Source organism: Halomonas sp. M1, from assembly GCF_029581375.1.
Taxonomy (GTDB): Bacteria; Pseudomonadota; Gammaproteobacteria; order Pseudomonadales; family Halomonadaceae; genus Vreelandella.
In genome coordinates, this window is sequence record NZ_CP121119.1 from 1,035,050 (window position 1) to 1,092,720 (window position 57,671).

The following is a 57,671-nucleotide window of genomic DNA, read 5'->3' on the forward strand; positions in this document are numbered from 1 at the left end:
ATTGAAGAGATCAAGCATGTGTCACTCAGTGATCTTCATAGCGACATGCATAACGCGACAGCGGCTCTCGTTAACTGAATTAAAGCCAGTTAAAGCGACCGTTTTATTAATAGCATAGCGAGTAACACTACTCTTTAAGTTAACCATCGCCTACCACTACTGGTCTAAACGTATGTCATAAGGCCTACACCCAACGCCGCTCTGTTAGCCTACGCTAAGGGCGGCACTTTATTTTGCAAATAATGCTACACGCACCTCGCACCTTCTTAGTGGAGCCGCGCCACTTCTGTCGCCTTATGCACACTTTGAGTCGCCTGCTGCACACTAAGAACAAAAACTTGTTGCCACAATAGGGTGAATCTCTTAGCCCTTGAAAGGAGCAGCAAGTGAATAGAAACGTGATTTTGACCTGTGCCGTTACCGGTGCTGGCGATACACCTGCCAAAAGCCCCCATGTACCCGTCACTCCCAAGCAAATTGCCGATGACTGCATCGCTGCTGCCCAGGCAGGTGCCAGCGTGGCCCATATCCATGTTCGCGACCCTAAAACCGGCGGTATCAGCCACTCACTAGATCACTTTCGCGAAGTGATGACGCGCGTACGCGAAGCGAATGTGGATATCGTTATGAACATCACCGCAGGCGGTGGCGGCGACTGGATTCCTGACGCTAATGACCCCACCCGTGGTGGCCCCGGCACGGACATTCAAACACCTGCTCAGCGCCACGAGCCGGTAGGTGAGCTACTGCCCGAGCTGTGTACGCTCGACTGCGGCAGCCTCAATTTTGGCGATATGGTCTACGTAAACCCCGCTGATTGGCTTCGCGAACACGCCCGCTTGGTACAAGCTGCGGGCGTTAAACCGGAGCTTGAGTGTTTTGACCTGGGCCACGTGTGGTTTGCCCGGCAACTGCAGAAAGAGGGATTGATTGAAGGCGATCCTCTTTATCAGCTCTGCTTGGGTATTCCCTGGGGCGCTGAAGCGGACTCCGAAACCATGTTAGCCATGCGTAATAAGCTGCCAGAAAACGCCCAGTGGGCAGCCTTCGGCATTGGTCGTCATCAAATGCCCATGGCAGCCCAAGCCGTGCTGCTAGGCGGCCATGCCCGTGTTGGCCTGGAAGATAACCTCTACCTCAAAAAAGGCACCCTGGCTACCAACGCCCAGCTGGTAGAGCACGCGGCTACGTTGATTGAGAACCTGGGCGCCCGCGTGATGACACCCGCTGAAACCCGTACGCACCTCAAATTACGTGACCCTAACGCCCGTGGCATTGACGGTCAGGCAAGCGGAGGTGCCGCATGAGCCAGCAGCTCACGGTTATCGGCACGGGCGTGATCGGCAACGGCTGGATTGCACGGGCACTTGCAAACGGCTGGGATGTTGTGGCCTTCGACCCTAACCCCGACGCACCACCGCGTACCCGCGCTTTCGTTGAAAATGCCTGGGCAGCGCTGGAAAAGCATGGTCTCGCTAAAGACGCCAGCCCAACGCGGCTGCGCTTTGTGGACAGCTTAGAAGCAGCGGTGGACGGTGCTGATCTGATCCAAGAAAACGTGCCAGAGCGTTTGGATCTCAAGCGTAAGATTCTGGCTGAATTGGATGCGGCTAGCGCGCCAGACGTCCTGATAGGCTCATCAACATCTGGTTTTAAACCCAGCGATTTACAGCAGACCTGCACACGGGCGCCGGGGCGCGTGATCGTTGCGCACCCCTTTAATCCAGTTTATCTATTGCCGCTTGTGGAACTGGTAGGCGGTGAAGCGACCGAGCCCGAAGAGCTAGAGCGCGCTCACGTGCTCTATCAAGCACTCGCCATGCGCCCACTGGTGGTTCGCCGAGAGATTGAAGGGCACATTGCTGACCGCCTAATGGAAGCACTCTGGCGTGAAGCGCTGCATCTCGTCAATGATGGCGTGGCCACTACCGAAGAAATAGATGCGGCGGTAGTCTACGGCTGTGGATTGCGCTGGTCGTTGATGGGCACCTTCCTCACCTTCCATTTGGCAGGCGGCGAGCAGGGTATGCGCCACATGTTGGAGCAGTTTGGCCCCGCTCTAAAACTCCCTTGGACAAAACTGGAAGCCCCGGAACTCACGAACGAACTGATTGATCGTGTGGTGGAGGGCTGCGAGCACCAGGCCGCTGGGCGCTCGGTGGCAGAACTAGACCGCCGCCGTGATGACTTCCTGGTGGAGCTGCTGGGCTTAGTAGAAAAATACTGGCCCGAAGCCGAAGGCTTGGAAGGACGTATCTAATGGTGATTTTAGAGAGCCGCGTTGCCTCAGGCTGGGTCGACTATAACGGCCACATGAACGATGCCGAATACGCCCGGGTATTTTCGCTGGCGGTAGAGGCGTTAATGGAACACATCGGCCTAGACGAGCCAGGCCGTGCGCGCCACGGCTACACCCTCTATACCCTTGAAACGCACCTCTGCTATCGCCGCGAGGCTCACGAAGGGCAGCCACTCAGCGTAGAACTGACGCTGCTGGATCGCGACACTAAACGGCTGCATGTTTTCTTCAAGCTGCATGACGAGGAAGGCAGCCTGCTAGCGACCAGCGAGCAGATGCTAATGGGCATCGACAGCGATACCGGCCGCCCTGCCCCCTTCCCCCTATCCGTTGAGCAAACGCTTAATGCGCTGCCCCAAGCGGCGCCCTCGGCGTGGCCATCACAGGCTAGCCGAACCATCGCTATACGGCGATAACGACACAAAAAACAATAAGAACCGTCCGCTAATACGGGCGGTTCATCGGGATTGCCGGCCCGACGCCCGGCCCAGGAGGACATGAATATCGCTACGCCAACTCCCCCTCATCGACCCACGCCGCCGCATAACAATTCACCAAAGGCCGAGCTTAGCACTGACTACATGGTGACTGAGCTGGCGCAAGGCGGCTTCTTTCAAGGCATGCATAAGGGCATGACGCTAACCGCAAGCGCACTGGTGCTGCTCTTTGTACTTTTCACCGGTCTTGGCTCAGATACCGCTGGCAGCGTATTTGGTGCGACGCGCGCTTGGATTGAGAGCACCTTCAGCGGCTACTACCTCGTCACTGTGATGCTGCTAATGGCAGTATGCGTTTTTATTGTGTTTAGCCGCTATGGCAGTATACGGCTTGGCCCTGACGACAGTCGCCCCGAGTTCAGCAACTTTGCCTGGTTTGCGATGCTCCTCTCCGCGGGTATCGGTATTGGCATACTGTTTTTTGGCGTCGCAGAACCCGTCTTCTATCTCGACGATACCGGCGCCTTTGGCTACCCCAACAACCCTCATGCAGATATGGCGGGTGCTACCGCGATTGGGCACGAACGTGCTATCGATGCGCTACGCGTGACCCTTTTTCACTGGGGGCTTCACGGCTGGGCCATCTATGTCATCGTGGGTATGTCACTGGCTTATTTTGCTTACCGAAAAGGGTTGCCACTCGCACTGCGCTCGGCGCTTTATCCGTTTATAGGTGAACGCATTTTTGGCCCTATTGGTCATCTCTTCGATATCCTGGGCGTACTGGGATGCGTATTTGGTGTGGCAACATCTCTGGGCCTTGGGGTTAGCCAAATGGCCGTTGGGTTAGAACGGCTGGTGGGGGTTGACCCTGGGCTAACTACTCAGCTGATGCTGATTGCTGGCATTTCAGTTATCTCAATACTTTCCGCTGTATCCGGCGTACGTGGCGGTATTCGTCTTATTTCAGAGTTGAATATTTGGGTATCCCTGATTGTCGTCGGCATTTTCCTCATTGCAGGCCCCACGCTGTGGCTCATCATGACCTTCGGCGAAACGTTGCTCGACTACGCCATCAACTTCATTCCCATGGGGCTTTGGTACGCCGATGAGGAGGGAGACGCCGCCTGGCAACAGGGCTGGACAATCTTCTACTGGGGCTGGTGGCTCGCCTGGGCTCCCTTTGTGGGCCTTTTCATTGCCCGCATTTCCAAGGGCCGTACATTGCGCGAGTTTGTACTGGGCGTTCTGTTAGTGCCTACCCTGATCATCTTTGTTTGGCTGATCATCTTCGGGGGCAACGCCATGCACCAGGAGCTTTATGCCACGGGCGGCCCGGGCAACGCTGGCATTATCGAGCTAGTAAACGCCTGGAACCTACCGGCTGCACTGTTTGCCACGGCAGATGGCATTGTGGGTAGCGGAACCTTTGGGTGGATTCTCTCAGCCCTCATGGTCTTTCTGCTAATGAGCTGGTTTGTCACCTCTTCAGACTCAGGGACGTTAGTGCTCACCACTATTTTGTCGCTAGGCGATAACGAGCCGCCCATACGCTTTCGCGTTTTCTGGGGCGTAGTGATTGGCTTAGTCGCGGCGGTGCTGCTGGTGGCAGGCGGTCTAAGCGCACTGCAAACGGCGCTGATTGCAGCCGCTCTACCGCTGAGCGTGGTGGTGCTGGTAATGACAGCCGGCGTACTGCTTTCGCTGTTCCGCGAGTCGCTTGACGCACGGCGTCGTAAACGCTGAGCGAATAAGGCAAAGTACTAGGCGTCTATCGTTGGCGCTTAGTGCTCTATTAGTCACGCGAAGTTTACGAAATATGTCTATCGTCCGCTTTGAGGCAGGTTTAGCTAAGCGACATAAAACGCATACAAAGCGACATAACTTCCATGTGGCTACTGATGTGACTGGCGTCGTGCTTCTACCGGTGAACAGCCAAACTGCGCGCGATACGCCCGTGCAAAGCTCGAGCTTGATGTAAAGCCACACGCAATACCCACCTCTAACACATCCATATCGGTTCCCATCAGCAGGCGCTGCGCCCGTGATAAGCGCAGCGACAAATACCACTGCCGCGGCGTTTGATGAAGGTGCTCCTCAAATAGCCTTTGAAGATGGCGTAACGACACCCCCGTTCGCTCGGCAATCTTTATCAGGGGTAATGGCGCTTCCAGGTGGCGCTCCATTAACGCAACCGCTTCAATTAAACGCCGATTATGCGAGCCTAATCGGCGTGCCAGCGACATACGCTGCTGATCGTGGCGATTTCTTAAGCGCTCATGAATCAGCTGCTCAGAGACATCCACCGCCAGCTTGGTGCCGTGGCGCTGCTTGATAACCTCTAACGCCATGTCCATCGCCGCCGCGCCGCCTGCACAGGAAAACCGGCGCTCCCCTAGCTCAAACAGCTCATCGGATGTGTCAATCAGCGGAAAACGTTCGCGGAAGGCAGGCAAGCTCTCCCAGTGCAGCGTTACTCGCTCACCTTTCAGCAGCTCGGCAGCAGCCAATAGAAAACAGCCGGTATCAATGCCGCCCAGTGCGCAGCCAGCCTGGTCTAAACGGTGTAGCCAACTGACCAGAGGCCGCGTTAGATACGCCTCTGGTTCAAAGCCGCTGCAGACAGCCAGCGAGGGTAAGTCCCAACAGTCGCCAATCGGCTGATCAACCATCAGCGTCATGCCGTTGCTGGCACTAACGGGTTCACCATCCAAACTAAACAGCGTCCAGTCAAACAGGGGGCGACCGCTCATACGGTTGGCAATGCGTAAGGGTTCAACAGCGGAAAAAAATGCCATCATTGAAAAGCGAGGCAATAAAACAAACCCTATTCGCTCGGGCATAAGGCCGTGGTAATGCAAACGCACGTGGCTAACTCCTTATTAGGCTTTGCGGAGAGAAACCGCGCAGCAGCCACATTTCCGGCTTGCTGAAGTATGTACCCGTTGACCACCCTAGACGATGGCCGACGGGTTGAAGAGGAGTGCAGGGAGATCTCCGCTGCATTCTGGATCACGTTATCCTATGGCGTTTCGAACGAAGAAGAACTTGCCGTGTTGCGTAGTTGATTGGGTGCCAAACAACTATGAAGACTGTTTTTCGCCTTTATTGACTAAGCGTTCCATATTCAATGCAATTGACAACACCAAGATTAAACCTTCTTTTAGCAGCGACATGCCAATAACCGCGAAGTAAAAATACACCAACACGGTAATACCCGCCGCTATACCTGCCATGAGGCCCCCATACCCCATACTACCGCCAATCAGCGCAATGACACTTGCCAGTATGCCAACAAACCAAGACAAAAAAATGGCACCATCCCAAGCGGCCCTGAACCAATCAAAAACCGGAAATTCGGACTTGCTAGAAGCAACTTTTTCTTCATCGCTACTTTGGCGCATTGCAGCCAGGCGTAACGCCGCTCCTTTCCAAATTGACCAGGGAATAGTAAAAAATCGTACGACACATACCATAAGCGCCTGGATAACCGCTGGCACAATAGCCGTACCAATTTGGTTTTTTAACTGAGACATTTCCGTTTCCTTTTGAATTTTGTCGCGCCATTGGCGCAGAGGCATCATTGCCTCACCGTTAAACTGCTTGTTTATTACTCGCAGTAGAACCAACCTGACCGGCTGGCAAGTTCTTCTTACTCACAATAGTTAGCATTGAGTAGCTGAGCGCTGGCTTTTTCCAGCATGCTGCTAATTTCAATAGCATCCTGTGAGCTAAACACTTGACCACCAGTCTGTTCCGCCAAGCAATTAGAGAGACCATCTTTAGTAACATCGACGACGTTAATCGTGAGCCGTGGCTGATTTTGGGCAATCTCTGCTGCAATGTGACACTGATCCTGCCCACAACCGTCGGTTCCGTCGACAAAAGCGATGATGGTTGCATCCCGCTCCCGGCCATCCACTAAGCCGGCTGCTGCCACCAAGCTTTCAGCCAAGGGGGTGCCATCATAGGCATGTAAAGACTGGATACCGGCAATCAGCTGCTCTCGCTGCTCAAAGCTGAATATCCCTTGTTTGACCGGGGAACCACACCCTGCATAGGTAATGAGGCCAGTATCAATATCGGGGTGAAGCTGGTTAATAATATGAGATACAGAATCCTTGGCGACCTCTAATCGAGAGGTGCCTGACTCCAATGATAAGAGACGCTCATTGCCTGTATTACGCAGCATCATCTGATGAAACCCAGATAAGCCGAAATACCACTCTTCATCCTCTTGTGTTGCCGCAATATTGAGATTCATCGAACCGGACGTATCAAAAATCAATACAAACTCTGGTGGTAAGCCTTGCTCACCCTCACGGCATGCGTAAGGCACGGCCCCTGAATCATTGCCAAACCAGCGCGGCCAGTAGCGATCCAAAGGCCAAAATAGATACAGCAGCCACCCCAGAGCAAAGAGTAGAAGTAACGGCAACAACCACAACAGCGGCTTAAACGATCTACGGCGTGACGCCACTGCCACAGGGGCAACGGGCGTAACCACCGGAGCAGGCTTAGGCGTAACGATAGGCGCGGTGGCTTTCACCATATCCGCGCCCCAACGAATCACTACGGGTTCGCCGTTGAGGCTATAAAGGTGCTGCTTTTCAGCGGGGCCTATTAAGGTTCGCAAGCTTTCGCCAGCGTCACTATCACCGCGTCTAACCAGCTCATCGGCCAAACGCCCTAAGCTCTGCTGGCGTTGCTCATAACGCTCCAACAATAAAGATTGCTCATCTTTTGTTAAAGCATCAAACACCAGCGGCTGACCCGGCAGTTCCGTCCACCACTCCAGCGTATCCCCCTGACCGTTACGTGGTAGGGCGAACATACTGCCAATGCTAGGAGGAAAATGACGATGAATAAGCGCGACTTTGGCCTGATAGCTTTCAAAAGTACCACCCAGCATCACTTGGGTATCACGCAGGATCCGTTGCATTGTTACTCTTCCGCCTTATTCATAGCCTAAGCTTTGCTGAAGACGGCTTACCTGCTGCTCAAGTTCAGCTAAACGCGCTCTGCGGGCCTCAATTTCTGCTTCGTCACGGGCAGGCTCTTGATTAGCGTTCAATTGCTGTTCAATGGCATTAAGACGATGCTGAAGCCCAAGTTCCTCACCACTACGCGCTTGCAAGCGTGTCAGTAATGTTTGTAGAGAGCTATTGAGTGCTTGCTGCTTTTCTTGCTGAACACTCAAGTCCTCGCGGGTAGCCTGCTGCTGGGCGCGAATGTCGCTATAAACTTGATGAAACAAGGCGTTTTCTTCTTGATCCAGACGAACCTGCTGTTCGCGCTGCTCAACTTGAGCACGATAGGCCCCAGAGGTATCACAAGAGAGTTTTGCTACAAGGCTCGCATCGCGATTATAAGGATCACACTGTTCCGGCGTAGTCGCACAACCGGCCAGCAGCACCACGCTGCTGGCTATCATTATGGTTTTACTTATCATGGCGTTCTTCATAATGTTTCGGCTCGATTCCTTAACCCAACGTGATAGCAGAGCGCATGTTGTAGAGTTCATCCACTTCTTGCTGCAGTGCCAACACCTGCTGGTTCATCACGTCGATATCCTGTTCGACACGCGCCATTTCTGCGGGACTGGCTTCCACTCTTTCTGCGGCAGCAACCTCTTGATAACTATCTGCTTTCTTACGCATGTTAGCTAGTTCGCGACGCAAAATCCCAATATTGCTATCGATAGCTGCCAAGTCACGCTCAGCGGCCGCTTGGTCAAGTTGCTGTGCTTCCATATCAGTTTGAATGCGCTGAATACGAGCTTTATCTTCTTCCATCACCTCGCGCACGGTTTCAGTCCGCGCGATGACATTACGAGTGTCTTCTTGAATATCCGCACTCATTGCCTCTAAACGCTCGCTGGTATTCGCATACTCGCTGCGGCGTTGATCAAGATAATAGTTGGCACCCATGGCAACACCGCAAGCACCTAACCCGGCAATAATCATGCACTGCGTTCTATTACTCGGATTGGTGATAGCACAACCCAACATGCCTGCTGCGGCACCGGCTGCACAGGCTTGATAACCCGAACGACTAAAGAACTGCGCATCACTACCTTGGGTTAGTCGCGGGTCTGCAGCAGCGTTACTGCCGTTACCAGATAGCATCGAGCTTCCTGTCGTCACACAGCCGCTGAGCACCAACATGCTGCCAGCCACTGCTGACATCATTAGTGCTTTCTTCAAACTTAACGTGCGTGCTTTAAAAGACATCTGATTGCTTTGCATAGTAAGTTCCCTTGCGTTTTTTTTAATTGGCCATAGCTTTGCAGTTTTCCAGCCAGGCATTGGTGGAAATGTGTTGCTCTTGCAGATACTCCCGCTGGTTTTCCCAGTGAGTGTGTAGATAGGGCTTAAGCGGAGTGAGCTGTCGATTACGAGTGATAATTTCCTCAAATACTTCAACTTGCTCTTTGAGCAAGCTTTCACCGTACAATGTGGCTGACTCGACCAAGCTACTGGCGTAGTAACGGCTTAATGCCTGCAGCCTCGCATCCTGCTCTTCTAGGCGCTGTTGACGCATGCCGCAGCTTGCATCTGCGTTGCCAGACTCACAGTTAATTTGGTAATTATTATGGAGAAAATCGAGAAAAACGCCGTCATCCTCTAACTTAGTGCAGAGAAAACTCCCCAGATTAAGACTCGCGCGCACGGCTAAGTTGCGTGCTTCTTCTTGGCGCTGGTTACTTGCTCTTAGCTGGCTCTCTAAGTCGCGCAACTGCTCTTGTAATGCACTATCTTGAAGCTCAGACGCCAAGTTACTCAGCTGCTCAACCGTTCCGGCTGTATCTTGAGATCCGTCTGTAGACTCTAAATCTGCGCCCAGTTCGCGCCAGCTGGCTTCGATCTCAGCAATTCGATCCCGCGAGGTCAAAGTCGGCGCCACCAGCGACAAGCGAAAGCCTACTTGTCCACTTTGGGATTGGCCGCTGTCCCGGTAATAAGGCTCTTCGCCGCGTAATGCTGTGCGAATATCGCTCTGGGGTGTTAGATAACTGCCGCCGCGCACAACAAATCCACCTGCTTGCCCATGCTGGCGATCTAATTTATTGAGGCGAAACGGCTCAAACATCATTTCTGCCGCATTACCCAACATGTCATGCAGGCCTAGTGGGTTAGGATGCAGTAAACCCGCTAATTGCAATTGACCGTTAGCTGACTGGGGGCCAGCAAACCACTCATATGCATTCAAGCCTTCCGGCATGGGATATCGACCATCACGAAACTCAGCAACATCAACTTCTAAGCCACCCCGCGCGGCATATTCCCACTCAATTTCTGTGGGCAAGCGCACAAAACCCAGCACTCCATCCTCCTGCGGCAAAGCATCTTCACTGTTCTCACGCAGCCAAAGGTTATAACGGTCCGCTGCCGCTGTTGCCTCGAACCAACTCACTGATACCACCGGCAAGCGTAAGCGCGTTGAAGGTGACGGACACTCGTCCCCCATTAAGGCGTCATACTGCAATTGCGTTGTTTCATACTTAGCTAGTAGGTAGTAACGCGAGACGCCTTCGCTCTCACTGAAATTACCGGAAACATAGGAAGGCCGACGCTGCTCGACATACCCCCAGCCAGTACCGTCCTGACCGATATTGATTGGGAAATCATCCAGGGGTCCTGTCGCCGGAATATGCACTTTGCGAAACGCCATGGCGCCATCACAAGGCATCGGCAAAATGACATCATCATCTTGAGGCATGGGATTATACAATCGCTCATCCCATTCGGCTGAGGCAGTGCCCACCTGAAAAAGCAAAACAGCAGCGCACCCTGCACCACCCCAATGTCGGGAAAACTCTCTAAGGGATTTATAATTCACGCAGACTCTCCGCAGGTTCAATACTGAAAGCGCGCAGCATGCCAATCAACGCCACGACGAGGGCAACTAACAACGCCAATAAAAGGGCCATCACGCCGTGCACGAAGGTGATCCGGCAGACAACGCTCCCGGTTGTCGTACTCATTGCCAGGGCCTGGTTAAATATCTGGCTTCCCAGCCCATAGAGAGCAAGTCCAACCCCGTACGCTGCAAGCGTTAGCGTGCTGGCCTGCAAGACGATATATCCCGCGATTGCCGGACGATCGAAACCCAATAGGCGAAGCACTGCTAAATCCTTGCGCTTACGATCGATGTTAGCTAAGAAAGCGCCTAGCATTGACGCTAAACAACCCACCAACGCGGTACTCGCAATAACCCCAAACACCAGCCCCAACACATGGTTGATGGCCTTTACATTCTCGATCTCAGCCAAGCGGCTGGCCGTATCGATATGCTGGGCATTGAGCCACTGTTCCAGTTTCGCCACCTGATCCATGTCGGCGGCATACAAACGAGCACGAGAAAAATGTGTTTCCCTGTCACCTCGTTGCTCACCTGTCTCCACCCCAAGGGAGTCTATACGGTAGCCATCGCGAAAATCTTCAAGTGCAATCAATAGCGGTAGCGCGACAAAAGCAGCCGGTCGGGGGAAAACATCAGCGGGTAAAATACCTTTCACAATGACAGATTGCTGACCACGCTCTGCTCGGCCATCAAGACGGCGGCTAACAAACAAACTCAACTCTTCGTCAACGCCCACATTTAAGCGACGAGCAGCCGATTCACTCAGTACGACCGCAGATCCTTGAAGGGGCTGAGATAGCGAAAGTGATGCCAAGAGAGGGTCACCTTCCGCTGTGGGAATAATTTCAGCGTTATCGACGAAATGGCGGCGATCCAGTACCAAATCTGCTTGGGTATTGAGTGAGCGTGTCATACCAATTGCAAAACCCACCTCAGCGCGATTGCGCAGCTCTTCAAGCCATTCAGCATCATAACGACCGCTGGAAATCATACGAATTTCCAAGTTGCGAGGGTCATTAAGTAGCTCCGACTGTAATTGGCTGACGACCCCATGCTTAAGCCCGAACAGCAATAATAAGGGCGCAATCACGGCAACCAGCGCCGCGGCAATACACATCGACACCTTGCGGTCATGCCAGAGATCTTTTAATGCTAACGATGCCAGCAGTCGAAAACGCTTAGTTGCGGGGTTCAAAGACGGTCTCCCCTTTTACCGTGATGGCATCAAAGCGCGCTAAACCGAATGTCTGAACGAGATCCCAGTCATGGGAAACGACTAGCGCGGCAAGCTGTAGCTCTTCCACTACTTCCATAAACAGTGCAAAGAGCCCATGCGCGCTATGAGGGTCAAGTGCGGCGGTGGGTTCATCAGCCAATAACAGATGTGGCTCGTGTGCCAAAGCACGCACAAAAGCCACCCGCTGACGCTCACCAATGGAAAGCATGGCCGGACGCTTATCCATCAGCAGCGTTAAACCAAGGCGTTCGACGGCTTGCTCAACACGATCGCTTTTATTGGGCAACCCCTGCAGACGACGCGGCAGGGCAATATTGTCAGCCACATTTAAAAACGGCAGTAACCCACCGTTTTGCAGCACAAACCCTATATCACGCGCACGAAGCTTAGCCAGTTCACCTTGCTCGTGATTACGCCAAAGCGTTGCAACGTCGTGCTGTGCTTTCCCCAGAATAAAATGCTCAAGCCCGCTGGGTGCTAAAAGCAGACCCACCGCTTCTAATAAGGTGCTTTTTCCACACCCACTAGGGCCGGTAATCGCCAAGCACTCACCTGGTGATAGGCATAATTTTGGCAAGCGTATTTTATGTGCTTGCGTGCCTTGACCACGCTGCACCACCATGCCCTGTATCGCCAACATCCTGTTTACCTCAGTTGTTTTAAATGCCTATATCAGGGCATCATTTCAAGAGGAACAGGATAGACGTCGTCTCTTGGATCACTGCCTTCAGCAAGCGAAACCCAGCGATCGACATCCTCGTTATAGCGCTGATAGTGACGCAGCTTAATGCTCAGATTACGAATAAAGCGCTCTTGAGATAGACCATCCCAGCTCTTCCAGGTGGCTTCATCTAAATTGAGCACTTCGCTCTGGTAAGGTAGGTCTTCTAGGTACTCTCCCATCAAACCCAACTCGGCCAACTGTGTGGTCTCGTTTTGCTGCAGCTGATTGGGGTCGGTGCCCATGGCTGCTGCCACCGAACGCAGCCGATCAAACATGTCAGTAGGTGAAATAAGCCCTTGATTGGCAGCATCCAAAATCTGCGTTACGACATCACTAAGATCGCTCAACTGCGATTTCGTCAGTAGCACTCGAACGTCGGTACTTGGACGGTTTTGCTGTACTAGATCACGATCGCTAATCCAGGCCTCGAAAACCGGCGGAGCTACACTCCCCGTCTGCTGGCCAAGATAAGCAAGTTGCATGGCGTGGCCAATGAGGCTCGCATCTTCCAGCAGGCGCTGCTGATCGGGGTCAGTCTCATCAGGGTCAGACTGCTGCGCATTCAAGGCGCTTCCGATAGCACCGTCACCCAGGTAAGCCGCACGCACTTGAGACGTAATTGCCTCAGCCAAGGCATCCACTTTAGCGCCGAAAGCCTCGACATCGCCCGCTTCCACTGGGTAGTACAAAGAGGTGTTGGTGCCCGCATAGGTCGAGAGGTTTGCGTATTGGGCTGCAGCCCTAGCATGGTCGTTAAAACGTTCGCCGCTTGCCGTTTTCAAGTGAAGTGTGTAAATGGCCACGCCTGGATTAGCAGCCTCTAGCCGCACTTGGTCAGCACTTAACCCGGTTGAAGAGCGCTCATGATCACCCTCGATGGCGCTGGCATCGGTAATTAAAACAATATAGCGAGCGCCATACTGGCTCCAATCTACTTCATCAATTGCCTGCATCACCCCGGCATAAGCATCTTCTTCAAAACCCGGCGTGGAAACCGTAGCTTCATGGAGCTTATCCATGCGCGCCATCAAGTCTTCCCTGCCTTGAACCTCCATCGGGTTGGCATACATGCGACTGACGTACTCAAGTTCAGGCACCATCTCTACGCTGTCGCGAAAAGACACCAAACCAAATTTGACTTGCTGATCAAGGTTTTCCGCTTCGATTCGATCGAGTATCTTGCTCACTGCTTCACGAGTACGCTCGATATACGGCCCCATGGAAATCGTCGAGTCAATCACGAACACAACGCCTGCGTTAAATTCACGCAACTGACTGGCCTGCGTGCCACCTTCAGGGTCTGTTTCAACCCCAGCAGGATCCAGCTCACCCGCTTTACTAACTGACGCCACGTTCAATAAGCGTGCACGAAAGCCAGCTTCAGTGAATACCTCTTCACCTTCGAGTATGGGCAACAGGTAAAACTGTTCCTGAAGATCGACAAAGTACTCAGGCTCCCGTGCCAAAACCGCAGACACCTCTTCATCACGATCCAGGGCAGCATGTAAAGGAACTACCTGACTGGAAGGCTCGTATTCATCGAGAATGTCTTGCAGGTCATTTCTCTCACGGAAGAATAACAGGCGCTGACGGTTTGCTGGATTAGTGAACGCCAGCGTTAACTGCATTTTCCATGCAACACTGCAATCCGCCGGTAACCACCCACTCGTATCACCATAGCTATCCGGCCCAACTTTCAGCCATTCACGCCCATCAACGTCGCTGCGCTCATAAACATAAAAACGGGTAAATGCTGGCTGAAGTTCGCCACTGCTCCCCGCCGTCTGCGTTAATTCACACCCGGGTGTCGTCAGCACACGCTGATGCAGAGTTTGCTTACCTTCTTGCAGTAGCGGACGTGGATCGGCCAGCGCTACAGTGGCACCCAGCCCTATGCCTGATAAAGCAACCGTCGAAAAAACGAAGGTCGCGAGCGTTTTACGCATCATCCGCCCAACTCCTCAAAACGTGCCTGTGCTTCACTATTTTCAGGCTCAACATCGAGTACGATCTGGTACCAATAGCCCGCAGTTTCCGCATCGGCTGAGCTAAAGCAGGTGTTAGCCTGGTGATATGCTGGGTCGTATTCACGAGCATAAGCCAGCGCAATAGTGGCATCGCCAGCGATAGCGCGGTTGGCGTATAGACGCCGCGCTATTCCGCACTGATTGGCATCACGTGCGGCTTCGATCACAGACAGCAACGCTTCTGACGTCATATCTGCTTGGGAACAACCTTGCACAAATGCCAACTCATCCTGCTCACCTAGTGCTTCTATCGAACATGCCATTGCCGGGCCGGCCGATGATGCAGCACTGCTTTCTTGCAGATTTTCTTCAGAAGAGAGGTCGGCCTCTGCTTCGCTAACGTCGTTATCTGCTTGTACGATTTCCTCCTCTTCGAAACTGTCTTCTTCCTCGATGTTCTCTTGAGTAGTCGGCTCAGTTTCCGTGGTATTGGCATTGTTGCTAAACCAGTACCAAGCACCGAATGCCACGGCAGCCAAGAGTCCAAGCCCCAACAATAGAAACAACAAAGGCCCCCGCTTGCTTGTCTTGTTCACTGGCGGAGTTTCCACGACTGGCACGGGCTCAGGCTTAGGCGGCGCTTTTAATTCAGGTTCTGGTTCTGGCTCTGGCGCTGGGTCAGGCGTTTTTTCCGCGACAGGGGGCGAATGCAGGGCCGTACTGGCAGCTGCAGAAGGCGTAGAACCCGCAGCGCTGGACGGCATTAAATCGCGTGATAGCCGAATTACCCCTTCACCTTTCGTTCCCTGAGCATCCTGCAGTGTCAGCAGATATTGCGTAGAGCCGGGAAGCTCTAACAGAGGATCAATAATCGTGCTGTCGAGCACTACCTGGAGACGCTCGGCATCGGCTTCTTCCAGCCTTGCCAATTCAAACGAGTGAGTCTTAGTGCTCCACGTTTTGCCCGGATGCAGAAACTGTTGATCCTGGCTTTCTTGAATCGTCAGTTGCAGTGTCGTCGTTGCTCCTTTCCATCCCTTGAGCAGTAAACGGCCTTGCCCCGGCGTACCGGATTCCAGCGGACGCAGTTCAACCCGCATGGGTCACCTCCGGTTGGCGAAACGTTGACAGTACAGCACCCAGGCGCTCGTTTTGTTCCATGGTAATTTCCCGTCCCGCGGTATGACCTGCATTTTCCTGCGTCACGATACACAGTCCTGAAAGCCAGTCGGCCAAGTAAAGTACGGCTTGATTCACCGGTTGCGGCGCCAGACATGGCAGCTCGCCGGGCAAAATGAGAGGATTCGGCAAAAACAGCTTTTCTTTTTTACCCGCGAGGCTGTTAGGTCGCTGGTCAACCGGCACATTCTGATACCCCAGCCATGCAATAAAGTCGCGCAGCACCAATTGAGCGGCTAATACTTGACGCTCTACCAACTGATCACGTTTAGCACTGCTTTGGGCACGCCTTAGCAGCGCTTGATCCAAATGCTGCTGTAGCTCCATACGATTAGCGGCTGTGATCAGCTCGTCGGTCAGCGACTCAACCACGGCTTTGTCCAATCCCAACAGTTGAAGCAACGCCTGCCGCCCGGGTATTTCTCGCAGATGAGCCACCCATGCCTGGAAAACCTTGCGTGCGAAGCGGTGATCCGCACCTTGTAGCACTGGCGCGTTATTGGAGGCAGGTGCCGCCGCGGCATCATCATCAAAGGGAGAGCCGCTGGAGAAGGGGTCATCATTCAGGCTAAAGCCGCTATTGCAGTAGAGGCTATCGGCCTGCTTAGCTTCCTCTTTATCTGCATCGCCTTCTTTGGCTGGCACGCCGTCTTCTTCGCTATCGCTCAAGTACAGATCGCGAACTGTTTGCTGGGGTAGTTCCAACTGGTGCTGCAACTCACCTAGGGTTGCCAGGCGCTGCCCTAGGCTTTGCCACAAAAGCTTGGCGGCCTCGCGTTTTTTAGCCACTTCGCCACTGCCATCGGTGTGATGAAGAGGAGCCAAGCGTTTTTCAACCAAAGAGGTTAGTGTGTCGTTCAGCTGCTTTTCGATACTGGCCAGCTTAAAGTCCAGCGTGGCAATGCGGCCTAAGTACTGGCTGATGCGCTTGATGCCGCCATCGTTAAGCGCCAGCATCGCTTCCCAAGCTTCGTCAGGCGCGTGCACGTGCTTTTGAACGCTGGCATTCTCAGCAAAGGTAGACGCCATACGCACAAGAGGCGCTGCGCAGTCGTCGTTAATACCCAGCTCTTCATTATCACGGCTATCAAGGAAAGGAACAGGCAGCCGCGGCTTGCGCACTAGAAAAGTATTGTTGAAGGGTTCACCCGGCGCCCACTGGCTCATCCAGTCGTACTGTCCAAAACGCTCCAACAGGGTCATCTTAATCAACCCTTCCCAGCCTTCACGTAACTGGCTTTCCGTCAGGTTCAACGCGCCACTGATACGCTTATCAAACATGGTAAGCGTCCAGATTAGCCCCGGCGCTTTACCCGCACGGTCTTGGCTGGTTACGCCTTGGGTCTTTTCAATCCAGCGCGTTAGCACCGGGCCGACCGAGGTCACGTCGCTTTGTTTATCCGAGCTCGTACACACCACCAGAGCGTTCATTTCCTGGCTGTCTGTATACCGTTCGAATAAATAAGCTACTTTGCCGCGCAGTACTAGCTGTGAAACTGGGTTGCCCCCTTCGCTACTGGCTTGACTGGCAGCTTCAGTGACACTCTTCAGGCTAAGGCGACCGCGATAACCAGGAAAGTCTAATAAATCAACTTTTTCAACGTGAGGGTCTTGGGTTGGCTCAATCAGCGGGAACGTTAGCTCGGCGGTCAGTGCTGCTAACTGAGCTACCGATACCGCTACCGCTTTGCCGGGCGCTTCCTGCTCTACTGGGCGCACCTCTAAACTATGGTCACTGGCACTTCCTAAACGCTCAAGAATATCCACGTTCATAATGCTGTCACGCTGGCTATAGCCCTCGCCTTCGGGGGTCACGAGACACGTCAGCGGCGCATAAACGGTAGGGGCGTTGCCAAGGCGGCGTAAGGTGGACGCCAACTGCACATAAAGACGAGTAAGCTCTTCTTGCTCGCCCCACAGCAGAGAGAATAGATCAGCACGCTGTTCGCAGGAGAGGCGCGGCGCTAATTTGAGAACCCGCGGCCAGTAACGCGCTTCCAGTTTGCTAATCGATTTCTTAAAGCTGCCAGTAAGGTAATCCCATAATGAAACTACATCATCACCGCTTAACCCTGGCTGTTCGTCTGCCGTAATATCAACACCTTCGAACGGCCTGAGAATTCGCTCAATACGTGCTTCATCAAGTTCATAGTGCAACTGTTCATGGTCGAAATCGTTAAACCAGGCGTTAGCCAATATCTTGGCAATTTCAACTTCACTGAAAAGGCGCAGTTCAACAGGCGAATCCGCTGGCCCGCTCATCGCCGTACGACTGAAGCGGGTTACCAAACCAGTGGCTTCCTTACCCCCACCAACAGGGTTTACGTGCTCAATGAAATCAAGACGCTTGCCGCCGTAATCGGTTTCCAGCTTGCCGTTGTGTCCCGCGGCCATTGCCGAGATCAAGTAGGACTTCCCTGCTTGGGAAAGCCCGAAAAAACCAATGGTCATTGGAGTGCCCGCAGCACGCCCAAGGCTTGATGCCAAATTGCGCGCTTTGTGCAATTCCAGAATCAAATTATCAGCTTCACTATCCAGACGCGGGGCATTGCCACGGACGTTTTCGATCCACTCGATGGCTTGACCGGCACCGGCGTGCACAGCTTTCCAGCCTTGGCCCAGTTGGTGTTGTTTAGCCGTCAGATTGCTCATTTGCGCTTCACACTCCCGCTGTCCAGCCAGTAATTAGAATCGCCCAGCCCTGCATCAATCATCGTATTGAGCTGAAGATTAATATCTGATTTGCTAAATGACTTATTGGTATTGGAGCTAACTCGGCTAACTTTTAGCTCATCACTGATGAGGCCGACTTTGTCTTTTTTATCGACGACTTTGAGTTCCACTTCGACCACCGGCTGGTTGCCATTTCCATCATTCACTACTGCTTCTCTGTATTTATCCTTGCCCGACTCGGTCAGCTCAAGGGTATAGAGCGGTGAGGCCACCCAACGCTCGGCATCTAACTGACGATAACCAAGACGCACAATCCCCCCGCGCACCTGTACTTTTGTTTCGTCGTCTTCTGGCAGCTCAATCGCGGTGCCGTTTTCATTGGCTTTGATATCCCGATAGACCACGTCATCGCTTTTCATGACGTTGTTGTTATCAATCGAGCCTAAGTGGCGAATCAATGAGTAAGGCCTGAGCTCCTGAGTACGGAAGTAAAAACTGGGTAAATCTAACTGATCACACAACAGGCACAGCATCGCGCCGACCGCCGCAGTACTTTTGGGGTCATCAATCTCGCCATTAGAGTGGAAGGGGTACCAGTTACCAGTGCGATAGTTCTGCATGGGCAGAATCCGTCCTGGGGGTAGCGGCAGCATTTTGCGTAAAAACGCTTGGATACCTGGTAATCGTGATGGACGGCCCGTTAGCAGCAACATGTCGCAGCTATATTGATGGATCACCTCACATAGAGCGCCGAGGGTTTTACCGATGTTGATGCCATCGCCCAAAAACGCTTTATGCACGTGAGGGAGGTTAAAGGTAATCGGGATGTCCATTAGCTCGAACGGTGTGGCGCTAAGGTTTTTCACATCACGTCGCACGGCCCCATGTACATATTCCCTAACCGCCTCGCTTGCCGCGTGATCACCCAACAGCTCTCGGTACGTCGCGGTGATGACGTGCGGGTTCTCCTCACTTTCTTTTTCTTGAGGATCAAAATTTTCGTAATAACTGAGCAATTTCAACCCAAGAGGCGTGAAGACCTGCAAATTGAGCTGCTGTCGCAGCACCTGCTCCTGAGCACTCAGGCTTTCTCCACCCAGCAAGCGTGACATCATGGCATCCGGGGAAGACACCCCCGTCAGCCTAAGTGCCTCTTCAAAGCTCTTCAGTACAAAGGTCTGAATGACATCAAGCAGAATGTCATCGCCGGCAATACGAAAGCCATCACGAAAACGTTGCTCAGGAACGATATGAACATTGCTACTGTTGCCGCTTCTTTCATCGCTCTCGATACGGTAATCGGTGATCACTAAATCGGTGGTGCCACCACCAATATCGATACTGGCAAGCGTTATCCGATCCCGCTGCTGTTTTTCTGGGCGCGCCAAAGTGTCGAAAAATTCTTCAGGATGGCCTGCGAAGTTTTCATTGATTTCGGTATATAGATAAACCAGCTGCCCGCAGGTCGCTTCGTCCCACTCGACACGAATTTTTGGCAGCGGTGGTGACGGCGCGTCAGCCTCAACAGGCTCAAAGGGGTCATCCTCACCCTGATACCACCCCATGCCCTGCCAAATCAGTCCCACCGCTTCACGCATACGCTCATCCAGGATACTGCGCTCTGCAAGCGGCATAGCCGGGGGCACCGTCAAGATGATTGAACGTAGGCGGCGCGGAACATCGATATTGCCCTGACGAGAGCGTTGGGCCGGGCTATTGATTTGCATCAACGCCTGCGCCAACACTTCCGAAAGCATGAAGGTCATCAAGGAGCTACGCGAATAGTGCGGTTTGAAGACTGGAAGATCATCCTCCTCATCATCACGCATGACCGCATAGATCGCTTTGCCGCGCTCATTGATCAGGTTGGAAAAAGGAGCGGCCGTGGCGAAAGGCTCTTTATCTGCTTTGACATAAGCACTATTAAACCGCCAGCCGTGTGTGTACCGACTGCCGTCCCACAAATAACGCTTGGGGCTTGAAAGACCCGTCGAGCCTTCGGTACCGCGACGACGACTAGCCAGGCGCCCCGCCTCACCTCCCACTCGAGCAATGGTGGGCCAGCGGAAAGCGTCATGGCGGCCGCTCTTAACCGAGAGATGATCCTTACCAAAGAAGGTCTGGGAAAATTCGACACGACTTTCGAAAGGTTCGTTGTAAACGCACTCTGGGTCGACCAAGTCACGTAACTCGAGAACATAGTTCTGCTTTAAACCAGAGCCTGACTGCTCATGGTGCTCAATCAGAATACCGCAGGTGCGCGAATTGCCCACATCCAAAACAAGGTCGACAGAGATGGGGGTTTTCTGGCTAGCATCTTTACCTACTAAGCGAACCTCAGGTACTCGCACCTTGGGCTTTCGCTGTGTACGCTCGGCGGGAATCGGTTTCCACAACAGACTCAGCAGGTTCAAGTAGTGGGCCTGGGGATGTAGCGCCTTAATGTCATCCTCCAGCTCATTCTGATCCATCTCCGGATGGCCTTCCCGGTATAAATCATTGAGCCACTCTTTAACCCAGGCCAAGTCCATGAACCAGCCCATTTCATGGGGTGTCAAGGCAAGCTTAAATGTCTCTCCGGAACGCACGTCTTCTTCATTGGGTGCCAAGTAAGCCGTGCCTTCGCGCTTAAGCATACTCCGCGTATCAAACGCGATCGTCATACGATGGGTGTGGCCATCAACATCGGGCGTATCCAGCGCTACCAAACGCAGACGCGACCAGTTGCTGGGGCCCTCATCAAATCGATGCGGCGGCATGTGCCGAAAAAACGGTATCGGCACCCACTGCCGATCCAACAATGCCAAACTCGACTCCATATCCATGTCGAGGTACGGCTTACTAACTCGCTCAACCTTGTTGGGTTCCGGCTCATAAAAAGTAGTGCCATCTTCTTCATTGGTGAGCAGGCGTACCAAAAGGTCATCTGCCAATTTAGCAAACTCACCGCCGGTTTCCTTACGAGGCTCAAGCGTCAGGGCAAAATCTACAAACTGAACACCGGTATCGTTGACCAACGGGACAACGTCTTGGAACTGAGTGACTTCAGGCAACATGTCGCAACTCTTCTCTCAACTATTCCGCAATTATTCGTTGTCTTTCCACATTTGCATGGGAAAGGTCTCGTTGGCGTAGCTGACAGCGCAGTCGGCCATGTCAGTGGCACCCTGCTCGCAAAGCACTTCGGGCATATCGTAATGGCTGCCATCTTCACAGCTAGCCTGGCCCTGACTTTGGATCGAAAGTGCGCCCCCCTGCATTGCCGCATCGATTGGGCCTGTACAGGTAACGCCACCTTGACGCAGCTGCACTTGCCCCCTGCCCTCTTCAAACTCATACGAGACACGTAACGGGCGTCCTGTATCGCTATCCATGACGCCTGCCGCACGCCAGTTACCATTTAAAAAGTTAGCGGGACCATCCGCCGCCTGGGAGGGAATAGTAAGCGGCTCAAACGAGGCCGGAGGAGCTAACGCTGCATTATCAGGCAACATTTCTTGCCCCAGTTCGGGTGGGGCCATCGGCGCTTCGGGCTGATTACCAGCGGGTATTTCAGGAGCAGTTCCCTCCGCTGATAGCTCACTTACCGCCCCGTCGCCTTCAGGCAAAGTGGGCAGTTCAGGCATACCAGCTTCCGGCATACCTAAGCCAGGAACACCCAGATCTGGCGCTCCTATCTCCGGCAAACCAACGGCTGGTAATCCTGAGCCACGACCATCCAGCGCCAAACCGCTATTACCGGCACCTCCCCACCACCGCGGACTAGAAAGATCCGGCATTGAAATAGCAGGAAAACGCAAATCGGGTATCTTAGGCATACGTAGATTGTTCGAGCCCGTACCGGGTGCCTGGAAGTCAGGTGCTTGCAAATTGCCAGTGCCAACGCCAGGCAAATTAGCTTGTGGTGTGCAACTGCGCAGTCCAAAGAAACCCAGAAGAAGTAGCAATGGCAAGAGGAGAGCTAACGGCCACCAACGCCGCCACCAGGGGCGTCTTGCAACCATAAAAGGCGGCTCCGGCTCAGAAACTGGCTCAACCGGAGTAGCTGCTGCTAGCGGTATGGTTGGTTTCGGAACAGGAGCGTGCTCTTGTGGATAAAGAAAATGCAAGGGATCGGAAGAGCGCTTCGCATCGGGGTACTCAAACCCCCAAAAGGTAAGCACGGGCGTGCCGTTTACAAGGTAAACATGGTCTTGATCGGGAATTCTAATGACTTGCTTGAGCAACTTCGCCAACACGCCGCGGTCGTTATGTGCCCCATCTGCTTTGACCATTGAAGTGTCGCTGAAGCTTTTTAAAAAGCTTTCAAATTGACGCAACTCCTGCCGAGCCGGTGCCCGCTCTTCTTCGCTGGCCGCGCTCCACGGTATAACGTCGCCTTCAATTGCGCTGTACCAATCTAGGAGTTCACCCTGCTGGTCACTTTGGGGAATTGCTAGGTGGTGCTCCATGTTTGGAAAACCAGGCTCTTGCAACTTCCGTTTATGCGACTCACGCCGGATGGACTCACGGAGCTGAAGTGCCGAGCGAAAGACAGGCTGTCCAGTCTCCCCCAACGCTGAAAACTGCTCACTTTTACCGCTGCGTAGTAATACGCCCTGCATACTTGAACCCTTGAGTTTTTATATTTTACCCAGCACCAACAGGCACTCGTTTTAAAAATAGAGCGGTGATTTTTAGAATAAAAAAAACGTGCAGGCGCGCTCCCCAAATGGCACTTTCCCAAAAATGCCACTTTTTAGCTCACAATAGACAAACAGCCTTCTCTTTTTTTCGCTCTCTACTATTTATCTGATGTGCGTCAATTTTTTCGATACGACATAAGGTTAGCTAGGCCATACGAGCCAACAATTTTTTGTTTGTTATCATGAAAAAACTAATACACATTAACTAATTCTGTTTAGTAAATAAACTATCTTTTGGAGTAAGCCATTGCTCAACAGATACGCGTCATGCCAGGCGCACTAGCATCATGTCCGCCATCAACGCAACCAAAGGCTATACAAAAATAAAATCAATCTGCACATGCGTATAGGTTTAACTACTTCTTTTGGGGCTTTGCTATAGTGATGCTTAAAGTCCCTCAGGAGAGGCGCCATGTTAGCCCTGCAACACATCAGCAAAACGTTCAGCACGCCGCAGGGCGATATTCATGTGCTCAACCAGGTTGACCTAACCCTCCAGCAAGGAAGCAGTGTGGCGCTTATGGGCGAATCAGGCAGCGGTAAATCGACCCTACTTCACCTTGCCGCCGGGCTAGATACGCCGGACCACGGTAGTGTCACTATCAATGGGCAGACGCTTTCTGGCCTGAATGAGACCGCACGCTCCGCACTGCGCCGCCAACAACTGGGGCTTATCTTTCAACAATTTCATCTGGTGCCCAGTTTAAACGTTGCCGATAACCTTCGGTTGCAAGCGCGTCTTGCGGGCCGAGAAAACCCCGAATGGAGCCGCCATCTGCTGGAACGATTAGGGCTTGGCGGACGAGAATCGAACTACCCAGAGCAACTCTCCGGCGGCCAACAGCAACGCCTTGCCATTGGCCGCGCATTAGCTGTCCGCCCAGCGTTGCTATTAGCCGACGAACCTACGGGCAACCTGGACGAGCAAACGGCAGATATTGTACTCAACCTGCTATTAGCACTCGTTAAAGAGACGCAGTGCGCCCTGCTGATGGTGACCCATAGCGCGCGCGTCGCCGCACCACTCGACCGCACCTACCGGCTTCACCTAGGCCAACTGCAGGAAATGAGCGCATGATAGGACGCGTACTTATTACGCTACTGAGCCACTACAAGCGCCACCCTGCACAGCTTGTAATGCTGCTGGTGGGGCTTTGGGTGGCCAGTGCCCTATGGAGCAGCGTTCAAGCGATTAACGCCACAGCAAAAGAGAGCTATGCCCGAGCCAATGCGCTCTTCAGCGCTGACACCGACCAGCTTGACCGACGTGATGGTAACCCGCTAACCATTGACGACTATTTGACGCTACGTCGTGCAGGCTTCCCCGTTTCGCCGCTGCTAGAGGCCACCTTCACGCATAATGGCACCCGCTTTTCCGTACTGGGCATTGACCCTTTCACACTGCCCTCCTCAGGTGCTGGAGGTGATGGGTCACTCAACAATTTCATCACCCCACCTTGGCAAACACAGCTAGCGCCAGACACCTTGCCATCCTTAGGGCTTCGCCGAGAGGAGGCCACAGGCGCAACGCCTACTGTTGCCGGGCAGGCGCTACCGCCCCTTACGCTGCGTAACGACTTACCGCCTGACACGCTCATCATGGATATTGCTGCGGCTTCCAACCTGTTTGGTGAGCAGGCAACGCTTAGCCTGGCATCCGCTCCAGGAGCGCTTGACCAGCCGCCGGATGGCTACCGGATAACACGTGCAGCCAACCTGGCGTCACCAGAGCAGCTTACCGATAGTTTCCATCTTAATTTAACGGCCTTAGCGCTACTCTCGCTGGTGGTTGGGCTATTTATTGTTCAAGCCGCTTTAGGGTTGGCCATGGAGCAACGCTTAGCCACGCTGCGCACGCTACGTGCACTGGGCGTGCCAGCCACCACCTTAACGCTCGCCATCCTCATGGAGCTGCTCGTTTTTGGGATACTTGGCGCTTCTCTTGGCTTAACCAGCGGACTTTGGCTCGCCGGGAAACTCCTACCAGACGTTGCAAGCACTATTTCCTCGCTCTACCGAGCGGATGTTCAGCAGTCATTATCACTCCCCTGGCACTACTGGCTCGGCAGTGTCGCGATTACCCTGGGCGGTCTACTGCTCGCCGGCAGCGGAACGCTGTGGCGCGCGGCACGATTAAATGTACTGGCACTCGGTCACGCCTACGCGTGGCGCAGCGGCTATCAGCGCCAGCTCACGCGTATGCTAAAAGCAGGCGGCTTAGCGGCGCTGCTCACCCTTAGCCTGGCATTCTGGCTGAGCAGGCTTCCCGCTGGCAGCGGTCTGGTGGCGAGCTTTAGCCTAGTGGCGGCGCTACTGCTGACCTGCGCCCTGTGTTTACCGCCGCTACTCTATGGTGTGCTAAACACCCTGCAAAAAGTATTGCGCCGCTTTGCGTTAATGCAGTGGGCCGTGGCCGATATGCAGCTACAGCTACCTCGTTTATCGCTTGCCATGGTGGCGCTGTTGATTGCACTGGCAACTAACCTGGGGGTGAGTAGCATGGTAGGCGGTTTCCGGCTGACGTTTTTAGAGTGGCTAGACCAACGCCTAAGCGCGCCGCTTTATATCAATGCCGCGCCGTCGACCTTAGCCCCACTGAACGAGTGGCTGCTAACGCAAGAGAGCGTAATGGCAACGTTACCCACCGCAAGAGGTAGCACTGACCTACTGGCCACACCTTCATCCACCAATACTGAATTAACCTCCCAAGGCACGGTTACGCTGTTTGGCGTTAGCTCCTCGCCGTTATTAACCGCAAACTGGCCGCTACTGGACACCCTCGGCGATTCCGCGTCCGCTTGGCAAGCGCTAGGTAGCGACAGCGTCTTTATCAACGAACAGATGGCGATAGCGCGTGCCCTGGCACCGGGCGATACAGTGACACTCAATACCCGACAAGGCGCTGACAATTTTAAGATAGCCGCTATTTACCCTGACTACGGCAACCCCCAACAGCAGATACTGCTAACGGTAGAAGCGCTAACGCAGCGCTTTGACGGGGAGCTAGCCTCAATTGGTGTTGCCCTAAACGAGAATGCCGATGAAGATCAGTTTCGCCAGACCCTGATGAATGAATTTAACCTCTCCGCCGAAGCACTAGTGAACCAGCAAGAAGTTAAGCAGATCGCCACCCAAATTTTTGAGCGCACCTTTAGCATTACCCGTGCCCTTAATGGGTTAACGCTCGGCGTGGCCGCTCTGGCGCTACTAGCGACGCTGCTGGCCCAGGCGCATCAACGACAGCGCAAGCTGGCAGCCCTCTGGGCGCTGGGCGTTCCTCGCGCCACGCTGGTGAAACTACCTTTACTTCAGCTGGGCGGGCTTGCGCTATTAACGGGCTTTATCGCCTTACCGCTAGGTATCGCCATTACCTGGCTGCTAGTAGCGGTGATCAACGTCGCCGCTTTCGGGTGGCGGCTCCCGCTGCAGCTATTCCCGCTGGATATCGTCACAATGCTGCTAACGGCCATTGGCGTTGCTCTACTTGCCGCAGCCCTGCCCTGCGTACAGCTCTGGCGCACGTCGCCCCGCGCCCTACTCAATGAGGGCGACACATGAACAGACACTGGTTAAGCACAATAATGTTTAGTGCCCTGGCGTTAATAAGCCTCAGCGGCTGTAGCGAAGGCGATACTGAAAGCTCACCGCCTGCTCAGGAGGGCTTTGCTGGGCTTGGCGCACAGGCAGAAGGGTTTGCCCACGCCGACGCCTCTTCGCCGCTGGTGTTTCCTGACGATCACGGCCCTCACCCTGATTATCGTATTGAGTGGTGGTACCTCACCGCTAACCTTGAAGATAAGACAGGCGAACCACTAGGGCTGCAATGGACGCTCTTTCGCCAAGCGTTAATGCCGCCCCAGGAACGCCCAGCCCCAACTCCCTGGGCCAGCGACCAAGTATGGATGGCGCATATAGGCATTTCCCAACAGGCCACGCATCTCGCTGCAGAACGCTTCGCACGCAGCCATAGCGCCCGACCCCAAGGGCAAGCCGGCGTAATCGCTCTTCCTTTTCAAGCGTGGATTGACGACTGGACGCTGCAAAGCCCTTCAGATGATAACTTTGAACGCTTCACCCTCACTGCCTACAGCGGTGAAGGCGAAGAACGTTTTGGCTATGAACTTACCCTACAGGCAGAAGGCCCTCTAGTATGGCACGGCGAAAACGGGTTTAACGCCAAGACCGTGGAAGGCCAAGGCTCTCATTACTACAGCCAGCCCTTTCTAACCGTTAAAGGCAGCGTAACGTTGAACGGAGAAACCCATGAGGTTCAGGGCAACGGCTGGCTGGATCGGGAGTGGAGCAGCCAACTGCTGACCCCCGAACAAACCGGCTGGGACTGGTTTTCGCTGCATTTAAACGACGGCCGCAAGCTAATGGCCTACCGACTAAGAGGCGGAGGTGAAAACGGTGGCGACTACCTGTTCGCTCACTTATTTGATGCCGAAGGCAATACCCAGCAAATAGGCACCGATATCCTGACACTCACGCCTCTTTCCACCGCACGCGTGGCTGAGCGAGATATTCCCACCCGTTGGCAACTAACACTCCCCAACGCTGAAATTGATGTGACCATTGAAGCGCGCCACCCCAACCGCTGGATGCCCACCAGCGTTCCCTACTGGGAAGGCGACGTAATCGTACGTAGCACCCAAACCCAAGACGAGATCGGCGTTGGCTACCTTGAAATGACAGGCTATGAGTAGTTTTGATGACTTGGATTGACTGATACTCGCTTGGCTAAGCAAGGAGAGTCGATTGATCTATGCAGGTTGTAAGCATGTTTTGGAATGTCTTATCAATAAGCGCGAAATACTCCATCCAAGCCACCGCATTGGGTGGAGATGGATAACGTGGCGTCCGCAGAACGCCTTGCGTATTGCCTTCTTACATAACGCAGACTATCTTGTAATGTATGAAAACCGAACGCGCCTACAAATACCGCTTCTATCCCACGCCGGAGCAGGAAATCCTGCTGGCGCGGACGTTTGGGTGCGTGCGGTATGTCTGGAATGCAGTGCTGCTCCATCGCACCGATGCGTTCTATCAGCGTCAAGAAAAAATCGGTTATAACGGCGCTAGCGCCTTTCTAACGCAGTTGAAGAAGCAGCTGGATACGGCCTTTTTAGCCGAGGTCAGTTCGGTGCCGTTGCAACAATGCCTGCGCCATCAGCAAGCCGCCTTCAAGCATTTCTTTGCCAAGCGGGCGCGGTATCCCAACTTTAAATCCAAAAAGCACCGCCAGTCGGCCACCTTTGCCAGTTCAGCGTTTTCATACCGCAATGGCCAGATCACGCTGGCCAAGTGCAAAGAACCACTTAACATTCGCTGGAGCCGCGAGCTTCCTGCAACGCCCAGCACCGTCACGGTGTCCAAAGATGCCGCTGGTCGCTACTTCATCAGCTGTTTGTGCCAGGTGGATACCGAAGCGCTGCCGACCACGCCTAAGATGGTCGGCATTGACCCGGGGCTGAAGGACCTGTTCGTGACCAGTGATGGTAAACGGGTTAACAACCCGCGCCATACGGCACGCTATGCTCGCAAGCTGGCGCGGGCGCAGCGCCAACTCAGCCATAAGCAAAAAGGCTCGAACAATCGTGCTAAGGCACGGTTAAAGGTCGCTCGCTGTAACGCCAAAATTGCCGATACACGGCTTGACAACCTGCATAAACTCACTCGCCAGATCGTTAACGAGAACCAAGTGATCGCAGCGGAGAGCTTGCAGGTTAAGAACATGGTCAAAAATCGCCATCTCTCTAAAGCCATCAGCGATGTTGGCTGGGGGGAGTTGGTGCGCCAGCTTGACTACAAAGCGGCTTGGGTGGGACGGCAGTTCGTCCAAATCGACCGCTGGTACCCAAGCTCAAAACGCTGCCATGGCTGTGGTTTTGTGATGGGGTCACTACCACTGAATGTTCGCGCCTGGGACTGCCCAAGCTGTGGCACCGAAGGCATCGATCGTGACGTGAATGCGGCCCGCAACATTCTGCAAGCAGGCACCGCGCTATTAGCCGGTGCCGAGCGTTGAAGTAAATACCGAGGGGCACTCGGGAACCGACGCCTGTGGAATTTGTGTAAGACCGGCAGTGCCAAGGCATTGAAGGCGACGGACAACGAAGCAGGAACCAGGAAGGCAACAACCTGGGAATCCGCCACTACACTCTCTGATTTAGTGGTCGGAGGATGTCAAATGTAAGAAAGCAACACACAAGGCGTCCTAGCGGACGCCGCGCTATCCATCTCCACCCAATGCGGTGGCTTATGGAGTATTCCGCGCTTTTCGATAAAATTGCCGATTCGCTAGGCTGAAAGCCCTGCGAAACCTTTGAAACAGGGCTGCGTAAAACCATGCCGTGGTACTTGGATAACCCAGAATGGTCGACACCGTTAGCATGCGCTCAGCCTGGCAAGCCGTAACCCATGCTTAGCCAGCGTGCGCTTTCGTACCTAAACGAGGTGGTGCGCCGTGGTTCGCTACGCCGCGCGGCGGCGCATATTAATGTGGATGCCTCGGCCATTAGCCGCCAGTTGAAGGCGCTAGAAGAGGAGTTGGATGTACTTCTGTGCGAACGCCACGGTAGCGGTATGCGCGCAACGGAAGCAGGCAGGCTGTTGATTCAGCATTATCACGCTCAGCGTTTGTCTGAGGAGGCGGTGCTTTCTCAGTTGATGGCCATTCAGGAAATGGCCCGTGGCGAGGTGCGCATTGCCGTGGGGGAAGGCTTTATTGCCGATTTAATCGCCGCCCCCTTGGGGGCGTTTATGTCGCGTTTTTCCGGCATTAATGTGGAAATCCGCATGGCGGGCGTTAACGAGGCAATGACGTTAGTGAAGGAGATGGAGGTCGACCTTGCGCTGCTGTATGCCCCGCCGGTTGACCCACAGGTTCATTGCCATGTGGAAACCCGACAGCCACTCGATTTAATTGTGCCGCCTGGGCACGCACTAAGCGGCCTGTCTCGCCCGGCCACGTTAAGCGATATTGAGCAGTGGCCGTTGGCGTTAATGGATAACCCATTTGGGATGCGCCAGATGGTTAACATGGTGGCGCATCAGGAGCGTCGTTACCTGGATGCGCGCTTGCATACCAACTCGGTGGCGGTACTGAAGAATTTTGTGCGCTCGGGCATTGGGGTAACGTTTATGCCCGAACTCACCGTCGCCGATGAAATTCACCGTGGGGAGATTGTGACGCTGCCCATGGCCTACCCGGTAATGAGCGGCGCTAGGGCACAAATTGTCAGCTTAGAAGGCCGCCAGCTTACCGTTGCCGCCACTACCTGCGTGGAGCACTTGCGCACCGGCATGCGTTTTTTCTCTGCCGATGCGCCTAGGCTAGGTTAAATTTGCCGGCGCCAGCGGTTTTCAATGGTATCTAGCTCGGCGGGGCCGTAACAAGCAGCACTGTGCCCGCCGTAATGGGCCCATAGCTGGTCGCCAAAATCGAAGTGCCACCATTCGCTGGGCAAATTAGTGAAACCCTGCTGATGCATCGCTTGGTAAAGCAAGCGGCGGTTGTCTCTTACGCGCTGCTGGGCAGGTGTCAGTTGGCCACGCTGCTCATAGTGGTCGGTATGCGAAGCAGGCACTGCTTCATCAAACAGCGTGCCCATGTCTAACGACAAACCGTCGGCATCGCATAACGTGACATCGACCGCACCGCCCGTGAGATGTGGGCTGGGTTTGCTGGGGTCGCGGCTGGGCAGCGACACAAACTCACGGGTGCGGGATAGTAACTCTTCTTCACTGAGGTTAGGGTGGCGGTGCTTAATCGCTTCATGCAGCGTATCAAACAGATATTGCTGCACCCGCCAGGGCCGCCAGCCATCCAGCACCAGCAGTTTAATTCCTTCTGGCAGGCTTCTTGCCGCTGCCAGCAACGCGCGGTACACCCCTTCACGCACAAAGCACTCAGGAATCGCGCCGGGAATCCCCAAGCGCTGATACGCGGGAAACACCATGATGGGCGAAGGCGCCAAGCTCATGGGCAGCAGGCGTTCGTGGCACTCCTGAATAGCGATTTGGCTAACGATAGGCCATTCTGGCGCGGGCAAGCTCGGAATAGGCGCTAACGCTGACGTCGTAAAGGGTATAGAGACAGTAGGCATCTTCATTATCCAAGGGCTTGAGGCAGCAGTAGCGTTAGTGAGGGGAAGAAAATCAGCAGCAGCAGTACCGCAATCGCGGTGAGCACAAACGGCCAGATGGTTTTAAACAACGAGACAATCTCGATACGGCTTACTGCCGCTGCCACAAATACGCAGGCCCCCATGGGAGGTGTTATGAGGGCAATGGTGATGTTAAGGGTAATAATCACCCCCAGGTGAACGGGGTCGATGCCTGCCATCATGGCCACTGGCGCAAAGATCGGCGTAAGCAGCATCAACGCTGAAACTTCTTCCATAAACATGCCGGTCGCGAAGGTAATCGCGCTGAGTAGCAATAAGATGATGACGGGATTATCCGCGTAAGGAGCCAGCAAGCTGACAAACTGCTGGGGCACTTGGGCGTAAGAGAGCAGCCAGCTAATGGTGGCCGAGGCTGCCATAATCAAAAAAATGGCAGAGGTTAACCGCGTGGTGTCTTTAATGGCTTGCCAGCATTGAGGGAGCCTTAATCCACCTAACACAACGCCGCATAGGGCTACGTATAACGCGGTAAGCGCGCCAGATTCCGTCGGCGTTACAACGCCCAGCACAATACCCGCCACAATAATCACGGGGGCAATTAAGGCCGGCAGCGCCACGATTGTGGCAATACCCAGGGCTTTGGCGCTGGGCAATTTTCCGCTTTTCGGCATACGCTTTTTCCAGGCGTACCACGCATTCATGCCCATAAACGCTGTGCCTAATATCAAACCTGGAATAACCCCCGCCAAAAACAGGTCACCGACTGAGGTGTTAGTTAACGAGGCGTACAAAATCATGAAGATGCTGGGGGGAATAATTGGGCCGATAAGCGAGCTACCGGCGGTTAACCCAGCGGCAAACGCGCGCGAATAGCCCTCTTTTTCCATGGCGGGCACCAGCAGAGAACCCAGCGCGGAGGTATCCGCCACGGCAGAGCCGTTAACGCCTGCAAAAAAGACGCTGGAGACCACGTTCACATGCCCCATGCCACCGCGCATGTGCCCGACCAGTAAGCGCGCCAACCCCATTAGCCGTTCGGTAAGGCCGCTCACGTTCATCAGGTTACCGGCAAGAATAAACAGCGGTATCGCCATAAGTGAGAAAGCGTTGATACCACCAAAAAACTGCTGCGGCATCATGCGCGGAATCATCGAGGGGTCAACAAACATAAAGCCGACCACGGCGGTGGTTAACAGCGCAATAAAGAGCGGTAAACCAAGCAGTACGTGAACGAGAAAAACGCCAAGCATGGCAGCAATCATAAGGGGCGCTCCTCGTTATGCTCTTTTGAGGGGCTTTGTTCAGTGAGTACTGGCAGCGGGGCTGGACCGTGCCAAAAAACGTGCCACGCCAACAAGGCAAACCCGATAGGCATGGACATCAGTGGAATGGTTCGGCTAATGCCTAAGCCCGACGTGGTGAACATACCCACCGACTGCGCATAGTGGTAACTCACCCAAGCACCGCCAATGGCAAGGCCTAGGGTTAGCAGCCATTGGTAGATGTTCAGCAGGCGCGCCAATGGCACCGGTAATAGGCGCTCAATAAGCGCCACGCGCATGTGGCTGCCTTCTACCCATACAGCCCCTGCCGCTATCATCACGGTGCCAATGATTAAAAACCGTGAGAGCTCATCCGTCCAAATGGGGGCTCCTCCAACGAAATAGCGCATAAAAACGCCATAAAGGATGATGCTCAAGTTGGTCAACAAGAGGGCAGCGCCCACTGTAAGGGAGAGCGGGCGAGTGATCGCCAGCATGCGATGTTGAAGCGCGTGCATGAGAGTCGTATCCGCAAGGTAAAATAGGCGATGAGAAGGGCCGGTGTGTACCGGCCCCTTTACGTGATAGCCGTAACGCTGAGCTTAAGGCGTTGCGTATGGCCGTTAATTAAGCAGCTCGCTCATGCCCGCATCTTCCAGCGCCGTTTCAATCCACTGGTGTTCAATACCACGGTCACTCAGCCACTCAAGGTAAGCGGGTTGGCCAATCTCTCTGAAGGCAGCCAAGTCCTCTTCAGAGGGGCGAATCACTTCCATCCCCTGCTCTTCCAGGTAGGCAATGCGCTCTTCTACTTGAGACTCGTTATGCTCCCGTGCCTGCTGGTTCGCTTCTGCTACCGCTTCCATAAAGGCGTTGCGGGTCTCTTCTTCCCAGCTTTCGATCATCTGGCCGTTGCCCACCAGGAACTGGTTGGAGTACTGGATGTTGGCAAGCGTTAGGTAGTCCTGCACTTCATGCAGACTGCCTAAGATAATGTACATGGGTGGGTTCATCTGCCCATCGGCTACCCCGGTGCGCAGCGCCATATACACTTCGGTCCAGGGTATGGGCGTGCCGGATGCACCAAACGCTTCATAAAGGGCAACTTGGCTGGGGTCCATCGCCCTAAAGCGTAAGCCTTCAAAGTCATCCGGGTGGGTAATGGGCTTTTTGTTGTTGGTAAAGGCGAGGAAGCCGCCCTCTTCAACTACCGCTAGCATTTCAATGCCTGAGCGCTCTTTCACGACATTCTCAACGTCTTGCCAGTAGCTGCCCTCATCGAAGAACTGGCGGGCTGCCTCGAAGTCATCGAATAAAAACGGAATGGCACTCACAAAAATTTCGTCGGCGATGGGCGACACACCAGCAAAAGAAGCCACGTTCAGCATCGGCGAACTCATGGTTTGCTCCATGCGCTCTTGCTCTTCCCCTAGCATGCTGTTGGGATAAAGCTGAAGCTGAATCTCACCATCGGTTTTTTCTTCTACGAGGTTTTTTAAGTTTTCTGCAAATACGTGCACCGCGTTTTTATCCGGGTCTGGTGCGCCGTTATAACCTAGATTGATGGTGGTTTGTGCCATGGCTTGGCTGGCCATTAAAGCGCTACCGGTTAGGCAGGCTGCAGCCAGTGCTTTCATCGAAACGCGGGGGAAGTTTAGTGTCATCATGGTCTCATGTGTCCTCTTGAACGCCATACGTTGGCGTTATGCTTGATTGGATTACTTTTTTTATGTGAGGCATGCTGCCGGGCCGAGTTGCATTGGTTATTGAAAACTACTGAGTGTCTTATTTTTTCGGCTTCACTAGCAGACTAGAGGTTGCTGTGTTGACTATGCAACACTCAATGCGTTGCTTTTATAACAACACTTACAACTATCTGGAGTGTGTGACCGCTGTAATCCTCAGACGGCGTAGGGTAAGTGAGGTGTGAGCTGCAGCTGCAGTTTTGATGCTTGAGCAATGTGTTAGCGCCTACGCCACAACAGCTTGATGTAACCTGCACGCATTCAGCAGCAGCGCACTTATCGCATCACCTAGTTTTCTTACATCGTGACAAGCAGCGACAAATCGCTTTAGCAACAAAGAGTATATACGTAGGCTTCGACGGTACCTTTCTTAGCAAGCGTCACTGTTGTACGCAGACGCTAGTATTCAACACCCTCGAAATCATCCAGGGCCTCCCAGTGTTTCGACAAGCTCTCGGACACACGCCACGGCCGCTGAACTGGTCAAGAAAGGCGTAGACCCAAGGAACAGCGCGCATCTGAAAAAGCCCACATTCTAGCCGCATGGACAATGCAGGATGTTTTTAGCAAAAATCCGCGTAAACCCTCGCCCGATTGAGGGCGGGGATACAAGCGGGCAGCGCGCTAGCGCTGCAGGGGTTGTAGTGTCGTATTTATCTGGCACTATACATTCATACAGTCAACGAGTTGAAGCCGTTGTGTTAACAGCCACCAAAGTACGCATCTACCCCACCCCCGAACAGGCTGATTTCTTGAATCAGCAATTCGGCGCGGTGCGGTTTACGTACAACAAGGCACTGCACATTATCAGCTCGCAGTACAAGCGCCATGGCACCAAGCTGCGCGCTAAGAAAGACCTCAAGCCGTTGTTGGCGGTGGCGAAGAAGTCTCGCAACTACCACTGGCTCAAAGCGTTTGATTCTATCGCACTGCAACAGGCATGCATTAACCTGGATCGCGCCTTCCAGAACTTCTTCAGCCCCCAGTTAAAAGCCCGCTACCCTCGCTTTAAGCGCAAGCACGGTAAGCAATCGAGCTATCACTGTACCAGCGTTAAAGCGGGTGACGACTGGATCAAAGTGCCGAAGCTCACGCCGATTAAGGCGCGGATTCATCGACAGATCACGGGCGATCTCAAAAGCATCACGCTGACCCGTACCCCCACGGGCAAGTATTTTGCCTCGTTGCTGGTCGAGGACGGTGTAGAGGCAGCCGCACCGCTGCAAACGGTGGAGACGGTGCTGGGGGTCGATATGGGCTTAACGCATCTGGCCATCGACTCCACTGGCCGCAAGGTCGCCAATCCTCGCTTCTTGAAGCTGGCGTCTGCCAACCTACGCCGCAAGCAGAAAGCGCTTTCACGCTGCCAGAAAGGCAGCAAGCGCCGTGCGAAAGCGCGGCTAATGCTCGCCAAGGCGCATGAGCGGCTGGCGAATGCGCGTGCTGACTTCCAGCACAAACTGTCTCGACAACTCATTGACGACAACCAAGCGGTGGTGGTCGAGACACTGAGCGTGAAAAACATGCTCAAAAACCGCAAGCTGGCCAAGCATATTGCCGATGCCAGTTGGAGCAGGTTGATCGAAAAACTGGCGTATAAGGCGAAGCAGCAAGGCAAGCATCTGGTCAGAATCGACCAATGGTTCGCCAGCTCCAAAACCTGCGCGGGCTGCGGCCACAAAGTCGAACAAATGCCCCTCAGTGTCCGCACCTGGGATTGCCCAAGCTGTGGCACAAAGGCGATTGACCGTGACGTAAACGCCGCGATCACTATTCGCCAGCAAGGCATTTTAAAATTAAAGGCGGAAGGGCTGTCCGTCTCTGCCCATCGAGGCCTGTGTAAGACCGGTCACGCACCGGCTGCGGCCTAAGACGTGGGAAGCCTCACCCGTGGTTGCGTAGCGACGTAGGGTGGGGAGCAGTCACCCGCTGGATTGAGCACTACCAACAGCAACCGGGCCGCAACAAGCCCCCCACCGTCAAAACGGTAGCTCAACAGCATGGGCGTTGGTGCCGCCACCTTGCCCCCGGCTGGCTGATTTTTATCAATAAGCGCGAGCAGTGCCGCTGCAAAAAAACGGAGCATCTGACGTGCAACCTGCCCTTATCGCCACCATGCTAAACTGCCCTGTGATTGATCGGTTCAGCCTTGGAGGCCAGCATGCCATCTGCTCATCGTCGTAAGTTGCCCATTGGTATTCAAACGTTCTCGGATATCCGTGAAGGCGGTTATTACTACGTCGATAAAACGCCGTTCATTGAGAAGCTGGTTAACCAAAACAAGTATTACTTTCTTTCCCGACCACGCCGCTTTGGTAAAAGCCTGCTGTTGGATACCTTGGGCTGCCTGTTTGAGGGGCGCGAAGCGCTGTTTGACGGGTTATATATACACGATAAGTGGGACTGGCAGCAGCGCTACCCCGTGGTGCGCTTAAGTTTTGGCAGCGGTGTGATGCAGAACCGCCAAGAGTTGGATGTACGCATTCGTGAGCAGCTGCGCACCGAGCGAGAGCGTTTGGGGCTAGCGCTCGATCACAGTACAGATATTGCCGGTGAGTTTGCACACCTGATACGCGAGGCACACGCCAGCAGCGGTCAACGGGTCGTGGTACTGATCGATGAGTACGACAAGCCGATTCTGGATAACATCCTAGATACTGAGTGCGCCCGCGGACTGCGCGAGGGGCTAAAAAATCTGTATAGCGTGCTCAAAGATGCCGACCCACACCTGCATTTTGTGCTGCTCACCGGCGTTTCCAAGTTCAGCAAAGTCAGTCTCTTTTCAGGGCTAAATAACCTGCGCGATATCACCCTTTCATCAGACTATGCCGCCATCTGCGGCTACACTGACCACGATGTGGATACGGTATTTGCCCCCGAGCTACCCGGCCTTGACCGTGACGATATCCGCCGCTGGTACAACGGTTACCGCTGGGGTGGGCAAGAAGTCTCCAGCGTCTATAACCCTTTTGACGTTTTGTTATTGCTCGAAGAGCGTAAATTTAGCCCTTACTGGTTTGAGAGCGCTACCCCCACATTTTTGGTGGATATGCTAAAAAAGCGCGGCGTGTTTACGCCTGCGTTAAGCCAATTGCAAACCGAAGCTGAGTTGTTAGGCCGCTTTGATGTCGACCATATCGCAACCGAAGCACTTTTATTCCAAACGGGCTACCTGACGGTGCACTCGGTAGAAGAGCCCATGACCGGCTACTGGCTCTATACACTGGGCTACCCGAATCATGAAGTGGAAACCAGCCTTAACCAAGCGTTGCTACCAATACTTGGCGTAGCATCGCCCCCTAGAGAGCGGCTAACGCTGTTTCGTCTGCTGCAGGCGCACGACCTTGCAAGCCTAGAAACCCACCTTAAAGCCCTTTATGCGGGTTTACCCCACGACTGGTATCGCAACAACCCAATCGCTCAATATGAAGGTCATTATGCCAGCGTGTTTTACAGCCACTTTGCAGCGCTTGGCGTCGGCGTAACTGTCGAAGACGCTAGCCACCACGGTAAGGTAGATATGAGCGTCGACTTTAACGACCATATTTATCTGTTTGAATTTAAAGTGGTGGAACAGCTGCCAGTAGGCAAAGCGCTGGAACAAATCAAAGCCAAGGGCTATGCCGATAAACACCGTGCAAGCGGCAAACCGATTCATTTGATAGGTGTAGAGTTTTCAAGCGCTCAGCGGCAAATTGTAGCGTTTGAGATAGAGACATTATAGCGCTTGCGAAGGATATGCCTTTGCGTCGGCGGTGATGCATAGACAACGTATGCCGTTAACGACCAAGCAGTATAGCGCCTTTACACTTCTGTGCCGCACAGTTTGACCTCCTCCCCTCCTTCGCGCTTGAGCGTCTCAGGAAGAGGATTCCCTTGCGGGTGATCGCCGGTCGCCCAGTGAACTGGTTCCTGCTGCTGACGGCCTTACCGCACCGTTTACTTCACAGGCGCAACGGGCAGATCCTGCCCTGATAACTGCTCATGTGCCCGAGCCAGCATGTTCCTGGCCCCCACCACATCGGCGTGAGCCGTGTTGTCGCAGGCCAAACACGCGAACTGAGCGCGGGTTTTGCGATTGTCCGCATGAACGTGGCCGCATTCGGGGCAGGTCTGGCTGGTGTGGTGAGCTGGCACGGCGATTAGCAGTCCGCCTCGCCAGGTCTGCTTGTAACTGAGCTGGCGCCGGAACTCGAACCAGCCTTGGTCAAGGATCGCCTTGTTCAGCCCCGCCTTCTGCTTCACCTGCTTGCCCTGTGCCGCCAAAGTGCCCTTGGCGGAGGCCGACATGTTGCGCACCCGAAGCTCCTCGACGGCCACCATGGCGTGGTTGTTGCTGATGGCGGTCGAGAGCTTGTGTAGGGTGTCGCGGCGAACATTGGCGGCTTTCTGGTGCAGCCGGGTGATGCGGGCCTTCTGTTTCTTCCAGTTCTGAGAGAACTTGCGCTTGAGTCGGCGCTGCGCCGCGGCGATACGCTGCTCAAGCTGCCGGAAGCTGTTGCGGCCCGCATAGGAGGTACCATTGGAGTCCACGGCGAAATGCGCCACGCCCATGTCTAGGCCAACCGTCGAAGTGGCCGGGTGCCGAGGCGACTCAGCCACCTCGATCTCCATTTGAAAGCTGATGTGCCAGTGGCCACTGTCCCTGCCCAACGTGCAGCTTTTAACGGTGCCCACGACCGGACGCGATTAATGCACAAGGCGTCCTGCGGACGCCGCGCTATCCATCTCCACCCAATGCGGTGGCTTGGATGGAGTATTCCGCGCTTATAGACCTGAATTCATCGAACAACTGCAGCACTTTGGATCATACGGTAGAGGCAGGAGGGCCAGCAGCGGTACCCTCTCCGCCTTACCGACCAAAGTGAAGCAGAGTATGGGATACCGACAACTGACCCAGGCACAACGATATCAAATTTTTGCCCATAGGGATGTAGGATTGAGCCAACGTCAGATTGCTCAACAGCTTGGCATTCACAGCAGTACCGTGAGCCGTGAGCTGAGACGTAATTCGGGGGCCAAGGGATACGAACCCGCACAAGCGCAGCGTTACAGCGATCAGAGACGCCGCTCTGCCTGGAAGTGGACAAAGCGACTCCCTAGCCTGATCAATGATGTAGCTGACAGGCTTAGGGAAGAATGGAGTCCAGAGCAGATTAGCGGTTTTATGGCGCCGTTGACGGGGATAGGGGTGAGTCATCAATGGGTCTATTCGTTGATCTGGGACGATAAGGACAAGGGTGGCAATTTGTGGCGACATCTCCGCCAGCCCAAGCGTCGCAGTAAACATCGCGCCCATGCCAAAAGTGCAGGACTCGGCAAGATTCCTAAGCGTGTGGGGATAGAGCATCGGCCGCCTGCTATCGAAAAGCGCCTCACCATCGGTCACTGGGAAGGCGACACGGTGCTTTATGGGCATAAGCAAGCGGGGATAGTGACGTTGGTAGAGCGGCGAAGTGGCTACTTGTTGGCGGCACGTCTGCCAAAGGTAACGGCAGAACTAACGCAGAGAGCCATGGTTCGTTTACTTAAGCCTCGTCGGGGCACGGTGAAGACGATCACGCTAGACAATGGCTCGGAGTTTGCAGACCACGAGACGGTCGCAAAAGCGGTTAGCGCCTCCGTGTATTTCTGTGATCCTTACTGCTCAGGCCAGCGTGGGACAAACGAGAACACCAACGGCCTGATCAGGCAGTATTTTCCGAAAGGTACAAACTTCCGGAAGGTGACTAATGCAGAGCTGCGACGCATTGTTCACAAGCCATTGGTTAACATGCTGCCGACTGGCCTTGGCGAACTACCCCACTGAAGGTAAACCAAGATCACCTCTGGCGGCCTATAAAAAAGCGAATATGGTGAAACTATTTCTGTTTGATGTTGGGCTGCCCAACCACATGTTGGGTAGCAGTTACAAAGAGCTCAAACAACAAAACTATGAGTACAAAGGGTATGTGGCAGAAAATTTTGTGCAACAAGAGTTCACGGCCATTGGCGTCGATCCAAACTATTCGTGGAATGACGCACGCGCCGAAATTGAATTTATTTTAGCAACGGATGAAGGGGCATTGTCCCAGTCGAAGTCAAAAGTGGGAAACGCACACGAGCCAAATCACTGGCGTCCTACATCGAAAAATGCTCACCAAACAAAACATTTAAGTTAACGGGCACACAGGGTTCCTCAGCCCTAGCGCAAACCAATATTGTGATGCCCCTTTACTATACCCAGTTTTTACCGCAGAGGATCGAGTTGGAGAGTGGCAGCTAGACCCCACCAAACTCCCATAAACCGATGCGGTTGGCCGTGGCACTGTGACGCGCTATACTACGCGCGCCATAAGTCCCTGTAGCTCAGTAGGATAGAGCAGCCGCCTCCTAAGCGGCAGGTCGCAGGTTCGACTCCTGCCAGGGACGCCATGCAATTGACATCCTCCGACCACTGAACTCTCTGATTTAGTGGTCGGAGGATGTCAAATCCACCCCAAAAGGCGCAAAGCAAATATACCTGCCGTTACTGTAATGCTCGCCATCAGTGTGGTGATGGCAATAATGTTCGCCGCCAGGGCTACATTGCCGTTGATCGCTTTCACCATAACGAAGCTTGCAGCGGCCGTGGGGCTGGCAAAGAATAAGAACAGCAGGCCTAACTGCTCCCCAGAGAAGCCCATTAACCATGCCGCCAGCGTAGAGGCAAACGGCAGAATGATCATTTTCATGCTGCTGGCACTCAACGCAACTTGGCTCCCTACACGAATGCTGGCCACTGAGAGCGTTGCGCCAATGCAGATCAATGCAAGTGGCAAGGTTAACGAGGCAAAATAATCTCCCGAAGTGATTACCCAGCTGGGCAAAGGAATCGAGAAAGCAGTAAATGGCAGCGCCGCAAATACGGAAAGAATGAGCGGATTGGTGGCAATATGCTTAAGAATGCTTCGCCAGTCGGTGGATTGCCCGGGCTGGTAAGCCGCCAACGCAATCACTGAAAGCGCGTTATACATAATGATGACCACGCCTAGCAACAAGCTGCCCGCCGAAAGCCCGTAATTACCGTACATCCCCGCCGCTAGCGCTAAGCCAACGACACCGCAGTTTCCGCGAAAAGCGCCTTGGACATAAATACCCCTTTCGGCTCTAGGTACTCGGTAATGCGCCCACCCCCAGCTAAATGCAAATTGCGCTAACGTGGCGACGGCAAAAAAGAGCAGCAGCGGCACATCCAGCGCGACGCTCAAGTCTGCTTTAATCAAGCTTAAGAATATAAGAGTAGGGAGTGTTCCTTTGAAAACTAATGTTGAGGCCGTAGCAACAAAGGCGCTATCAATCCACCGCAAACGCTTTAAGCCAATACCAATAAAGACCATGGCAAAGACGGGCAGCGTGACGTCCAGCGTGCGGGAAAATAGCGCAAGTAGTTCCACAAAGGTACTCTCAGTCTAATAAGCAGCTGCTTATACTCTACCGATAACAAGCATTTGTCGACATCCGAGCGCGGTTAAAACAAGGGGGCGCTATCTTCAGCCGGCACCCGCAAAACCACGCTGTCACGCCCCAGTCCTTTGGCTTCATAACTAGCGGCATCTGCTCTGGCAAGCGCATCGTCAAAACTTTCATCGTTCTCGTCGAAGCGAGTAACACCGATACTCAGCGTAACCGTGTACTCTTTACCTTCTTGGTTTACCGCTATCTCACTGACTGATTGACGCAGAGACTCCGCGATTTTCTCTGCTTGACTGATAGTGCAACTTGGCAGAAGAACAGCAAACTCATCTCCTCCCTGGCGCGCCACATGGTCGCTTCGGCGCACTTCCCACGCCACCACCTGAGCAATCCGGCGAAGCATTTCATCACCTAGCGCATGACCACCTTCGTCATTGATAGGCTTGAAATGGTCAAGATCAAACATCAGTAGTGCTGAAGGTGTGCTGGTTTTCTGGAAATCAGCAAACGCCTCTTCAAGACGGCGCTCAAACCCTCGACGATTGAGCAAGCCGGTTAGCGGATCATGCTCAGCCTCCCAACGCTGAAGAGCCTCTTGCTGACGGCGCTCGGTAATATCCTTAACCACCCCGACCAAACCCAGCGAATGGCCACCCTGGGAAAGCATCACCACCCGTGCATGAACATCCAACCAAAGCGTTTCTCTATCGCTACGAATAAACCGCAGTTGACGTACAAAGTCGCTGCCAGACTTAAGGCTATGGCGCCACATATCCTCAGCGCCATCCAGGTCATCAGCATGTATTTGCTTTAACCATGCCGCCATTGGGGTACCCGAAGAAATACCCAATATTTCCAATAACGCGGGATTCATATAGGTAATATTGCCGCCAAAGTTGGCGACAAACATACCCTGGGGAGAAGCATTCAGAACCGAATCCAAGAAGGCCTCGCGCTCTTGCAAATTACCAACAAGCTGCTGGCGCTCGTCCTCTACACGGTTGAAGGTAACTGCCACCTGCTGAAGCTCTTGCATCGTCGTAGCAAGGCTAACATGGTCACGACGCCCACGCCCCACCTCACCGATCTGTGATTCTAATTGATTCAAAGGGGTCAGAATACGTGCCAGCAACCACCATAAAAACGGCATCATCAGTATCGCAAGCACGACCCAGATCCACCATAGTCTGTGGATGAATCCTATGAGTGGGAACTCAGCTTGCTCGACAGGCAGAAACAAACCCACTACCCAACTGGCGGGCCATATCTGCGCGTACGATTGCAGGCTCAGCCGTCCATCAATGAGTGTTTCAACCCCATCCCCTTGCCAACCATCAAGCGCTAATTCCAGCAAGGGATTGCCCACCAAGTTAGGTATAGGAGCGTTTATTAAGGCTTTATTAGGATGGTATAAAATTTTACCCGAAGACGTCGCTACGGCAGCAAACCCTAGTTCACCTAACCGCACCTTAGCCAAGCGACCAAATAAACCACCAGCATCTAAGCTTACTACCCCCCCAATAAAGCCAATAAACTCTCCTTCTGAATTTTTACGAGGCACACCCACCAGCACTAAAGGCATATTGCTGGCTCGTCCAACAAAGGGTTCGCTCACATAGGGCTGACGCGTCCCTTGCAGCATTTTAAAATATTCAAGTGAAGCCGTTTCCAGCCCCCTTCTACCTTCTACCCTGGGCCAATCCGCTATAATCCGCCCTTGGCTATCAGAAATAACAATACCCTCAAACCATGATAACAACGCGTCGTTTTGGCTAAGCGTAGCATCCAGAGCGTCAACGTCTTCATTTGTTGCCAGCAATTGATTTAAACGCTCAAGCGCTTGGAAACGTTGATCAACCTGATGAGTTATTTCATCAGCAAGAAGGTTGGTCTCGTAGCGCAAATGCTCCATGTTCGTTTCATACAGCATGTTCTTACCTACCTGCCACGCCATACCCAACACCAACGCCGCCAGCAATAAGAGCGCACAAGAAAGCCCCAGCAGTAGCCGACCTTTTAACGAACGCAAAACAGTAAATTTGTTAGCTAAACGGGCTAAAAGCACCGATTGTTCCTTTCACAATCCATTTTCCCTGACACTAAACGCTTCCATTAGTACCACATGAGATACCCCTCACCACATTACAGACGAGGAACTTACCAAAAAGGACACCCGCACGCGCGTTGAAAAACAATCTAGATTAGGCAAATTGTCTGGGTTAGGCAATTTGCCCTGCTCGGCACCGCCGCAACCCTCAGCTTTGTATACAATCATCGCCGGTGCCATTTTGACACAATTGATAAGCACAGCCATTTCACGTATGTTCGCCGGCTACTCCTTTGAGCTTATTTATAAGCGGCAGCCCCAATGGCGAAACGTACAGCTGGCTATACTTCAAATGGCATCCGCAAAATTTCTGCACTTGCTGAATTTCTGCCTGAGTTTGAGCATTTTTCGCGTATAAGCGGGGTTAAACCAAAACCTGATGCGGTTATTGGTTGGGGGCTTAAACCCACCAGCAAACGTGCCCGTCATTATGCTAAACGCTATGCGCTTCCTTATATTGCGTTGGAAGATGGTTTTCTGCGTTCTTTAGGACTCGCACCCGATGGGTATCAACCTCATAGTATGATCGTTGACCATACCGGGATCTACTATGATGCTTCACGCCCCAGTGACTTAGAGAACTGGCTAAACAGCGCCACGTTTGAGTTCGAAGAGCTTGAGCTAGCCCGTCAATGCATAGCGCTAATAAAGCGCTACCGGCTATCAAAATATAACCATGCCATCGACCAGCCAATTGATAGTAGCGCACAGGTTTTAGTGGTAGATCAAACTGCGGGCGATGCCTCTATTCATCATGGCGGTGCTAGTGCAGAAAGTTTTGAACAGATGCTCAAGCAGGCATTAAGCGACCACCCAGATGCCGAGATATTAGTCAAAGTTCATCCTGACGTGATTGCTGGCAAAAAACAGGGGCATTTAGCAAATGCAAAAAACCATCCTCGCTGCCGCCTAATTAGCCAAAACATCAACCCATGGGCCCTATTTGATCAAGTTGATACCGTTTATGTAGTGACCAGTCAGCTAGGCTTTGAGGCATTGCTAGCCGGCAAGCAGGTTCACTGTTTTGGCTTGCCCTTCTACGCCGGCTGGGGGCTAACGAAAGATCAGCTGCACTGTACCCGGCGGCGCGTAAAACGCAGTTTAGAAGAAGTGTTTGCCGCAGCCTATCTACGCTACACCCGCTACGCTAACCCCTACACGGGCAAGGCCGCTACGCTAGAAGAGACGATCGCACTTATCGCTGATCAAAAGCGTCAGCAAGAACGACTGCGCGGCCAATGGTTCGCCTGCGGCTTCTCCTTCTGGAAACGGCGTTTTATCAGCCAGTTTTTAGGGCCTGCTGCGGTTGTCCATTATCAAAAAGAGCTACCTGTCACACCTATCGCAGGCTCATCTTCTGCACAATTTTTGGTGTGGTCCAGCCGAATCAATGAAGACTTTAAGGCCCGCTACCCGCATCACCTTGACCAGCTAGGGCGCATGGAAGATGGCTTTATTCGCTCGGTGGGCTTGGGTGTCGATCTCACCCAGCCGCTCTCTTTGGTTATTGATCGCCAAGGGATCTACTACGATCCAAGCCAACCCAGTGAGCTAGAGACGCTGCTTAACCAAGCGGAGTTCAGCGATGACCTATTAACGCGGGCCGCTCAGCTACGCGAACGCTTAGTGGCGTTAAAGCTCTCGAAGTACAACGTGCCCGGCCAACAGGATATTACACTGCCCGCCAACCAGCAGGTTATCTTGGTACCCGGCCAAGTTGAAAGCGATGCTTCTATTGCCACCGGCTCGCCGGAAATACGCACGAACAGCGCCCTGCTAAGCGCAGTAAGAGAAGCACACCCCACTGCCTTCATTGTTTATAAAGCGCATCCCGATGTTTTGAGCGGCGCTCGAATAGGCACACTCGATACCAACGCTGAACGCCTGTATGATTTGGACGCCAGCCATATCGACATTACCGTGCTTTTGGAGCGCGTTGATGCGGTGCATACCATGAGCTCGCTCACCGGCTTTGAAGCGCTACTACGCGGCCGTCATGTATGCACCTACGGTCTGCCGTTTTATGCGGGCTGGGGGTTAACAACGGATGCTATGCACTGCCCAAGGCGTCAGCGCGTCTTAACACTCAACGCGCTAGTGGCAGGAACACTTCTGCTGTATCCAAACTACGTTGACCCACGTTCCCGTCAGCTTTGTAACGCTGAAACCGTCGTAAGCCTGTTGGAACAGGCCAGATCACAAAAACATAGTCTTACATGGAAGCAGCGTCTGTATCGCGGCTATCGTAATTTACTGATTGGAAGCCATTGAGTTGAAGCCAAAGCGCGCATTTTTATTTCTACAAGGCGTTTGCTCGCCCTTTAATCAACGTTTGGCGCGTAGACTAACCGATGACGGCCACCGCGTAGTCAAAGTCAACTTCAATGCTGGGGACATGGCCTACTGGCAACGCACCCATGGTCATAGCCACTTATTTCGCGACCCGCTAAGCGAACTCCCAGCATTTATACAGTCACTCTGGCAGCGTTACGCGATTACCGATCAAATCGTTTTTGGCGACCGACGCCCAGTCCACCGCCCAGCCGTTGATCAAGCAGCTGATGCAGGGGTACGTACCCATGTGTTTGAAGAGGGCTACTTTCGCCCTTTTTGGATTACCTTAGAGCGCGAAGGAGTGAACGGTCATTCACTGCTGCCTCGCGACCCCAGCTGGTTTTACGAAACCGGAAAAAAGCTGCCTGAACTCCCACCGCCGGTACGCTTTCGCTCATCGTTTAAAATCCGCGCGATGCACGATGTTGCCTATCACTTGGCAGGCCTAGCTAACCCCCTGATAGCGCCGCGCTACCGCAACCATGCGCCCATTACCGCGCCGGTTGAGTACGCGGGCTATATCAAGCGCTTTACGCTACTTAAACAGTGGAAAAAGCGCGATGCGAAACGCATCACATCACTTATCGAAAGCGGCAAACCCTATTTTATGCTGCCGCTTCAGCTCAATACTGATGCACAAATTCGTGACCACTCGCCCTATGCCAATATGAAAGAGGTGATGGATCACGTCATGGGCTCGTTTGCCGAACATGCCCCCAGTGATGCACTGCTGTGTATCAAAAATCATCCCCTGGATATGGGCTTAGTCAATTACCCTAAAATTATCGAAAAGCTGGTGGATTTTTACGGCCTGCAGGGGCGCATTGTTTATTTAGAGTCTGGCGACCTCAATCCGCTCATCAAGCACGCGGTAGGCACCGTGACGGTTAACAGCACCGTGGGCATTGTTTCTCTTGAAAAACAGTGCCCCACCTTTGCGCTGAGTGACCCCATCTATAATTTAGCGGGACTCACTTATGAAGGTTCGCTGGAAGAGTTCTGGCACCAGCCTCCGGCCCCCAACCCCACGCTGTTCGGCTATTTCCAAAACACGGTGATGCATGCCGCACAAGTGAATGGCGGGTTTTACTGTCAACCGAGCATTGATTTAGCCGTGGACAACTCAGCGCGTATACTTGAAGCCTGCCCTTCACCGTTGGAGAAGCTGCTTTGAGCACTGGCCAATCATCACCCCCCTCGGCTACCGAGATCTCTGCCCGTGCAGTTCAGCAACGCTGTGTCTTAATTACCGGTGCCACGGGGGCGATTGGAGGCGCGCTGGCGAAGGTCTATGCCACACCCGACACCCATCTTGTACTGCATGGCCGCCAACAGCACACATTGGAAGCACTTGCCGCGGAGTGTCGCATGGCAGGCGCAAAAGTAACGCTCTCATCGGTCAGCCTGACCGATGATACTGCCCTTAAAGCATGGTTAACCGCATTATCGGTTGATCAGGTGCCAGATATCGTCATTGCCAACGCTGGCAAAAACACGCACCCCACTCACGAGGGCGGGCTGGAGCCCTGGGACGACGTTCAAGCGCTATTAGATATCAACCTAAAGACGCCGATTGCCATGACCCAGCACTTGGTACCGGCGATGCAAGCACGAGGCAGCGGTCAGCTTGTGTTTATCAGCTCCCTGGCAGGCTGGCATGGCTTACCCACCACGCCCAGCTACAGTGCTAGCAAAGCAGGCATAAAAGCCTATGGCGAAGGCCTGAGAGGCTTGTTGGCGCCTCACGGTATCGGAGTCACAGTGGTCATGCCAGGCTATGTCACCTCTCCCATGAGCGAGGCAATGCCCGGCCCTAAACCGTGGGAGTGGTCACCCCAGCGCGCAGCAAATAAGATTGCCCGTGGCATCAATGCCAATCGCGCCCGGGTGAGTTTCCCTTTCCCGCTTAATTTCGGCACCTGGTGGCTTGCGGTGCTACCTGCAGGCATTTCCCAATGGCTGGTAAAGCGTTTTGGCTTTCACCACACAGGAGGCAGTTAACATGCAGGCCTCTTTTACACTTGCTTTAATAGCCCCCCTAACGGCAGGCCTGCTAGGCAGCTTGTTATGTGAAGCACTGCTAAAGCCTCGTCCGCGCCCCTTCTGGCAGCGTGGCATTGCCGCCAGTAGCATCCATGTAGGCAGCTGGCTGCTGCTGTTTGGCTTATTCACCTTACTATTACAGCGCCCCTGGTTTGCAGTGGTGTTTATTTTGTCGCTTCAGTTGGTCATCGTGCAGTCCAGCAATACCAAGTCCCGCACGCTCAATGAGCCTTTTATTTGCCACGATTTTGAGTATTTTTGGGACGCGATTCTTCACCCAAGGCTTTACGTGCCATTTTTTGGTATTGGGCTTGCGATTGCCGCCAGCAGCGCTGGTGCGGTTGCGATTGGCAGTTTTCTTTACTTCGAGTCTTCGCTACTCAGCCAGTGGAGCGGCGCTAGTTTTTTACTGGCGACATTCGGCATAGCCGCTTTAGGTGCACTATTGGTGGGGGCTGGGCTATATAAACTACCGTCGGTTAGCTTGGCGCCGGCTGCCGATCTCCATAGCCTGGGACTTTATTCCAGCCTGTGGGCCTACGGCAGTGCGCTCATGCGCTCGTCACCTCCTGCAGCGGCCTCTTCGCCCTTTAGTGCCATCGCAAAGCACCAGAAGCCTGCAGCAGATCCGCAAATGGCCGCAGGGTCGCGCGCACCTGATAACGCTGCCCTGCCTAACGTAGTGTTGGTGCAGAGCGAGTCGTTTTGCGACCCGCGCCCTTGGTGCCCTGAGGTTGCTTCCACCCTGCTAACGCATTTTGACGCCACCCGCGCCGAGGCCATTCAGCACGGCGACTTAGAGGTTCCCGCTTGGGGTGCTAACACAGTGCGAACCGAGTGCGCAGTGCTTACCGGGCTTGCGCCAGAGACCTGGGGCGCTCGTCAATTTAACCCTTACCGCACCCTTACACGGCATCCGCTGCCAAGCATCGCCAGCGCGTTTAAATCTCAGGGTTACCGCACCGTCTGCATACACCCTTACCCGGCTACCTTTTACATGCGTGACCAGGTTTTCCCCAAACTTGGCTTTGATACATTCATCGATGTTAGCGAATTCGACAGCCACGATAAGCACGGCCAATATATTAGTGACCGCGCGGTGGCACGAAAGATTGGACGCCTGCTTGAAGATGACGATAATAGGCCGCTATTTCTATTTGTCATTACCATGGAAAATCACGGCCCACTGCATTTAGAAGCACCTGATGAGGCACGGTTGGCCGCTACACTGCCAAACGCTGCTTGGCCGCTGCCAGAATACTTACGCGATCTAGCGGTCTATTTGCACCACTTAGGTGAAGCTGACCAAATGCTAGGCAGTGTTAAAACAGCGCTAAACTCAGTCGCTAGACCTGGGCTGTTAGGGTGGTACGGTGATCATGTGCCGATACTGCCCGCGGCTTACGCGCACTATTCACTGCCTACAGGCAGTACGCCTTACATGCTATGGTCGACAGATTTAGTAGGGCAAACACCCAGTCCAGCGCCTGCTGGGCATGCGCCACAGAAGATAGTCGCCAACGAACTTGGCGTCCGGCTATTTAAACAAGTGTTTGGACGCGATATAAGTAACGATGTGATCAAGGCAGAACCAGAACCTCAGGAGCAAGAATGACTAAACGCGTTGCCATTATCGGCGCCGCCCATCGTTTCCCCGGCACCACCCCTGAAACGTTCTGGCAGGACCTGCAAGCCGAAAAAGACCTCGTCACCCAAGTGGCTCCAGATCGCTGGAGCCATGATGCCTACTGGCACCCAGACAAACGCCACCCTGGCACCAGCGTGACCTTTTCCGCTGGTAGCCTTGGTGACATCAGCGGGTTTGACGCAGCGTTTTTCGGCATCTCGCCACGTGAAGCGGCGAATATGGATCCCCAGCAGCGCATGCTGCTGGAGCTTGCTTGGGAAGCCATGGAAAGCGCGGGCATAGTCCCTAACAGCCTACGCGGCAGCCAGTGCGGAGTGTTCCTGGGCGTCGCCAGCCTCGATTACTCCTACCGCATGGCTGACGACATGGGGGCCATTGACGCCTCTACCGCCACGGGCAACACCTCAAGCATTGCCTCGAACCGGCTCTCTTATGTGTTTGATTTACACGGCCCCAGCATGTCGCTGGATACTGCCTGCTCGTCTTCAATGGTGGCGTTTCACCAAGCTTGCCAGTCAATCCGCAGCGGCGAAACCACCATGGCACTGGCAGGCGGCATTAGCCTACACCTGCACCCCTACGGTTTTATTATCTTCTCCAAAGCCAGCATGCTCTCGCCAACCGGACGCTGCCAAGTCTTTGATGACGCAGGCGACGGCTACGTGCGCTCAGAAGGTGCCGGGCTGTTTTTGCTGAAAGACTACGACCTTGCCGTGGCCGATGGCGACAATATCCTGGCGGTTGTAGCAGGCTCAGCCGTCAATACCGACGGTCACAAATCCGGCCTAACAGTGCCCAACCCCAGCGCCCAGATTGATTTAATGCGCCGCGCCTACGAGCAGGCGGGCATCTCACCGGACGAGATCGATTATCTGGAAGCCCACGGCACCGGCACCGCCGTTGGCGACCCAATAGAGACCCGCGCGATTGGCGAAGCGTTAGGCAAACACCGCAAAACGCCGCTGCTGATTGGCTCGGTGAAAAGTAACGTTGGCCACCTGGAAACAGCCTCAGGGGTGGCTGGGCTTGCCAAGGCGCTCTACAGCCTGCAGCACCGTGAAGTGCCCGCCACTATCGGCATTCGCAAGCTCAACTCGCGCATCAAATTTGATGAGTGGAATATCAGCGTTGTTACCAAAGCCCAACCACTTAAGCCACAGGGTCGCTTAGTCATTGGGGTTAACTCTTTTGGCTTTGGCGGCGCTAATGCCCACGTCATTTTAGAAAGTGCGCCGGAAAAAAACACGGTACCTAGCCACACCTCTGCTGACGCACTACCTATCCGACTTAGCGCCCGCAGCCAAGAAGGCTTGGTTGCCAATGCCCAGGCCTTAGCAGCCTACCTGCGCGACAGCGAGCACTCTTTTTACGATATCGCCCACACGCTGTACCACCACCGGGAGCAGCACACCTTCGGTGCGCTCTACTTTGCCCACACGCCCACCGACGCGGCGGACGCCCTGAGCCAGTTTGCAGAAGGTGAGGAAGCAACAGCGGGTCAAGAAAACTCAGTCACCACCCTTGAGCGCTTAGCTGACGCTCGCGGACCGGTATTTGTTTACGATGGTAACGGCTGCCAATGGGAAACCATGGGCCACGATCTGTTGGAAAGTGACACCGTATTTAGCAGTGCCATTGATCGCGTTGATAGCCTGTTCCAGCAGTACGGTGATTTCTCCCTGCGCGACGAGCTAGCCGGTCGATATCAGCTTGATGACGCAGAGGGCCGTTTTGCCCGCACAGAAATCGCCCAGCCTGCTCTCTTTGCTTTACAAGTAGCGCTTACCGAATGGTTGCGCGCCCAGGGCATCATCCCAGCAGCGGTGTTTGGCCATAGTGTTGGCGAAGTAGCAGCGGCCTGGGCATCCGGAGCGCTTAGCCTGGAAGACGCGGTAAAAGTCATCTACTACCGCAGCTACTACCAAGGTAAGACCCGTGGCCTGGGTGAGATGAGTGCGGTAGCCATGAGCGCCGATGAGATCGCACCCTGGTTGGAAAAACCCGAGTATCAGCAGATTAGCCTGGCAGGCATCAATAGCCCGAAAGGCATCACCTTAGCAGGTGATCGGGATCAGCTAAGCGCGCTTGAAGCCGCCCTCAGCGACCAGGACATTTTCGCTAAACGGCTACCGCTTGATTACGCCTTCCATAGCCCGGCCATGGACAGCATCGAAGCGGACGTCGTTGAGGCGCTGGCGGATATTTCTCCCCAGACGACCCAGATTCCTTATATCTCCACCGTTACCGGCACCACCAGTGAAGGCAGCGCCCTCGGCGCCCACTACTGGTGGCTCAACATCCGCGAACCGGTGCTGTTTGATAACGCCGCAACTGTGCTGATGGAGCAGGGTTTTAACGTCTTTGTGGAAGTGGGCGCCCATCCTATTTTGCGTCGTTATCTCAACGAATCTTTACGCCAGCAAGAGCGTGATGGTTTGGTAGTGGGCACTATTGAACGCCACAAGCCTGGCCATGAAGGGCTTAACCGCTGCCTAAGCCAGCTGCTGCTCAGCGGCCTACGCCTGGATAGCCGCCGCTTTTTCCCGGTGGAAGGCCAGCGCGTACTACTTCCCCGCTACGCGTGGCAGCGTACCCATTACTGGGTGCAGGGCACCAACGATGGTCAAAACTTACTACTGCGCTATTACCAACACCCGCTGCTGGGCTACCCGCTAGCTCAGCAAGAGCACACCTGGGAAAGCCAGCTGGACACCAAACGCCAGCCCTGGCTTGCTGACCACGTGGTCGGCGAAGGCGCTGTTTTCCCCGGTGCAGGCTTTGTAGAGCTAACACTTGCGGCCGCGCTGCAGCAAAAAGACACCCCGCTGCTGGATATTGAAGAGCTAGAAATTCGCGCTCCGCTGCTGCTCGACGGCCCCAATGGCCGTACCATGCGCCTTACCCTGAACCCAGACGACGGCCGACTGGCGATACACTCTCGGGAACCCGCTACAGGCACCGAGTGGCAGCTAAACGCCGTGGCCCGTCGCATGCGCGAAAGCCGCGGCTTCTTACTCAGCCGCCAAGCGCCAACGCTCCCCACTCGTGCCCCTGACTACGCGTTGGACGAGCACCTGCAAATGGCCGAACGGATTGGGCTGCACTACGGCCCTGCGTTCCAGGCGATTAGCCGTGGCTGGATTGAAGGCGATAGCGTCATTGGGGAAGTATATCTTTCGGAGGTGATGCAGGGCCAGTTGGACACGCTTCACGTCCACCCAGGCATTCTGGACAGCGCTTTTCAGATGTTCATCCCACTGTTGGCACAACACAGCGAGTTTGCCGCTCAGCTCGCTTTTGTGCCGGTGCGCGTTGGTCGCATCCAGGTCAATGCGGAAGCTGGCGTACCCGTGGTGGCCCGCGCAGTGATGGGTAAGCGCGCGCCCCACTCGTTTACCGCCGATTTCGAACTGTTCGACGCCGCAGGCAACGCAGTGGCCGTGCTTAGCGAAACGCGCTTTAAGGCGATTCGTCTTAACCGTGCCCACCACCAGCACTTCAGTTATTTGGATGTGGAGCTAACGCCTGCGCCGCTTGATGCTGCAACGCTGGCACTACCCGCCGAGGCGCTCAGCCGTTTAGCAGGGCTAAGCGACGCGTATGCCCACCAAACTGGGCAGCGTTACGCCCAGGAAGTCGCCCCGCTACTCGATAGCCTGAGCGAAGCGTTTGCCCAGCAAAACAGCGAACAGGCGACAGATGAGAATGAACAGCTGACCCCCGACATCATTTGGCAGCTGTTGGTGCAAGACTACCCAGACTACTTTGCGCCCATTCACCTAGTGGGCCGCTTAGGCCTCCATCGGGAGCAGTTAACTAACGGTAGCGCTGAGCTTGAAAGCCTGGGCATTACAACCGAGCATCTCGCCGGTATTAACCGAGTGTTGATCGGCGAGAGCGGCTGGCAGGTGCTGGCCACCGAGCTTGGGGCGCTAATGGAAGCGACCTTAGCTACGCTACCTACTGGTCAGCGACTGCAGCTACTGGAAGCTGGCCCCTGCGCACCAGCCTTAGGCCAGCGCCTCTTAGAGCAGCTTGCCAACGCACGGCATATTGCTAAAGACGCACACCACTACCGCGCCATAACCACCAGTGACACCGCCCGCCACCAAGCGGAGCAGCTGCAAGAGCGCTTCCCGCTGATGGACATCCAGCCACTGGAAGACACCCTTCCCCTGCTTGCCTGCGCAGAAAAAGCTCAGCTTGCCTTTATCAGTGTGGATGTGACCCAGCCCGAACGCACGCGGCAGCTGATTGATGCCCTGCCCGCTCAGCTTTCCCCCGGCGCCCAGGTCATGGTGGTGGGTATTTCCCCCAGCCGCTGGCTGGACGATGTACTGGCAACCCCCGGTATCGACCAAACGGCTCTTGAGCAGAGCACCCTTAGCGACTGGCTGAATAATCAAGGGTTCAGGGTATCCCCGCCTATCGCGTTGGAAGAGGGTGATACAGGCGCCTACCTGCTGCATGCTCAATACACGCATGCTGAAAAACCAACCGCGTCGCCGCTACCAGCCGCGCGCCACGTGGTGGTGGCAAACCACGCGCAAGAAGCACTCGCCACCCAGCTGGCTGCGCAGCTAGACGAGCTGTCTGGCACTGCCAATGCTTGGTTGCGCATCAGCGACGCCACTCCGCAGGCTCTGCTTAATGAGGCGCTTGCTGAAAATAATGAGCTATTCACTGTACTGAACGTGATCGACCTGCGCGGCCTAGGGGCAGCGACCACCGCCGCCCAAACCCAGCGCTGCCATAGCGCGCAGCAATGGTCACTGGCGTTAGAAGCTAGCGGGCTTGAAGGGCAAGGTAGCCGTGTCACGCTCTGGCTACCCACCCAAGAAGCCAGCACCAGTGACGACGCTGCGCTATGGGGTTTTGGTCGCTCGCTGGCGAACGAAGCGGTTGGTCATCTGGTAACGCTTATCGACGTACCCTCAGCACCCAGTGCAGCTGCCCTTGCGACCTTTGCTGCCTCGGTGACGACGCCGGATAACGAAAACGAGCTGGTGATTACCCAAGCAGGCACGCGCTTGGCTACCCGCCTACGCACGCTGCCCGCACCCCATCCGCTCCACGCTCAGGAAGCCACACCGCACCAAGCGATGACCCTGGGCTTTGCCTTACCCGGCCAACTACGCCAACTACAGTGGCGGCCTCGCCCGCTACCCGCTCTCGGGGCGGATGAGGTGGAAATTCGCGTCAAGGCCACCGGGCTTAACTTTCGGGATGTGATGTACACCCTGGGGCTTTTGTCTGATGAGGCGATCGAGAATGGTTTCGCCGGGCCAACCCTGGGGCTTGAGTTCTCAGGTGACGTCATCGCTGTCGGTGAAAATGTTAGCCATGTGGCGCCAGGTCAAGCGGTGGTTGGCTTTGGCCCAGCAAGCTTTAGTGACCGGCTGATTGCTAGTCAGCACGCCGTGGCGCCGCTGCCCGACGGCATTAGCTACGCCGCAGCGGCGACCATTCCCACCACGTTTTTTACGGTGTACTACGCGCTGAAGCACCTAGCGCGCCTAGAACCCGGCGAGAAAGTGTTGATTCACGGCGCCGCAGGCGGCGTAGGGATTGCCGCGCTGCAAATTGCCCAGTGGCTGGGTGCGGAAATTTACGCCACGGTGGGCTCTGAAGAGAAGCGCGACTTCCTGCGTTTAATGGGGGTCGAGCACCTTTACGACTCCCGCTCGCTCACCTTTGCCGAAGAGATTTTGCAAGACACCCAGGGCGAAGGCGTGGATATCGTGCTTAATTCCCTGGCCGGCGAAGCCATTAACCAAAACCTTCGCGCCCTGCGCCCCTTTGGACGCTTTTTAGAACTCGGCAAGCGCGACTTCTATGAGAATACTCATATTGGCCTGCGTCCGTTCCGCAACAACCTCAGCTACTTCGGCATCGACTCCGACCAGCTGATGAAAGTGCAGCCTGCGCTTACCCAGCGCTTGTTCGGCGAAATGATGGCGCTGTTTAACGACGGCACGCTTAGCCCGCTGCCGTTTACCGCCTTCAGCCACAGCCAAGTGATTGACGCCTTCCGCTACATGCAGCAAGCGCGTCAAATCGGCAAGGTCGTCGTGACCTATGAGCAGCCCATCGCCCCGCCTAAGAACGAGGTGCTGGGTACCGCTGCCATGCAGCTACCGGCACATGCCAGCTATTTGATAACCGGCGGACTCGGCGGTTTTGGCCTTAAAACGGCGCAGTGGTTAGTAAGCAAAGGCGCGCGCCAGTTGATTCTGCTTAGCCGCAGCGGACCAGCCAGCGAAGAGGCCCAGGCAGCCATTAGCGAGTTTGAAGCCCAAGGGGTCACGGTGCTTGCCACCGCCTGCGATATCACTGACCGCGACGCACTTGCCAAGGTACTAGCCCGCGCCCAGCACGAGCTTGCTCCGCTTCGCGGGATTGTGCATGCCGCCACGGTGATTGATGATGGCTTGATTCGCAATTTGGATGCCACGCGTATTCAAAACGTACTGGCCCCCAAAATTGAAGGTGCGCGCCACCTGGATGCCCTTACCCGTGAAGCCGAGCTGGATTTCTTTATCCTCTACTCCTCAGCCACGACGCTGTTCGGCAACCCAGGCCAAGCCAACTACGTTGCTGCCAACCACTGGCTTGAAGCGTTTGCTGCCCGCCGCCGCGCCGAGGGCATGCCTGCTACCTGCGTTCGCTGGGGGGCAATTGAAGACGTGGGCTTCCTGGCGCGCAACACCCGCACACGGGACGCCCTGCAAGAGCGTTTGGGCGGCTCTGCCCTGCGTTCCGACGACGCTTTGAAGGTCCTGGAGCAAATGTTGATCACCCCAGGGGCAAGCCTAGGCGTGCTTGAACTTGAGTGGGGAGCCCTGGCACGCTTCCTGCCCACCGCTAACGCACCGCGCTTCACAGAAATTGCCCGTGCCAGCGACGATGATGGCAGTGTTGATAGTAATGACGACATCAGCGCTCTGCTTGCCGACCTTTCGCCTGAAGAGCTGCACAGCACGGTGACGGATCTTCTACGTGCCGAACTAGCCAGCATTCTGTTGATCGACGAAGAGAAGATCGACGTTAACCGCTCGGTATACGACATGGGCTTCGACTCGCTGATGGGCGTTGAGCTCATGACAGCTATCGAAAATCGGCTAGGAGTTCAGGTACCCGTGATGGTGCTCAGTGAAGCGTCTACCTTGAACAAACTGGCAGGCGTATTGATACAAAAACTGCACCAGCACGATGATGATGTTGAAGAGGCGCCACAAGATGCGTTAGCCTCTCTGGCCGCTCGCCATGGAGCGGACGGGCTCACCCATGAGTCAGCTTCATCACCTGTGACCGAGACACCATGACCGCCAAGCGCTCTGAACTGAAACGACAACTGCTGGAACAGGCCCGTAAACGCCCGACCCCACGTGCCGCCAGCGCATCGACACCTTCTAACAATGGGGTAGAGGGTGCTCGTTCAGTTCCCGAGCGCTTTACACGGTTCGACGCTCACCCTGGCTATCAGCAGCTTGCGATGATGCGCCAGGGAGCTGAGCAGCTCGGGTTGGTAGATCCCTTCTTCAAAGTACATGATGGGCTTGCCGGTGCCACGAGCAGTATTCACGGCCATACCTGCATCAACTTCGCCAGCTATAACTACCTGGGTTACTCTGGTGACCCACGCGTTGTGCAAGCCGCGTGCGATGCAGCCACGCACTACGGCACGTCGGTTTCTGCCAGCCGCGTTGTCTCTGGCGAACGGCCTATCCATGGTGAACTTGAGCAAGCTATCGCCCATACCTACGGCGTGGAAGATGCGGTTGCCTTTGTAAGCGGCCACGCCACGAACGTCTCAACCCTGGGTTATTTGCTTGGCCCAAAAGACCTGGTACTCCACGATGAGTACATTCACAACAGTTCATTAGTAGGCGCTCAACTCTC

40 protein-coding genes, 1 tRNA gene and 1 pseudogene (2 of these 42 running past the window's edge) are annotated in these 57,671 nt (G+C 54.4%); 21 read left to right on the forward strand and 21 right to left on the reverse strand.

Annotated features, from left to right (window positions below):
• The 5 genes from P8S54_RS04680 to P8S54_RS04700 form a co-directional block, all read left to right on the forward strand.
• Positions 1–78, forward strand: the final stretch of a protein-coding gene (locus tag P8S54_RS04680; protein WP_281443421.1) for a linear amide C-N hydrolase. Its footprint begins 1,077 nt before the window's first position; the window shows 78 of its 1,155 coding nt (coding positions 1,078–1,155); its start codon lies beyond the left edge, outside the window; the stop codon is at positions 76–78.
• Positions 79–386: 308 nt separating this feature from the next.
• A complete protein-coding gene (locus P8S54_RS04685; protein ID WP_281443422.1) occupies positions 387–1,307 on the forward strand; it encodes a 3-keto-5-aminohexanoate cleavage protein in 921 nt (306 codons plus the stop codon).
• Positions 1,304–2,260 (forward strand): L-carnitine dehydrogenase, encoded by a 957-nt coding sequence (locus P8S54_RS04690; RefSeq protein ID WP_281443423.1) that lies wholly within the window; start codon positions 1,304–1,306, stop codon positions 2,258–2,260. The genes P8S54_RS04685 and P8S54_RS04690 overlap by 4 nt, the downstream gene beginning before the upstream one ends.
• A complete protein-coding gene (locus tag P8S54_RS04695; protein WP_281443424.1) occupies positions 2,260–2,715 on the forward strand; it encodes a thioesterase family protein in 456 nt (151 codons plus the stop codon). The genes P8S54_RS04690 and P8S54_RS04695 overlap by 1 nt, the downstream gene beginning before the upstream one ends.
• An 81-nt stretch (positions 2,716–2,796) precedes the next feature.
• A complete protein-coding gene (locus tag P8S54_RS04700) occupies positions 2,797–4,482 on the forward strand; it encodes a BCCT family transporter (RefSeq protein WP_281443425.1) in 1,686 nt (561 codons plus the stop codon).
• A 149-nt stretch (positions 4,483–4,631) separates the two neighbouring features.
• Here P8S54_RS04700 and P8S54_RS04705 read toward each other — a convergent pair whose 3' ends face one another.
• The 13 genes from P8S54_RS04705 to P8S54_RS04765 form a co-directional block, all read right to left on the reverse strand.
• Positions 4,632–5,603 carry a GlxA family transcriptional regulator gene (locus tag P8S54_RS04705; RefSeq protein ID WP_281443426.1) on the reverse strand — a complete coding sequence of 324 codons (972 nt, stop codon included), beginning with the start codon at positions 5,601–5,603 and terminating at the stop codon, positions 4,632–4,634.
• A gap of 216 nt (positions 5,604–5,819) precedes the next feature.
• The gene (locus tag P8S54_RS04710) at positions 5,820–6,272 is read right to left on the reverse strand and encodes a hypothetical protein (protein ID WP_009099835.1); all 453 of its coding nucleotides are present in this window, start codon (positions 6,270–6,272) and stop codon (positions 5,820–5,822) included.
• Positions 6,273–6,388: 116 nt separating this feature from the next.
• Complete coding sequence (locus tag P8S54_RS04715; protein WP_281443427.1) at positions 6,389–7,678, reverse strand: VWA domain-containing protein; 1,290 nt, start codon at positions 7,676–7,678, stop codon at positions 6,389–6,391.
• A 15-nt stretch (positions 7,679–7,693) separates the two neighbouring features.
• Positions 7,694–8,188, reverse strand: coding sequence for a hypothetical protein (locus tag P8S54_RS04720; RefSeq protein ID WP_035540655.1), 495 nt, complete (start codon positions 8,186–8,188; stop codon positions 7,694–7,696).
• Positions 8,189–8,219: 31 nt separating this feature from the next.
• On the reverse strand, positions 8,220–8,984 hold the full coding sequence (locus P8S54_RS04725) for a hypothetical protein (RefSeq protein WP_009099829.1): 765 nt from the start codon (positions 8,982–8,984) through the stop codon (positions 8,220–8,222).
• A gap of 22 nt (positions 8,985–9,006) precedes the next feature.
• Positions 9,007–10,458 (reverse strand): SUMF1/EgtB/PvdO family nonheme iron enzyme, encoded by a 1,452-nt coding sequence (locus tag P8S54_RS04730; RefSeq protein ID WP_281443428.1) that lies wholly within the window; start codon positions 10,456–10,458, stop codon positions 9,007–9,009.
• A 109-nt stretch (positions 10,459–10,567) separates the two neighbouring features.
• Complete coding sequence (locus P8S54_RS04735; protein ID WP_281443429.1) at positions 10,568–11,797, reverse strand: FtsX-like permease family protein; 1,230 nt, start codon at positions 11,795–11,797, stop codon at positions 10,568–10,570.
• On the reverse strand, positions 11,781–12,479 hold the full coding sequence (locus tag P8S54_RS04740) for an ABC transporter ATP-binding protein (RefSeq protein WP_281443430.1): 699 nt from the start codon (positions 12,477–12,479) through the stop codon (positions 11,781–11,783). Before P8S54_RS04740 ends, P8S54_RS04735 begins: the two co-directional genes overlap by 17 nt.
• A gap of 32 nt (positions 12,480–12,511) precedes the next feature.
• Entirely contained in the window at positions 12,512–14,512 is a 2,001-nt protein-coding gene (locus P8S54_RS04745) for a vWA domain-containing protein (protein WP_281443431.1), read from the reverse strand.
• Entirely contained in the window at positions 14,509–15,630 is a 1,122-nt protein-coding gene (locus P8S54_RS04750; protein ID WP_281443432.1) for a hypothetical protein, read from the reverse strand. The genes P8S54_RS04745 and P8S54_RS04750 overlap by 4 nt, the downstream gene beginning before the upstream one ends.
• Entirely contained in the window at positions 15,620–18,361 is a 2,742-nt protein-coding gene (locus tag P8S54_RS04755; RefSeq protein WP_281443433.1) for a putative virulence factor, read from the reverse strand. The genes P8S54_RS04750 and P8S54_RS04755 overlap by 11 nt, the downstream gene beginning before the upstream one ends.
• Positions 18,358–21,438 (reverse strand): virulence factor SrfB, encoded by a 3,081-nt coding sequence (locus tag P8S54_RS04760; RefSeq protein WP_281443434.1) that lies wholly within the window; start codon positions 21,436–21,438, stop codon positions 18,358–18,360. The genes P8S54_RS04755 and P8S54_RS04760 overlap by 4 nt, the downstream gene beginning before the upstream one ends.
• 30 nt (positions 21,439–21,468) lie before the next feature.
• Positions 21,469–22,986, reverse strand: coding sequence for an SrfA family protein (locus tag P8S54_RS04765; protein WP_281443435.1), 1,518 nt, complete (start codon positions 22,984–22,986; stop codon positions 21,469–21,471).
• Positions 22,987–23,479: 493 nt separating this feature from the next.
• Between P8S54_RS04765 and P8S54_RS04770 the strand changes: the two genes are divergently transcribed.
• The 5 genes from P8S54_RS04770 (at position 23,480) to P8S54_RS04790 (ending at position 30,411) form a co-directional block, all read left to right on the forward strand.
• Entirely contained in the window at positions 23,480–24,145 is a 666-nt protein-coding gene (locus P8S54_RS04770; RefSeq protein WP_281443436.1) for an ABC transporter ATP-binding protein, read from the forward strand.
• The gene (locus P8S54_RS04775) at positions 24,142–26,625 is read left to right on the forward strand and encodes an ABC transporter permease (RefSeq protein ID WP_281443437.1); all 2,484 of its coding nucleotides are present in this window, start codon (positions 24,142–24,144) and stop codon (positions 26,623–26,625) included. The genes P8S54_RS04770 and P8S54_RS04775 overlap by 4 nt, the downstream gene beginning before the upstream one ends.
• The gene (locus tag P8S54_RS04780; RefSeq protein WP_281443438.1) at positions 26,622–27,773 is read left to right on the forward strand and encodes a lipocalin-like domain-containing protein; all 1,152 of its coding nucleotides are present in this window, start codon (positions 26,622–26,624) and stop codon (positions 27,771–27,773) included. Before P8S54_RS04775 ends, P8S54_RS04780 begins: the two co-directional genes overlap by 4 nt.
• A gap of 209 nt (positions 27,774–27,982) precedes the next feature.
• Positions 27,983–29,095 (forward strand): transposase, encoded by a 1,113-nt coding sequence (locus tag P8S54_RS04785; protein WP_281443439.1) that lies wholly within the window; start codon positions 27,983–27,985, stop codon positions 29,093–29,095.
• Between the two features lie 392 nt (positions 29,096–29,487).
• Entirely contained in the window at positions 29,488–30,411 is a 924-nt protein-coding gene (locus P8S54_RS04790; protein WP_281443440.1) for a LysR family transcriptional regulator, read from the forward strand.
• Here the strand turns inward: P8S54_RS04790 and P8S54_RS04795 are convergent.
• From P8S54_RS04795 to dctP, 4 genes are all read right to left on the reverse strand, one after another.
• Complete coding sequence (locus P8S54_RS04795; protein ID WP_281443441.1) at positions 30,408–31,175, reverse strand: M15 family metallopeptidase; 768 nt, start codon at positions 31,173–31,175, stop codon at positions 30,408–30,410. The genes P8S54_RS04790 and P8S54_RS04795 overlap by 4 nt on opposite strands.
• 5 nt (positions 31,176–31,180) lie before the next feature.
• On the reverse strand, positions 31,181–32,458 hold the full coding sequence (locus tag P8S54_RS04800; protein WP_281443442.1) for a TRAP transporter large permease: 1,278 nt from the start codon (positions 32,456–32,458) through the stop codon (positions 31,181–31,183).
• Entirely contained in the window at positions 32,455–32,976 is a 522-nt protein-coding gene (locus P8S54_RS04805) for a TRAP transporter small permease (RefSeq protein WP_281443443.1), read from the reverse strand. The genes P8S54_RS04800 and P8S54_RS04805 overlap by 4 nt, the downstream gene beginning before the upstream one ends.
• Before the next feature lie 105 nt (positions 32,977–33,081).
• The gene (dctP, locus tag P8S54_RS04810) at positions 33,082–34,125 is read right to left on the reverse strand and encodes a TRAP transporter substrate-binding protein DctP (RefSeq protein WP_281443444.1); all 1,044 of its coding nucleotides are present in this window, start codon (positions 34,123–34,125) and stop codon (positions 33,082–33,084) included.
• 776 nt (positions 34,126–34,901) lie between these two features.
• Here dctP and P8S54_RS04815 point away from each other — a divergent pair.
• Positions 34,902–36,074, forward strand: a complete 1,173-nt coding sequence (locus P8S54_RS04815; RefSeq protein ID WP_281443445.1) for an RNA-guided endonuclease TnpB family protein — start codon at positions 34,902–34,904, stop codon at positions 36,072–36,074.
• On the opposite strand, the gene P8S54_RS04820 is transcribed toward P8S54_RS04815, so the two are convergent.
• Positions 36,071–36,289 carry a hypothetical protein gene (locus P8S54_RS04820; protein ID WP_281443446.1) on the reverse strand — a complete coding sequence of 73 codons (219 nt, stop codon included), beginning with the start codon at positions 36,287–36,289 and terminating at the stop codon, positions 36,071–36,073. The two genes, P8S54_RS04815 and P8S54_RS04820, sit on opposite strands and share 4 nt — an antisense overlap.
• Before the next feature lie 75 nt (positions 36,290–36,364).
• Here P8S54_RS04820 and P8S54_RS04825 point away from each other — a divergent pair, with 75 nt between their 5' ends.
• The gene (locus tag P8S54_RS04825; protein ID WP_281443447.1) at positions 36,365–37,927 is read left to right on the forward strand and encodes an ATP-binding protein; all 1,563 of its coding nucleotides are present in this window, start codon (positions 36,365–36,367) and stop codon (positions 37,925–37,927) included.
• Positions 37,928–38,142: 215 nt separating this feature from the next.
• On the opposite strand, the gene P8S54_RS04830 is transcribed toward P8S54_RS04825, so the two are convergent.
• Positions 38,143–38,880 carry a transposase gene (locus tag P8S54_RS04830; protein ID WP_281443448.1) on the reverse strand — a complete coding sequence of 246 codons (738 nt, stop codon included), beginning with the start codon at positions 38,878–38,880 and terminating at the stop codon, positions 38,143–38,145.
• 199 nt (positions 38,881–39,079) lie between these two features.
• On the opposite strand from P8S54_RS04830, the gene P8S54_RS04835 reads away from it, so the two are divergent.
• The 3 genes and pseudogenes from P8S54_RS04835 (at position 39,080) to P8S54_RS04845 (ending at position 40,617) form a co-directional block, all read left to right on the forward strand.
• Positions 39,080–40,012 (forward strand): IS30 family transposase, encoded by a 933-nt coding sequence (locus tag P8S54_RS04835; protein ID WP_281443449.1) that lies wholly within the window; start codon positions 39,080–39,082, stop codon positions 40,010–40,012.
• Positions 39,966–40,468: pseudogene (locus P8S54_RS04840) on the forward strand (DUF4143 domain-containing protein); the annotation flags it as partial. The gene P8S54_RS04835 and the pseudogene P8S54_RS04840, both read left to right, overlap by 47 nt.
• A gap of 72 nt (positions 40,469–40,540) precedes the next feature.
• Positions 40,541–40,617: transfer RNA gene (locus P8S54_RS04845), tRNA-Arg, on the forward strand.
• A 53-nt stretch (positions 40,618–40,670) separates the two neighbouring features.
• On the opposite strand, the gene P8S54_RS04850 is transcribed toward P8S54_RS04845, so the two are convergent.
• Entirely contained in the window at positions 40,671–41,618 is a 948-nt protein-coding gene (locus P8S54_RS04850) for an AEC family transporter (protein ID WP_281443450.1), read from the reverse strand.
• Between the two features lie 74 nt (positions 41,619–41,692).
• Positions 41,693–43,702 (reverse strand): diguanylate cyclase, encoded by a 2,010-nt coding sequence (locus P8S54_RS04855; RefSeq protein WP_281443451.1) that lies wholly within the window; start codon positions 43,700–43,702, stop codon positions 41,693–41,695.
• Between the two features lie 303 nt (positions 43,703–44,005).
• Here P8S54_RS04855 and P8S54_RS04860 point away from each other — a divergent pair, with 303 nt between their 5' ends.
• The 6 genes in view from P8S54_RS04860 to P8S54_RS04885 are tightly spaced (at most 1 nt apart) and all read left to right on the forward strand, a layout consistent with a single transcriptional unit that may run on beyond the window.
• Entirely contained in the window at positions 44,006–46,015 is a 2,010-nt protein-coding gene (locus P8S54_RS04860; protein WP_281443452.1) for a capsular polysaccharide biosynthesis protein, read from the forward strand.
• A 1-nt stretch (position 46,016) separates the two neighbouring features.
• Complete coding sequence (locus P8S54_RS04865; RefSeq protein WP_281443453.1) at positions 46,017–47,252, forward strand: capsular biosynthesis protein; 1,236 nt, start codon at positions 46,017–46,019, stop codon at positions 47,250–47,252.
• Positions 47,249–48,079 (forward strand): SDR family NAD(P)-dependent oxidoreductase, encoded by an 831-nt coding sequence (locus P8S54_RS04870; RefSeq protein WP_281443454.1) that lies wholly within the window; start codon positions 47,249–47,251, stop codon positions 48,077–48,079. The genes P8S54_RS04865 and P8S54_RS04870 overlap by 4 nt, the downstream gene beginning before the upstream one ends.
• 1 nt (position 48,080) lies before the next feature.
• Positions 48,081–49,736 (forward strand): LTA synthase family protein, encoded by a 1,656-nt coding sequence (locus tag P8S54_RS04875; protein ID WP_281443455.1) that lies wholly within the window; start codon positions 48,081–48,083, stop codon positions 49,734–49,736.
• A complete protein-coding gene (locus P8S54_RS04880; RefSeq protein WP_281443456.1) occupies positions 49,733–57,094 on the forward strand; it encodes a type I polyketide synthase in 7,362 nt (2,453 codons plus the stop codon). The genes P8S54_RS04875 and P8S54_RS04880 overlap by 4 nt, the downstream gene beginning before the upstream one ends.
• A protein-coding gene (locus tag P8S54_RS04885) for an aminotransferase class I/II-fold pyridoxal phosphate-dependent enzyme (RefSeq protein ID WP_281443457.1) crosses the window boundary here: on the forward strand, positions 57,091–57,671 show its 5' end (the start). 754 nt of this gene lie beyond the right edge of the window; the window shows 581 of its 1,335 coding nt (coding positions 1–581); the start codon lies at positions 57,091–57,093; its stop codon lies off the right edge, out of view. Before P8S54_RS04880 ends, P8S54_RS04885 begins: the two co-directional genes overlap by 4 nt.

Coding starts and splice junctions, on each gene's coding strand:
- P8S54_RS04690 (WP_281443423.1), top strand. CDS start 1,304: ATGAGCCAGCAGCTCACGGTTATCGGCACGGGCGTGATCGGCAACGGC.
- P8S54_RS04695 (WP_281443424.1), top strand. CDS start 2,260: ATGGTGATTTTAGAGAGCCGCGTTGCCTCAGGCTGGGTCGACTATAAC.
- P8S54_RS04700 (WP_281443425.1), top strand. CDS start 2,797: ATGAATATCGCTACGCCAACTCCCCCTCATCGACCCACGCCGCCGCAT.
- P8S54_RS04710 (WP_009099835.1), bottom strand. CDS start 6,272: ATGTCTCAGTTAAAAAACCAAATTGGTACGGCTATTGTGCCAGCGGTT.
- P8S54_RS04715 (WP_281443427.1), bottom strand. CDS start 7,678: ATGCAACGGATCCTGCGTGATACCCAAGTGATGCTGGGTGGTACTTTT.
- P8S54_RS04720 (WP_035540655.1), bottom strand. CDS start 8,188: ATGATAAGTAAAACCATAATGATAGCCAGCAGCGTGGTGCTGCTGGCC.
- P8S54_RS04725 (WP_009099829.1), bottom strand. CDS start 8,984: ATGCAAAGCAATCAGATGTCTTTTAAAGCACGCACGTTAAGTTTGAAG.
- P8S54_RS04730 (WP_281443428.1), bottom strand. CDS start 10,458: ATGCCTCAAGATGATGATGTCATTTTGCCGATGCCTTGTGATGGCGCC.
- P8S54_RS04740 (WP_281443430.1), bottom strand. CDS start 12,479: ATGTTGGCGATACAGGGCATGGTGGTGCAGCGTGGTCAAGGCACGCAA.
- P8S54_RS04745 (WP_281443431.1), bottom strand. CDS start 14,512: ATGATGCGTAAAACGCTCGCGACCTTCGTTTTTTCGACGGTTGCTTTA.
- P8S54_RS04750 (WP_281443432.1), bottom strand. CDS start 15,630: ATGCGGGTTGAACTGCGTCCGCTGGAATCCGGTACGCCGGGGCAAGGC.
- P8S54_RS04755 (WP_281443433.1), bottom strand. CDS start 18,361: ATGAGCAATCTGACGGCTAAACAACACCAACTGGGCCAAGGCTGGAAA.
- P8S54_RS04760 (WP_281443434.1), bottom strand. CDS start 21,438: ATGTTGCCTGAAGTCACTCAGTTCCAAGACGTTGTCCCGTTGGTCAAC.
- P8S54_RS04765 (WP_281443435.1), bottom strand. CDS start 22,986: ATGCAGGGCGTATTACTACGCAGCGGTAAAAGTGAGCAGTTTTCAGCG.
- P8S54_RS04770 (WP_281443436.1), top strand. CDS start 23,480: ATGTTAGCCCTGCAACACATCAGCAAAACGTTCAGCACGCCGCAGGGC.
- P8S54_RS04775 (WP_281443437.1), top strand. CDS start 24,142: ATGATAGGACGCGTACTTATTACGCTACTGAGCCACTACAAGCGCCAC.
- P8S54_RS04780 (WP_281443438.1), top strand. CDS start 26,622: ATGAACAGACACTGGTTAAGCACAATAATGTTTAGTGCCCTGGCGTTA.
- P8S54_RS04785 (WP_281443439.1), top strand. CDS start 27,983: ATGAAAACCGAACGCGCCTACAAATACCGCTTCTATCCCACGCCGGAG.
- P8S54_RS04790 (WP_281443440.1), top strand. CDS start 29,488: ATGCTTAGCCAGCGTGCGCTTTCGTACCTAAACGAGGTGGTGCGCCGT.
- P8S54_RS04795 (WP_281443441.1), bottom strand. CDS start 31,175: ATGCCTACTGTCTCTATACCCTTTACGACGTCAGCGTTAGCGCCTATT.
- P8S54_RS04800 (WP_281443442.1), bottom strand. CDS start 32,458: ATGATTGCTGCCATGCTTGGCGTTTTTCTCGTTCACGTACTGCTTGGT.
- P8S54_RS04805 (WP_281443443.1), bottom strand. CDS start 32,976: ATGCACGCGCTTCAACATCGCATGCTGGCGATCACTCGCCCGCTCTCC.
- dctP (WP_281443444.1), bottom strand. CDS start 34,125: ATGATGACACTAAACTTCCCCCGCGTTTCGATGAAAGCACTGGCTGCA.
- P8S54_RS04820 (WP_281443446.1), bottom strand. CDS start 36,289: ATGCTCCGTTTTTTTGCAGCGGCACTGCTCGCGCTTATTGATAAAAAT.
- P8S54_RS04825 (WP_281443447.1), top strand. CDS start 36,365: ATGCCATCTGCTCATCGTCGTAAGTTGCCCATTGGTATTCAAACGTTC.
- P8S54_RS04835 (WP_281443449.1), top strand. CDS start 39,080: ATGGGATACCGACAACTGACCCAGGCACAACGATATCAAATTTTTGCC.
- P8S54_RS04860 (WP_281443452.1), top strand. CDS start 44,006: ATGGCGAAACGTACAGCTGGCTATACTTCAAATGGCATCCGCAAAATT.
- P8S54_RS04875 (WP_281443455.1), top strand. CDS start 48,081: ATGCAGGCCTCTTTTACACTTGCTTTAATAGCCCCCCTAACGGCAGGC.
- P8S54_RS04880 (WP_281443456.1), top strand. CDS start 49,733: ATGACTAAACGCGTTGCCATTATCGGCGCCGCCCATCGTTTCCCCGGC.